The 56,027-nt window shown below is 71.8% G+C and carries 53 protein-coding genes and 2 riboswitches (2 of these 55 running past the window's edge); of the genes, 23 read left to right on the top strand and 30 right to left on the bottom strand.

What is annotated here, in order from left to right; all coding sequences use genetic code 11:
• Positions 1-466 carry the 5' portion of a DUF817 domain-containing protein gene (locus AC3WLZ_RS15135; protein ID WP_492470598.1) on the bottom strand. The gene continues 434 nt to the left of window position 1, outside the view, so only the first 466 of its 900 coding nucleotides appear in the window; the start codon lies at positions 464-466; its stop codon lies off the left edge, out of view.
• A gap of 107 nt (positions 467-573) precedes the next feature.
• On the opposite strand from AC3WLZ_RS15135, the gene AC3WLZ_RS15140 reads away from it, so the two are divergent.
• Together AC3WLZ_RS15140 and cofE are read left to right on the top strand one after the other, a co-directional pair.
• Complete coding sequence (locus tag AC3WLZ_RS15140; protein WP_492470599.1) at positions 574-1,080, top strand: GNAT family N-acetyltransferase; 507 nt, start codon at positions 574-576, stop codon at positions 1,078-1,080.
• Position 1,081: 1 nt separating this feature from the next.
• Positions 1,082-1,852: a coenzyme F420-0:L-glutamate ligase gene (cofE, locus tag AC3WLZ_RS15145; protein WP_492470600.1), complete on the top strand. Its 771-nt coding sequence runs from the start codon at positions 1,082-1,084 to the stop codon at positions 1,850-1,852.
• A 164-nt stretch (positions 1,853-2,016) separates the two neighbouring features.
• Here cofE and AC3WLZ_RS15150 read toward each other — a convergent pair whose 3' ends face one another.
• From AC3WLZ_RS15150 to AC3WLZ_RS15160, 3 genes are read right to left on the bottom strand one after another with little or no spacing between them, the layout of a single operon-like run.
• Complete coding sequence (locus AC3WLZ_RS15150) at positions 2,017-2,613, bottom strand: CbiQ family ECF transporter T component (protein ID WP_492470601.1); 597 nt, start codon at positions 2,611-2,613, stop codon at positions 2,017-2,019.
• Positions 2,607-3,290, bottom strand: coding sequence for an energy-coupling factor ABC transporter ATP-binding protein (locus tag AC3WLZ_RS15155; RefSeq protein ID WP_492470602.1), 684 nt, complete (start codon positions 3,288-3,290; stop codon positions 2,607-2,609). Before AC3WLZ_RS15155 ends, AC3WLZ_RS15150 begins: the two co-directional genes overlap by 7 nt.
• Positions 3,287-3,895, bottom strand: coding sequence for a biotin transporter BioY (locus AC3WLZ_RS15160; RefSeq protein ID WP_412925741.1), 609 nt, complete (start codon positions 3,893-3,895; stop codon positions 3,287-3,289). The genes AC3WLZ_RS15155 and AC3WLZ_RS15160 overlap by 4 nt, the downstream gene beginning before the upstream one ends.
• Positions 3,896-3,950: 55 nt before the next feature.
• Here AC3WLZ_RS15160 and AC3WLZ_RS15165 point away from each other — a divergent pair, with 55 nt between their 5' ends.
• Complete coding sequence (locus tag AC3WLZ_RS15165) at positions 3,951-4,529, top strand: TetR/AcrR family transcriptional regulator C-terminal domain-containing protein (protein WP_492470603.1); 579 nt, start codon at positions 3,951-3,953, stop codon at positions 4,527-4,529.
• Positions 4,530-4,743: 214 nt separating this feature from the next.
• On the opposite strand, the gene AC3WLZ_RS15170 is transcribed toward AC3WLZ_RS15165, so the two are convergent.
• The 3 genes from AC3WLZ_RS15170 to AC3WLZ_RS15180 form a co-directional block, all read right to left on the bottom strand.
• Positions 4,744-5,709, bottom strand: coding sequence for a cytochrome b/b6 domain-containing protein (locus tag AC3WLZ_RS15170; RefSeq protein ID WP_492470604.1), 966 nt, complete (start codon positions 5,707-5,709; stop codon positions 4,744-4,746).
• 119 nt (positions 5,710-5,828) lie between these two features.
• Positions 5,829-6,632 (bottom strand): enoyl-CoA hydratase-related protein, encoded by an 804-nt coding sequence (locus AC3WLZ_RS15175; RefSeq protein ID WP_492470605.1) that lies wholly within the window; start codon positions 6,630-6,632, stop codon positions 5,829-5,831.
• A 91-nt stretch (positions 6,633-6,723) separates the two neighbouring features.
• Positions 6,724-7,446, bottom strand: a complete 723-nt coding sequence (locus AC3WLZ_RS15180) for a VIT1/CCC1 transporter family protein (RefSeq protein ID WP_492470606.1) — start codon at positions 7,444-7,446, stop codon at positions 6,724-6,726.
• A 173-nt stretch (positions 7,447-7,619) separates the two neighbouring features.
• Here AC3WLZ_RS15180 and AC3WLZ_RS15185 point away from each other — a divergent pair, with 173 nt between their 5' ends.
• Positions 7,620-11,117 carry a choice-of-anchor I family protein gene (locus tag AC3WLZ_RS15185; protein ID WP_492470607.1) on the top strand — a complete coding sequence of 1,166 codons (3,498 nt, stop codon included), beginning with the start codon at positions 7,620-7,622 and terminating at the stop codon, positions 11,115-11,117.
• Positions 11,118-11,234: 117 nt separating this feature from the next.
• Here the strand turns inward: AC3WLZ_RS15185 and AC3WLZ_RS15190 are convergent, their stop codons facing one another.
• A complete protein-coding gene (locus AC3WLZ_RS15190) occupies positions 11,235-12,419 on the bottom strand; it encodes a thiolase family protein (RefSeq protein WP_492470608.1) in 1,185 nt (394 codons plus the stop codon).
• Between the two features lie 113 nt (positions 12,420-12,532).
• Between AC3WLZ_RS15190 and AC3WLZ_RS15195 the strand changes: the two genes are divergently transcribed.
• Positions 12,533-12,847 carry a YbjQ family protein gene (locus AC3WLZ_RS15195; RefSeq protein ID WP_492470609.1) on the top strand — a complete coding sequence of 105 codons (315 nt, stop codon included), beginning with the start codon at positions 12,533-12,535 and terminating at the stop codon, positions 12,845-12,847.
• Positions 12,848-13,096: 249 nt separating this feature from the next.
• Here AC3WLZ_RS15195 and AC3WLZ_RS15200 read toward each other — a convergent pair whose 3' ends face one another.
• Positions 13,097-13,675: a TetR/AcrR family transcriptional regulator gene (locus AC3WLZ_RS15200; RefSeq protein WP_412925748.1), complete on the bottom strand. Its 579-nt coding sequence runs from the start codon at positions 13,673-13,675 to the stop codon at positions 13,097-13,099.
• Positions 13,676-13,743: 68 nt separating this feature from the next.
• Between AC3WLZ_RS15200 and AC3WLZ_RS15205 the strand changes: the two genes are divergently transcribed.
• A complete protein-coding gene (locus AC3WLZ_RS15205; protein ID WP_492470610.1) occupies positions 13,744-14,718 on the top strand; it encodes a zinc-binding dehydrogenase in 975 nt (324 codons plus the stop codon).
• A gap of 242 nt (positions 14,719-14,960) precedes the next feature.
• On the opposite strand, the gene AC3WLZ_RS15210 is transcribed toward AC3WLZ_RS15205, so the two are convergent.
• From AC3WLZ_RS15210 to rlmN, 4 genes are all read right to left on the bottom strand, one after another.
• Positions 14,961-15,425, bottom strand: coding sequence for an NUDIX hydrolase (locus AC3WLZ_RS15210; RefSeq protein ID WP_492470611.1), 465 nt, complete (start codon positions 15,423-15,425; stop codon positions 14,961-14,963).
• Positions 15,425-17,089 (bottom strand): DUF4407 domain-containing protein, encoded by a 1,665-nt coding sequence (locus AC3WLZ_RS15215; RefSeq protein ID WP_492470612.1) that lies wholly within the window; start codon positions 17,087-17,089, stop codon positions 15,425-15,427. Before AC3WLZ_RS15215 ends, AC3WLZ_RS15210 begins: the two co-directional genes overlap by 1 nt.
• 279 nt (positions 17,090-17,368) lie before the next feature.
• Positions 17,369-18,382 (bottom strand): aldo/keto reductase family protein, encoded by a 1,014-nt coding sequence (locus AC3WLZ_RS15220; RefSeq protein ID WP_492470613.1) that lies wholly within the window; start codon positions 18,380-18,382, stop codon positions 17,369-17,371.
• Positions 18,383-18,460: 78 nt separating this feature from the next.
• Positions 18,461-19,774: a dual-specificity RNA methyltransferase RlmN gene (rlmN, locus tag AC3WLZ_RS15225; protein WP_492470614.1), complete on the bottom strand. Its 1,314-nt coding sequence runs from the start codon at positions 19,772-19,774 to the stop codon at positions 18,461-18,463.
• A gap of 141 nt (positions 19,775-19,915) precedes the next feature.
• Here rlmN and AC3WLZ_RS15230 point away from each other — a divergent pair, with 141 nt between their 5' ends.
• The 4 genes from AC3WLZ_RS15230 (at position 19,916) to AC3WLZ_RS15245 (ending at position 25,203) form a co-directional block, all read left to right on the top strand.
• Positions 19,916-20,824 (top strand): PRD domain-containing protein, encoded by a 909-nt coding sequence (locus AC3WLZ_RS15230; protein WP_492470615.1) that lies wholly within the window; start codon positions 19,916-19,918, stop codon positions 20,822-20,824.
• 189 nt (positions 20,825-21,013) lie between these two features.
• On the top strand, positions 21,014-22,864 hold the full coding sequence (locus AC3WLZ_RS15235; protein WP_492470616.1) for a beta-glucoside-specific PTS transporter subunit IIABC: 1,851 nt from the start codon (positions 21,014-21,016) through the stop codon (positions 22,862-22,864).
• A 19-nt stretch (positions 22,865-22,883) separates the two neighbouring features.
• Entirely contained in the window at positions 22,884-24,299 is a 1,416-nt protein-coding gene (locus tag AC3WLZ_RS15240) for a glycoside hydrolase family 1 protein (protein WP_492470617.1), read from the top strand.
• 58 nt (positions 24,300-24,357) lie between these two features.
• A complete protein-coding gene (locus AC3WLZ_RS15245) occupies positions 24,358-25,203 on the top strand; it encodes a Cof-type HAD-IIB family hydrolase (protein WP_412925757.1) in 846 nt (281 codons plus the stop codon).
• A gap of 136 nt (positions 25,204-25,339) precedes the next feature.
• Here AC3WLZ_RS15245 and AC3WLZ_RS15250 read toward each other — a convergent pair whose 3' ends face one another.
• From AC3WLZ_RS15250 to AC3WLZ_RS15265, 4 genes are read right to left on the bottom strand one after another with little or no spacing between them, the layout of a single operon-like run.
• Entirely contained in the window at positions 25,340-26,170 is an 831-nt protein-coding gene (locus AC3WLZ_RS15250; protein WP_492470618.1) for an SDR family oxidoreductase, read from the bottom strand.
• Positions 26,167-26,943: an enoyl-CoA hydratase/isomerase family protein gene (locus AC3WLZ_RS15255; RefSeq protein WP_492470619.1), complete on the bottom strand. Its 777-nt coding sequence runs from the start codon at positions 26,941-26,943 to the stop codon at positions 26,167-26,169. The genes AC3WLZ_RS15250 and AC3WLZ_RS15255 overlap by 4 nt, the downstream gene beginning before the upstream one ends.
• Positions 26,940-27,701: an SDR family NAD(P)-dependent oxidoreductase gene (locus tag AC3WLZ_RS15260; protein WP_492470620.1), complete on the bottom strand. Its 762-nt coding sequence runs from the start codon at positions 27,699-27,701 to the stop codon at positions 26,940-26,942. Before AC3WLZ_RS15260 ends, AC3WLZ_RS15255 begins: the two co-directional genes overlap by 4 nt.
• A gap of 46 nt (positions 27,702-27,747) precedes the next feature.
• Complete coding sequence (locus tag AC3WLZ_RS15265; protein WP_492470621.1) at positions 27,748-28,719, bottom strand: hypothetical protein; 972 nt, start codon at positions 28,717-28,719, stop codon at positions 27,748-27,750.
• 138 nt (positions 28,720-28,857) lie between these two features.
• On the opposite strand from AC3WLZ_RS15265, the gene AC3WLZ_RS15270 reads away from it, so the two are divergent.
• Entirely contained in the window at positions 28,858-29,343 is a 486-nt protein-coding gene (locus tag AC3WLZ_RS15270) for a GNAT family N-acetyltransferase (protein WP_492470622.1), read from the top strand.
• A 223-nt stretch (positions 29,344-29,566) separates the two neighbouring features.
• Here the strand turns inward: AC3WLZ_RS15270 and AC3WLZ_RS15275 are convergent, their stop codons facing one another.
• The 3 genes from AC3WLZ_RS15275 to AC3WLZ_RS15285 form a co-directional block, all read right to left on the bottom strand.
• The gene (locus tag AC3WLZ_RS15275) at positions 29,567-30,355 is read right to left on the bottom strand and encodes an energy-coupling factor transporter transmembrane component T family protein (protein WP_492470623.1); all 789 of its coding nucleotides are present in this window, start codon (positions 30,353-30,355) and stop codon (positions 29,567-29,569) included.
• On the bottom strand, positions 30,352-31,803 hold the full coding sequence (locus tag AC3WLZ_RS15280; protein WP_492470624.1) for an ABC transporter ATP-binding protein: 1,452 nt from the start codon (positions 31,801-31,803) through the stop codon (positions 30,352-30,354). Before AC3WLZ_RS15280 ends, AC3WLZ_RS15275 begins: the two co-directional genes overlap by 4 nt.
• The gene (locus AC3WLZ_RS15285) at positions 31,803-32,432 is read right to left on the bottom strand and encodes an ECF transporter S component (protein ID WP_492470625.1); all 630 of its coding nucleotides are present in this window, start codon (positions 32,430-32,432) and stop codon (positions 31,803-31,805) included. Before AC3WLZ_RS15285 ends, AC3WLZ_RS15280 begins: the two co-directional genes overlap by 1 nt.
• A riboswitch (TPP riboswitch) is annotated at positions 32,425-32,534 on the bottom strand. It overlaps the preceding gene by 8 nt.
• Positions 32,535-32,571: 37 nt before the next feature.
• Between AC3WLZ_RS15285 and AC3WLZ_RS15290 the strand changes: the two genes are divergently transcribed.
• The 6 genes from AC3WLZ_RS15290 to thiD all read left to right on the top strand — a co-directional run bounded on the left by AC3WLZ_RS15290 (position 32,572) and on the right by thiD (position 39,384).
• Positions 32,572-34,161 carry a D-alanyl-D-alanine carboxypeptidase family protein gene (locus AC3WLZ_RS15290; RefSeq protein ID WP_492470626.1) on the top strand — a complete coding sequence of 530 codons (1,590 nt, stop codon included), beginning with the start codon at positions 32,572-32,574 and terminating at the stop codon, positions 34,159-34,161.
• A gap of 147 nt (positions 34,162-34,308) precedes the next feature.
• Complete coding sequence (locus AC3WLZ_RS15295) at positions 34,309-35,658, top strand: HNH endonuclease signature motif containing protein (protein WP_492470627.1); 1,350 nt, start codon at positions 34,309-34,311, stop codon at positions 35,656-35,658.
• Between the two features lie 80 nt (positions 35,659-35,738).
• Positions 35,739-36,404: an SDR family oxidoreductase gene (locus AC3WLZ_RS15300; RefSeq protein ID WP_492470628.1), complete on the top strand. Its 666-nt coding sequence runs from the start codon at positions 35,739-35,741 to the stop codon at positions 36,402-36,404.
• 38 nt (positions 36,405-36,442) lie between these two features.
• Positions 36,443-36,533: riboswitch (TPP riboswitch) on the top strand.
• Positions 36,525-37,316, top strand: a complete 792-nt coding sequence (gene thiM / locus AC3WLZ_RS15305) for a hydroxyethylthiazole kinase (protein ID WP_492470629.1) — start codon at positions 36,525-36,527, stop codon at positions 37,314-37,316. Its footprint overlaps the riboswitch before it by 9 nt.
• A complete protein-coding gene (thiE, locus tag AC3WLZ_RS15310; protein ID WP_492470630.1) occupies positions 37,313-37,954 on the top strand; it encodes a thiamine phosphate synthase in 642 nt (213 codons plus the stop codon). Before thiM ends, thiE begins: the two co-directional genes overlap by 4 nt.
• A complete protein-coding gene (thiD, locus tag AC3WLZ_RS15315) occupies positions 37,951-39,384 on the top strand; it encodes a bifunctional hydroxymethylpyrimidine kinase/phosphomethylpyrimidine kinase (RefSeq protein ID WP_492470631.1) in 1,434 nt (477 codons plus the stop codon). Before thiE ends, thiD begins: the two co-directional genes overlap by 4 nt.
• Positions 39,385-39,680: 296 nt before the next feature.
• Here thiD and AC3WLZ_RS15320 read toward each other — a convergent pair whose 3' ends face one another.
• From AC3WLZ_RS15320 to AC3WLZ_RS15340, 5 genes are all read right to left on the bottom strand, one after another.
• Positions 39,681-39,863, bottom strand: a complete 183-nt coding sequence (locus tag AC3WLZ_RS15320; RefSeq protein ID WP_412925772.1) for a DUF5302 domain-containing protein — start codon at positions 39,861-39,863, stop codon at positions 39,681-39,683.
• Between the two features lie 38 nt (positions 39,864-39,901).
• On the bottom strand, positions 39,902-40,825 hold the full coding sequence (locus tag AC3WLZ_RS15325) for a DnaJ domain-containing protein (RefSeq protein WP_412925773.1): 924 nt from the start codon (positions 40,823-40,825) through the stop codon (positions 39,902-39,904).
• Between the two features lie 108 nt (positions 40,826-40,933).
• Positions 40,934-41,455 (bottom strand): hypothetical protein, encoded by a 522-nt coding sequence (locus AC3WLZ_RS15330; RefSeq protein ID WP_492470632.1) that lies wholly within the window; start codon positions 41,453-41,455, stop codon positions 40,934-40,936.
• The gene (locus AC3WLZ_RS15335; protein WP_492470633.1) at positions 41,452-42,318 is read right to left on the bottom strand and encodes an LssY C-terminal domain-containing protein; all 867 of its coding nucleotides are present in this window, start codon (positions 42,316-42,318) and stop codon (positions 41,452-41,454) included. Before AC3WLZ_RS15335 ends, AC3WLZ_RS15330 begins: the two co-directional genes overlap by 4 nt.
• Positions 42,319-42,322: 4 nt before the next feature.
• Positions 42,323-43,387, bottom strand: a complete 1,065-nt coding sequence (locus tag AC3WLZ_RS15340; RefSeq protein ID WP_492470634.1) for an enoyl-CoA hydratase/isomerase family protein — start codon at positions 43,385-43,387, stop codon at positions 42,323-42,325.
• An 87-nt stretch (positions 43,388-43,474) separates the two neighbouring features.
• On the opposite strand from AC3WLZ_RS15340, the gene AC3WLZ_RS15345 reads away from it, so the two are divergent.
• Together AC3WLZ_RS15345 and AC3WLZ_RS15350 are read left to right on the top strand one after the other, a co-directional pair.
• A complete protein-coding gene (locus AC3WLZ_RS15345; protein WP_492470635.1) occupies positions 43,475-44,734 on the top strand; it encodes an ATP-binding cassette domain-containing protein in 1,260 nt (419 codons plus the stop codon).
• A complete protein-coding gene (locus tag AC3WLZ_RS15350) occupies positions 44,731-45,549 on the top strand; it encodes an ABC transporter permease (protein ID WP_492470636.1) in 819 nt (272 codons plus the stop codon). The genes AC3WLZ_RS15345 and AC3WLZ_RS15350 overlap by 4 nt, the downstream gene beginning before the upstream one ends.
• 207 nt (positions 45,550-45,756) lie before the next feature.
• Here the strand turns inward: AC3WLZ_RS15350 and AC3WLZ_RS15355 are convergent, their stop codons facing one another.
• Positions 45,757-46,146, bottom strand: coding sequence for a hypothetical protein (locus tag AC3WLZ_RS15355; protein WP_412925779.1), 390 nt, complete (start codon positions 46,144-46,146; stop codon positions 45,757-45,759).
• Between the two features lie 557 nt (positions 46,147-46,703).
• Here AC3WLZ_RS15355 and cofG point away from each other — a divergent pair.
• From cofG to cofC, 4 genes are all read left to right on the top strand, one after another.
• Positions 46,704-49,406, top strand: coding sequence for a 7,8-didemethyl-8-hydroxy-5-deazariboflavin synthase CofG (gene cofG, locus AC3WLZ_RS15360; protein WP_492470637.1), 2,703 nt, complete (start codon positions 46,704-46,706; stop codon positions 49,404-49,406).
• Positions 49,403-50,866, top strand: a complete 1,464-nt coding sequence (locus AC3WLZ_RS15365; RefSeq protein WP_492470638.1) for a flavin-containing monooxygenase — start codon at positions 49,403-49,405, stop codon at positions 50,864-50,866. The genes cofG and AC3WLZ_RS15365 overlap by 4 nt, the downstream gene beginning before the upstream one ends.
• 39 nt (positions 50,867-50,905) lie before the next feature.
• Entirely contained in the window at positions 50,906-51,916 is a 1,011-nt protein-coding gene (gene fgd / locus AC3WLZ_RS15370; RefSeq protein ID WP_412925782.1) for a glucose-6-phosphate dehydrogenase (coenzyme-F420), read from the top strand.
• A gap of 194 nt (positions 51,917-52,110) precedes the next feature.
• Positions 52,111-52,749 carry a 2-phospho-L-lactate guanylyltransferase gene (gene cofC, locus AC3WLZ_RS15375; protein WP_492470639.1) on the top strand — a complete coding sequence of 213 codons (639 nt, stop codon included), beginning with the start codon at positions 52,111-52,113 and terminating at the stop codon, positions 52,747-52,749.
• 38 nt (positions 52,750-52,787) lie between these two features.
• On the opposite strand, the gene cofD is transcribed toward cofC, so the two are convergent.
• The 4 genes from cofD to hemB all read right to left on the bottom strand — a co-directional run.
• A complete protein-coding gene (cofD, locus tag AC3WLZ_RS15380) occupies positions 52,788-53,753 on the bottom strand; it encodes a 2-phospho-L-lactate transferase (protein WP_492470640.1) in 966 nt (321 codons plus the stop codon).
• Between the two features lie 38 nt (positions 53,754-53,791).
• Positions 53,792-54,274, bottom strand: a complete 483-nt coding sequence (locus AC3WLZ_RS15385) for a DUF2231 domain-containing protein (RefSeq protein WP_492470641.1) — start codon at positions 54,272-54,274, stop codon at positions 53,792-53,794.
• Between the two features lie 224 nt (positions 54,275-54,498).
• The gene (gene hemL, locus AC3WLZ_RS15390; protein ID WP_492470642.1) at positions 54,499-55,848 is read right to left on the bottom strand and encodes a glutamate-1-semialdehyde 2,1-aminomutase; all 1,350 of its coding nucleotides are present in this window, start codon (positions 55,846-55,848) and stop codon (positions 54,499-54,501) included.
• Positions 55,849-55,935: 87 nt separating this feature from the next.
• Positions 55,936-56,027, bottom strand: the 3' end of a protein-coding gene (gene hemB / locus AC3WLZ_RS15395) for a porphobilinogen synthase (protein WP_492470643.1). 892 nt of this gene lie beyond the right edge of the window; the window shows 92 of its 984 coding nt (coding positions 893-984); its start codon lies off the right edge, out of view; the stop codon is at positions 55,936-55,938.

The following is a 56,027-nucleotide window of genomic DNA, read 5'->3' on the forward strand; positions in this document are numbered from 1 at the left end:
ACCGGTAGACCCGCACCATGTAGCTGCCGACCGCGGCATACATGAAGCCGCTGTAGAGCGGGACGCCGCCAAGCCGCAGGACGCCGTCCGCCTCGTACATCCAGGACCCGACGTCGGTCTTGAACAGTTCCATCACCGTGCCGACCACGTGGAACAGCACGATGACGCGGAGCTCGCGCAACGTCTCGAGGCGGCCGACGACCATCGCCACCTGGATCGCGACGGCCGCGATCGTGACCGCGTCGTTGCGGGCGAGCACCGCGTCGTCGGGGTACCAGAGCTTCGCCGCGAGAACGACCGCGAGGAAAGCCGCGCCGAACACGCACGCCCACGCCTGCTTGAGCACGAACACCGCGAACTCGACGAGGCGCGCCCGTGCTCCCGTCGCGGGAGCGGAGCGCAGCAGCCGGTTCGCGAACGCGTCGATGCGAGCCTCGACCGACGTCAGGGCGGGGCGCGCGATCATGCCCGGGATCGTGGCACGCGAGTCTGGCAGGATGCCCCGCCCTAGCGCATCGCGGGGTCGTCGACGTTCGATTTCCCGGTCGCGGAACGTCCGCGTAGAGTCGCGCCATGACTGCGGAACCCCGAACCGACATCGTCGTCCGTCCGGTGCGCGATGTGGATGCCGAGGCCCTCGGCCGCGTGCACGCGACGTGCTGGCACGAAACGTACGACCACCTCATCAGCACCGCCGCGCTCGAAGCGGTCTCCCCCAAGCGCATGGCCGAGCTGTGGACCCACTGGGCCTCTCAGGGCGAGGACTACCGGATGCGCGCGGCGCTCGTCGACGGCGAGATCGTCGGCTTCGTCGGCTCCGGCCCGGCCCGCGAGGACGACGCCCCCCGCGCGCGCGAGCTGTACTTCATCTACCTGCTCGACGCCTACCACGGGACGGGCATCGGCCAGCAGCTCTTCGACGCCGCCGTCGACGAAGGCGAAGCACTCTACCTGTGGGTCGCCGAGGACAACCCCCGCGCCCACCGCTTCTACGCACGCAACGGCTTCGCGCTGGACGGCGCGTCGCACGTCGAGCCGTTCCTCGGTGAGGAGCTCACCGAGGTGCGTTTCGTCCGCTGACGTGCTGCAGATCTGGGCTCTGGAGGGCATCGGCGAGATCTCGCCGGGCACCGACCTCGTCACCGTAATCCGGGCGGCGATCGACGCCGACTCTCGCGACGGCTCCGATCTGCGTGACGGCGACATCGTCGTCATCACCAGCAAGATCGTGTCGAAGGCCGAGGGCCGCATCCTCCGCGCCGACGACCGCGAGGACGCGATCACCCGCGAGACCGTCCGGCTCGTGGCATCCCGCACTTCCCCGGCGGGACACGTGACGCGCATCGTCGAGAACCGTCTCGGGATCGTCTCGGCCGCCGCGGGCGTCGACGCCAGCAACACCCCCGAGGGAACCGTGCTGCTGCTGCCCGAAGACCCCGACGCGTCGGCGCGTCGCATCGCCGAGGGGCTCCGCGCGGCCGGCCCCCGTGTCGGCGTGCTCATCACCGACACCCTCGGCCGAGCCTGGCGCGAAGGTCAGACCGACCACGCGATCGGCGCCGCGGGCGTGCACGTGTTCGAGGACCTGCGCGGGACGGTGGATGCCGAGGGCCGCCCGCTCATGGTGACGCTGCCGTGCGTGGCCGACGAGATCGCCGGTGCCACCGACCTCGTGAAGGGGAAGGCCGCCCGCCTCCCCGTCGCCGTCGTGCGCGGGCGCGCCGACCTCGTCGGCGACCTCGACCTGCCCGGAGCGCGCTCGATCGTGCGCCCGGCCGAGCGCGACATGTTCGCCCTCGGCTCCGACGAGGCCTACGCCGCCGGCTTCGCGGCGGGCCGAGCCGCCGACTGACCCGCCACTGATCCGCCGCCGACCCGCCACTGACCCGCGCCGGTCGGGGCGGCGTCGCTGCTGCACACCCCTCGTCCCACTTTTGGCGGTGCGTGTCCCACTTATGGTCACTCCCACCGCCTCCAAGCAGCCATAAGTGGGACGAGGTTCAGCGGGGCGGGGGGTCAGCGGACGCCGCGCGCGGTGAGGGCCTCGCCGAGCTGGTCGGCGTGTCGAAGCGACAGCACGACGAACGGCACCACGCCCGCGCGCAGCGACGGGCGGACGCCCCGCGCGCGCTGCGCCTCCCGCACCTCGGCGGCGAGCCGCGCGAGGACGGGGATCGTCGTGATCGTCACCGCGAGGAGCAGCGCTGCGCGCTCGGCATCCATCCCGATCCGGCGGAGCGGCCCGAGGCCGCGCTCGAGGGCGTCGAGCATGTCGTCCACGCGCGTCGTGAGGGGCAGCAGCGCCGCGACGAGAAGAGCAGCCGCGACGCGCGCGGTGTTGGCCAGGGCGGGCTCGGGACCGAGGAAGAGCAGCTGGCCGATCGCGGTGACCGCGATGATCCAGCGAAGACCCCAGACCTGTCGACCGAGCTCACGCAGGCCGACTCCCGAGACCAGGTAGGCCGCGAGCACCGCGCCGGCGCACACCGCCGCCGCCCACGCGACCGTCGGCAGGGCGGCGAGCGCGACCGCCGCGACGGCGAGCAACAGCATCTTCGGCCCCGCGGGCAGGCGGTGCAGGATGCCGTCACCCGGACGGTAGAGGCTCAGCACGCCAGGGCCCGCTCGTAGGTGTCGACGACCTCGGATGCCACACCCGCCGCGGTCACGCGCCCGTCGGTGAAGAGCACGGCGGCGTCGCACCGCCGCGCCAGGCCGAGATCGTGGGTGACGAGGACGAGCGCGTGGCCGGTGTCGGCGAGAAGGTGGTCGGCGACACGGCGAGCGTTGCGCGCGTCGAGGAAGGCCGTCGGCTCATCGGCCACCACGAGGTCGGGCTCTCGCACGAACGCACCGCACAGCGCGAGCAATTGCTTCTGTCCGCCGGAGAGGTCGTGCGCGGGCCGCTCGGCGAGGTCGGTGAGCCCGAACCGGTCGAGGGCGCGGGCGACGCGCTCCGCGCGCTCCGCCCTGGGCAGACGCTCGGGGCGAAGCGAGAAGGCGACGTCCTCCGACACCACCGGCATGACGATCTGCGCGTCCGGATTGCTCAGCACGAGGGCCACACGGCGGCGGTGCTCGGCGGCGTCCCGATCCGGATCGAGTCCGAGCACCCGCACGTCGCCGGTGTCGCGGCGGACGAGACCGGCGAGCACGCGGGCGAACGTCGACTTCCCCGAGCCGTTGTCGCCGATCACCGCGATCGTGCGGGCCTCGAGATCGAGGGTCACGCCGCGCAGGACCTCGCGCCCGTCGAGGCGCACGCCCACATCACGACAGTGCAGGATCACGCGTGGACGGGCTCCTCGACCGGCGCCGCTCGCCACTGCCGACGGAATCCGCGCGGGTACGCACGCACGAGGAGCGTCACGACGATCGTCGCGATCGCGGCCTTCAGCAGATCGCCGGGCAGGAAGATGAGGCTCGCCAGGACGGTGTCTCCGAGCGGCAGGCGCGTCACGAGGCTCTGCACGGGGATGCCGAGCGCGTAGATCGCCACGACACCGCCGGCGACCATCGCGATCGCGGTGCGCCACCAGACCGGGCGTCGATTGCCCGCGTGGACGATGAGTCCGACCACGATCGCTCCCAAGATCCAGCCGAGTGCGTAACCCGCGGTCGGCCCGACGAACACCGCGAACCCGCCGCGGCCGCCCGCCAGCAGCGGAAGCCCGACGGCAACGAGCACGAGGAGGACCGTGACCGACAGCGCGCCGAGCCACGGCCCGAGGATCGCGCCGGCGAGCATCACGCCCAGGGTCTGCGCGGTGATGGGCACACCGCCGAACACGGGGAAGCTGCCCGGCAGACCCAGGACCGCGATGAAGGCGGCGAGCACGGCCACGCGGGCCAGGTCGGTGGCATCCGGAGCGCGGAAGCGGGAGGGGGAGGTCATGTCGATCCTTACCTGAACGGTGTTCACCTGAACGGCGTTCACTATACTCATATCCGTGACGCCCCCCGCACGCCCTCGCGGCCACTCCGCCGACGACGTCGCTCGGGCGGCGTTGCGGATCCTCGACGACGACGGGCTCGCCGACCTCACGATGCGCCGTCTCGCGACGCGGCTCGACGTCCAGCCGAGCGCGCTGTACTGGCACTTCCCCAACAAGCAGTCGCTCCTCGCCGAACTGTCCGACCGGATCGTCGGGCAAGCGGCATCCCTCGTGCGCGGATCCGGCGTCGTCGCCGAAGCCCGCGCCCTGCGGGACGCGTTGCTCGCCTACCGCGACGGAGCCGAGGTCGTCTCGAGCACGCTCGCGCTCGGCCTCGGCTCGACCACCGCCCTGGATCGCCTCGCCGCCGCCGTGACCGCTGAGGGCTTCTCCCCCGAGGTCGCGACCCGTGCCGCGACGACCCTGCTGCACTTCGTCCTCGGCCACGTCTGGCACGAGCAGCAACGCCTGCAGTACGACAGCGTCGGTGTCGTCGCCCCCGGCGCGGCGCACGTCCCCGATGCCGACTTCGCGTTCGGTGTCGAGCTCATCCACCGCGGCCTGCACGCCGCGGCCGCTGCACGGCCGGCGTAGCGCGCCCGGGTAGGCGCCGCGGGCGCGCGCGCCGGCGTGGGCGCCACAGGGCGGCGCCCAACGCACACGATCCGGTCGAGAGCGCCCGATCGGGACGTCCGCATCGTGTGCGCTCGACCGGATCGTGTGCTCTCGCGGCCGGCGCCCACCCGCGCGGCCGGAGCCCACGCGCAGCGCCGGCGCCCACGCGCGCGGCCGACGCCCAGGCGACGCGTCAGCGCTGCTTGACGTCGCCGAACAGGCGCGCGACCGGGATCAGCAACGACGGACGGGCCGCGATCCACGCGGCCGCCATCATCAGCAGGGATGCCGCGAACAACAGCAGACCGGTGGGGTCGGCGGCGAAGGCGTCCGGGTCGACCGAGCCGCGCGCGGCGTACATGTGGTCGAGGTTGCGCAGCGCGCCGGTGGCGAGCACGAGGAACACGTGCACGGCGATGAAGACGACGAAGAACAGCATCACGGGGAAGTGGATGCGACGCGCCCACTCCGCGGGGAACAGACGGTTCAGACGCTCGGCGCCCTTCGGCCACACGCCCGAGAGCCGCACGCCCGTGACGATCGCGAGCGGCGCCGCGACGAAGGTGATCGCGAAGTACGACAGCTGCTGCAGGCTGTTGTAGTTCACCCAGCCGTTCTCGGTCGGCCAGTCGAGCGCGGCGTACTGCAGCGCGGCCGACACCGCGTTCGGGAAGACCTCCCACGACGTCGGGACGATCCGCATCCACTGCCCCGTCGCGAAGAGCAGCACGACGTACACGACGCCGTTGGCCATCCACAGGACGTCGATCGCCTGGTGGAACCACAGCGCGAGGCTGATGCGGCGCCGCTTGTTGCCGCGCGGCGACCAGAAGGCATCCGGGCGCTTCTGTCGGCGGAACTGGAGCCCCGAACGGATGACGAGCAGGAGGAACAGGCTGTTCAGGAAGTGCTGCCAGCCGAGCCACGCCGGGATGCCGACGGGTGCGACGTCCGGGAGCGCGTACGTCCCGGGGTAGGCGGCGAGGAAGTCGCGGAACGGCCCGAGCGACACGAGCACGCGAGCGATCAGCACGACGAACGCCGCGAGCCCGAGCGCCGCCGCGCTCAGGAGCACGACGGATCCGATCCATTGCGCGACCGTGAGATCGCCGAGGACGCGCGACGACCCGCGCTGCGGGTTGCGGGGTGTGGAGGCCATCTACTTCTCAGGGCCGGAGCGAGGACTGACCTCCCGACGATACCGAACCCGCCCGTCTCCCGACCGCGCGCGGCGCGGGATTGGTCGCCGAACGCGACGGTGGTAAGCGCCCGTCTCCCTCACCGGTGGGAGAAGTTCGGTCCGCGCTTCTCGCGGAACGCCGCCATGCCTTCCTTCTGGTCGGCGGTGTCGAAGAGGGAGGCGAACGCCTGCCCCTCGAAACGCAGGCCCTCGGCCAGGGTCGACTCCAGCGCCACGTCGAGCGCCGCCTTCGCCGCGTACAGCGCCGGAAGCGACTTCTCGGCGATCGTGCGTGCGACCGCCTCTGCTTCGTCGAGCAGGTCAGCGGTGGGAACGATCCGCGAGACCAGACCCGCCCGTTCAGCCTCGGCGGCGTCGATCATGCGCCCTGTGAGCACCATGTCGGCGGCCTTGTAGGAGCCGATCGCCCGCACGAGGCGCTGCGTGCCGCCCAGGCCCGGGATGACGCCGAGCTGGATCTCGGGCTGCCCGAACTTCGCCCGGTCGGACGCCAGGATGATGTCGCACATCATGGCGAGCTCGCACCCGCCGCCGAGGGCGTAGCCCGACACCGCAGCGATGACGGGAGTGCGCACCGCGGCGAAGCGCCGCCACGGCCCGAAGTGGTCGGTCAGGGTCATGTCGAGCCCCGACATCGACTCCATCTCTTTGATGTCGGCTCCCGCGGCGAACGCCTTCTCGGAGCCCGTGACGACGATCGCCCCGATGTCGGGAGCGTCGTCGAACGCCGTGGCCGCCGCGACCACCTCGACCATGGTCTGCGAGTTCAATGCGTTGAGCGCCTCGGGGCGGTCGAGGGTGATCCACCCCACCCGCCCGCGCTGCTCGACCCGGATCGTCTCGTACGCGGCGTTGCGGTCGCCGGCATGCTCGTCGGTCATGTCACTCCCGTCGTGATCGGTGGCCTTCCCTGGCATCGTCGCACGCTCCCCCGACATCGCCGGAGGGCTTCCGCTCACCGTCGACGCGTGATCAACCCGTCGCCACCCCGAAGAGCGCGCCGACCCCGTACGTCGCGCCGAGCGCGAGCGCGCCACCGATGACGGTGCGCAGGATCGCACGGCCGCGGCGCGCGCCGCCGATCCACGCGGCGAGATAGCCGGTGACCGCGAGCGCGATGAGCACGGCGACGAACGTCAGCGGCACGCGCGCCTCGACCGGGACGAGCAGGATCGTCAGCATCGGCAGGATCGCCCCGATCGTGAACGCCACCGCCGAGGCGAGGGCGGCCGCCCACGGGCTGACCACGTCGTCGACGTCGATGTTGAGCTCGACCGACAGGTGGGCTTTGAGGCCATCGGATGCCGTGAGCTCGGTCGCCACGCGCGTCGCGGTCTCGCGGCTCAGGCCCTGCGCCTCGTACAGCCCGACGAGCTCGGCGAGCTCGGCCTCGGGGTCGTCCGCGAGCTCGCGGCTCTCCTTCTGGATGAGGGCGTGCTCGCTGTCGCGCTGGCTCGACACCGATACGTACTCGCCGAGCGCCATCGAGATCGCGCCACCGACGAGGGCGGCCAGCCCCGCGATGAGGACAGGACCGACCTCGCTCGTCGCGCCGGCGACACCGACGACGACGGCCGCCGTCGACACGATGCCGTCGTTCGCCCCGAGGACTCCCGCACGCAGCCAGTTCAGGCGCTGCGCGAGTCCCTGGCGGTGCGGTTCATCGGGATGCGCTCCGGCGGGCGAATCGGTCACGCGATCAGGCTAGTCCCGCGGGGAACCGCGTCGATCCGATCGGTCGCATCGCGGCATCCACCCCCGTCCCTTCCCGCCCCGTTCACCGGGATGTCACCCCCACTGGGCACAGTGAAGGCGTTCGGCGCCCCCGCACCGCTCGTTCCACCCCATCCCCGCACCCGAGGACATCCATGCCTTCGACGTTCCTCCGCCGCGCCGTCGCACTGACTGCGACCGCCTCGGCGGTGTGCGCGCTCGCCCTCTCGAGCGCGACGGCGGCTTCGGCCGCCCTCGTCCCCACACCCATCTCGAACAGCGCGTCCGGCGCGGCGATCGGCCTGACCCCGGTCGGCTCCTACGACACCGGCGTCTACAAGGAGTCCGCCGCCGAGATCGTGCAGGCGTACCGCGATCGCCTCTTCGTCGTGAACGCCCAGGCGGGCACCGTGACGGTGCTCGACAACAGCGATCCGTCGAAGCCGACGAAGCTGTTCGATATCGCCTCGGACGGCGTCGCCAACTCCGTCGCGGTCCGCGACGATGGCCTGGGCGTCGTCGCCTTCGAGGCCGAGGACAAGACCGCCGCCGGTCACCTCATGTTCTTCGACGCCAACAAGGACGACGCCGCGGGCGCGAAGCTCGGCGAGGTCACCGTCGGAGCCCTCCCCGACATGGTGACGTTCTCCAAGGACGGCACTTACGTCGTCGTCGCCAACGAGGGCGAGCCGGCCGACAAATTCTCCGTCGACCCCGAGGGTTCGGTCAGCGTCGTCGCCGTGGCATCCACCCTCACCGCTCCGGCGCAGACCGCCGTCAAGACCGCGGGGTTCCGCGCGTTCGAGCCGGGCGGGTCCAAGACGCTCGACCCGAAGGTCCGCGTCTTCGGCCCCGACGTCGCCGCGCCCGACCAGGGCACGACGCCGCTGTCGGCGAACCGCGTCTCGCGCAACCTCGAGCCCGAGTACATCACCGTCGATGGCACGGTCGCGTACGTCACGCTGCAGGAGGCGAACGCGGTCGCGACGGTCGACCTGACCAAGGCCGAGGTCACCGGCATCCTGCCCCTCGGGTACAAGGACTGGGGCGCCGCCGGGAACGCGCTCGACACGAGCGACAAGGACGGCAAGATCGACATCCGGTCGGTGCCGGGCCTGAAGGGCCTGTACATGCCCGACGGGATCGCCTCGTACTCGGCGAGCGTCGACGGCAAGGCCGCGACCTACCTCGTCACCGCCAACGAGGGCGACGGCCGCGAGTGGGGCGACTTCATCGACGAGGCCCGCATCAAGGACTTCGGCAAGAACGACCTCGCCGCGATCTGCGAGACCTCCCCGCTGGCCGGCCGCGCGGCCGATGCCGATCTCGGACGCCTCAAGGTCGTCACCGACCTCGGCAAGACCGCCGACGGCTGCTACAGCGAGCTCTACGCCTACGGCGGGCGCTCGTTCTCGATCTGGGACACCAAGGGTGCCCTCGTCTTCGACTCCGGCGACGACTTCGAGCAGAAGCTCAAGGAGGTCGCTCCCGAGCTGTTCAACGTCTCGAACGACAACAACACCGTCGACGACCGCAGCGACGACAAGGGACCGGAGCCCGAGAACGTCGCGATCGGCGTCGTGGACGGCCGCACCTACGCGTTCATCGGTCTCGAGCGCGCGGGCGGCGTCATGGTCTACGACATCACCGACCCGAAGAACGCGACGTACGTGACGTACGTGAACAACCGCGACGCCTCCGCAGACGTGAAGACGGCCGCGGCCGGCGACCTCGGCCCGGAGGGCATCGCCTTCGTCTCCGCGCTGCGCTCACCCAGCGGCATCCCGCTGCTCATCACCGGCAACGAGGTCTCGGGTTCGACCACCGTCTTCGAGGTGCGCCCGACGCAGCCGAAGACCCCCGACCTGCAGATCCTGACGATCAACGACTTCCACGGTCGCCTGCTGCAGGAGACCGGCGGCGTCGCGGGCGCGGGAGTGCTCGCCGGCGCGGTCGAGAAGTACCGCCAGCAGAACCCGAACACGCTGTTCGTCTCGGCCGGTGACAACATCGGCGCGAGCGCGTTCGAGTCGTTCATCGACCAGGACACCCCGACCATCAAGGCCCTGAAGGCTGCGACGCTCGACGTCAGCGTCGTGGGCAACCACGAGTTCGACCGCGGCTTCGCCGACCTGACCGACCGGGTCATCCCGGCCTACGGCGGGAACAACGGTGACTCCAGCGACTTCGCGCTCGGCGCGAACGTGTACGAGAAGGGCACCAAGACCCCCGCCCTGAAGCCGTACACGATCAAGGACGTCAACGGCACGAAGGTCGCCTTCGTCGGCACCGTCACCCGCCAGACCGCCGGCATGGTCGACCCCTCGAAGATCACCGAGATCGAGTTCGGCGACCAGGTCGAGGCGGCCAACCGCGAGGCGAAGAACGCCCGCGCGGCCGGCGCCGACGTCGTGATCCTCCTCGCTCACGAAGGATCCGAGGGCACGGATTGCAGCAAGATCGCCACCGAGTCCGGCGACTTCGGCGACCTCGTCCGGGGCGCCTCGAGCGACGTGGATGCCATCGTCTCGGCGCACACGCACCAGAAGTACGCGTGCACCATCGGCGGTCGCTCCGTCATCCAGACGGGCCAGTACGGCACCAACCTCGGCCTGCTCGACATCGACCTCGACGACGCCGGCACGCTCGTCTCGATCACGCCGGGCGTGCGGGCGCTGAACGACTCCACCGTCTCGCAGTGGATCGCCTACCCGCAGACCCACGTCGCGAAGATCGTGGCGGATGCCAAGGCCACCGCCGACGTGAAGGGCCAGGTCGAGGTCGGTACCATCACGGGCGACATCACGCGTGCGGTCAACTCCTCGGGCGGCGAGGACCGCGGCGCCTACTCGACGCTCGGCAACACCGTCGCCGACGTGTACCTGTGGGCGACGAGCGAGAACCCCTCGTTTAACGGCCAGGACGCGCAGATCTCGTTCATGAACCCCGGCGGACTCCGCGCCGACCTGCTGTACGGCACCGACAACGGCTCGGTCTCGTACCGCGAGGCCGCGAACGTGCAGCCCTTCGGCAACACGCTCGTGACCCTCTCGCTCACCGGCGCCCAGCTGAAGTCGGTGCTCGAGCAGCAGTGGCAGCCGGCCGGCGCGTCGCGCCCGGTGCTCGCGCTCGGCGTCTCGAAGGGCTTCACCTTCGAGTACGACCCGGCCGCCGCGGCCGGATCGCGCATCCTGTCGATGAAGCTCAACGGCACGCCGATCGACCCGGCCGCGTCGTACCGCGTCGTGACCAACTCGTTCCTCGCGGCGGGCGGCGACAACTTCACCGCCTTCGCTCAGGGCACGGGCAAGGCCGACTCGGGCCAGATCGACCTGCAGGCCACGGCGGACTTCTTCGCCGCCAAGGGCACGGTCGCGCCGTCGCCCCTGGGTCGGGCCTACCTGAAGGGCACGCAGCCGGTCGACGAGGGCACCACGCCCACGCCCACGCCGACTCCGACTCCCACCCCGACGTCGACCCCCACCCCGACGTCGTCCCCGACGCCGACGGCGACGCCGAGCGCCGCTCCCGGGCAGAAGGGCGCGCTGGCCACGACGGGTACCGAGGTTCCGTGGGGCCTGGCCCTCGGGGGCGCGTTCCTCGTGGTTGCGGGTGGCCTGGCCTTCGCCCTGCGCAAGCGCCGCACGATCTGACGCTCACCGCCGGAACGGCCCTCACCCTTCGGGGTGGGGGCCGTTCCGTCTCGCGTGAGGGGTCAGTTTCTGTCGCCTCGGGCACGACGAGGCGACAGAAAGTGACCCCTCACGCGGCTAGAAGCGCCGGAGCAGCGCGGCGAGGGCCTGACCGCCGCCGATGCACATCGTCACGACGGCGTACTCCAGGTCGCGGCGGTGCAGGTCGAGCGCGGCACGCACGGTGAGGATCGCGCCGGTCGCCCCGACCGGGTGCCCGAGCGCGATCGCGCCGCCGTACGGATTGACCTTCTCGGGGTCGAGGCCCGCGTCGCGGATCACCGCGACCGCCTGCGCCGCGAACGCCTCGTTCAGCTCGATCACGTCGACGTCGGCCGGCGTGAGACCGGTCTGATCCCACAGCCGCTGGAGCGCCAGCACCGGGGCGTAGCCCATGATCTCGGGGTCGACCCCCGCGGTGGTCACGGCTTCGAGCGTCGCGAGGCCCGTGAGCCCGCGCTCGCGCACGTCCTCCTCCCGCATGAGCACGGTCGCGGCGGCCCCGTCGTTGATCCCCGACGAGTTCCCGGCGGTCACCGTCCCCTCCCGCTCGAAGGCAGGCCGCAGCCCCGCGAGCACGTCGAGCGTCGTTCCGGGCCGCGGATGCTCGTCCACCGCCACCTCGACCGGCCGCTTCCCGCCGGTCGTCACGGGCACGATCTCCTCCGCGAACGCCGCGCGGCTGGCATCCAAGGCCGCCCTGCGCTGGCTCTCGACGGCGAAGGCGTCCTGCTCCTCCCGCGACACCGAGTACCGCGATGCCACGGTCTCGGCGGTCGTGCCCATGTGGCGGCCGCTGAACGGGTCGGTGAGGATCGCCAGCGTGCCGTCGAGGAGCGTCCGGTCGCCCAGGCGCGCGTTTCCGCGGGCACCGTACTCGAGGAACGGGGTGCGCGACATGCTCTCGTCGCCGCCCGCGACGACGACGTCGACGCCGCCCCAACGCAGCTCCTGCGCGCCCGACCAGATCGCCTGAAGTCCCGATCCGCACAGACGGTTCACGGTGAACGCGGGCACCCGGGTCGGCAGCCCCGCGGCGAGCGCGACGCGGCGGGCGTTGTACGCGTCTGGTCCGTTCTGCGCGATGCAGCCCATGACGACCTCGTCCACGGCATCCTTCGACACCCCCGCCCGTTCGAGTGCGGCGGTGACCGCGACGGCCCCGAGTTCGTGGGCGTCGACGCTCGACAGCGCTCCGCCGAAGGAGCCGATCGGAGTGCGCGCCCCCGAGACGAGGACGATGCGGGCGTCGTTCGAAGTCATGCGAACCTCCGGGCGGGGAAGGGGGATGACAGCATTGTGCCCGTCCTCCTCCGCCCCTGCGCGGCGGGAACGTCCCCTAGCGGGGGCGCGGACGTCGGTGTCACACTGGCCGCATGCTCGTCACCACCATGAACGATGTCCCCGGCCGCCAGATCGTCGAGGTGTACGGCGAGGTCACCGGCCTCACCGTGCGCGCGCGCAACATCGGCGTCCAGTTCGGAGCCGGTCTCAAGTCGATCTTCGGCGGTGAGCTGGAGGGGCTGACGAAGCAGCTGCAGGAGAGCCGCGACGAGGCGAAGCAACGCCTCGTCGAGCAGGCGCAGGCGCTCGGTGCCGACGCGGTCATCGCGATGCGCTTCGACACGAGCGAGGTCGCACAGAACTTCCAGGAGGTCGTCGCCTACGGCACGGCCGTCAAGCTCGGCTGATCCGCCGCGGTCGTCCGGTCCGGCCGGCGCCTCGCACCGGGCCGGCTAGATCGCCGAGACTTCATCGCGCCGACAACTGCCGCGCACCCCGCGGGGGTTTCGTCAGCGGAATGACGTTTCGCGGAAGCAGACCCGCCGCCGCCCAGCGCGGACGGCGAGCGAGACCCGCCGCCGCGGCGCGGACGGCGAGCGGACAGCAGCCCCGAGCCGAAGGCGAGCGGAGAGCAGCCCCGAGCCGACGGCCAGGGGTCAGCCCCACGACTCCAACGTCGCGGGGACGGATGCCAGCGTCGCCACCGCCGCGTCACGGTCGGCGCGGGCGAGAGTCAGCGCCGCCACGACGAGCGACGCACACACCGCGGACAGCGAGTCCACGGCATCCGATCCGAGATCGGGGCGCCGATCGGCGACGGCCGCGCGAATGGCCGCGCGCATCTCGGCGGCGTATCCCGAGACGAGGGCACGCACGTCGGCGTCGTCGGACGCGAGCGGCGACGAGCCGGCGTTGAGCAGCAGGCACCCGAGGCGCGCACGGGGGCTGTCTGCGGCGATCGCCGCGCGCATGTCCTCGACGTAGGCCTCCAGCGCGCCGGGATCGCCGCCGCCGAGGGGCCGCAGCCGCGTCCGCACGACGTCGTCGAGATACCCCGCGAGCACGGCGTCGAAGAGACCCCGCTTGCTGCCGAAGGCGTTGTACAGGCTCGACCGGGTGAGGCCGGTCGCCTCCTCCAGCTCCGTGATCCCCGCTTCGGCATAGCCGCGCTGCCAGAACACGTCGCGTGCGGCGTCGACGACGGCGCGGCGGTCGAACATCGGCATCCTGCCCATGGGTTTCCTTCTTCCGGGTCCGGGTCTATATTAGACCGGTCGTTACAAAATAACCACGGAGGAGTTCCATGCGCGCGATCGTGCACCCCCAGTTCGGCGAACCGGCCGACGTCCTGAGCGTCGAAGAGGTCGAGACCCCCGAGCCCGGCCCCGGTCAGGTGCGGCTGCGCGTCCTGCTCTCGCCGATCCACAACCACGACCTGTGGACGATCCGCGGCACCTACGGGTACAAGCCCGAACTCCCCGCCCGCGCGGGCACCGAGGCCGTCGGCGTGATCGACGCGCTCGGCGAGGGCGTCGATGGTCTGCAGATCGGCCAGCGGGTCGCCACCGGCGGCACCTTCGGCGTGTGGGCCGAGTACGTCGTCGCCCCGGCTGCCGGCCTCATCCCCGTGCCCGACGCCCTGCCCGACGAGATGGCCGCCCAGCTCGTCGCGATGCCCTTCAGCGCCATCAGCCTGCTGCACTCGCTCGACCTGAAGGACGGCGACTGGCTCGTGCAGAACACCGCCAACGGCGCCGTCGGACGCATGGTCGCGCAGATCGCGAAGGCGCGTGGCATCCATGTCCTCGGCCTGGTCCGCCGCCAGAGCGCCGTCGACGAGCTCGCCCAGCAGGGCATCGAGAACGTCGTGTCCACCGACGCGGACGACTGGCGCGAGAAGGCCCTCGCGATCGTGGACGGCGGACGTGTCGTCGCCGGCGTCGACTCGGTCGGCGGCTCGTCGGCGAACGACGTGCTGTCGCTGCTATCCGACAACGGCACGCTCGTGATCTTCGGCTCGATGGGTGCCGGCAAGCTCGAGCTGTCCGCCGGCGACATCATCTTCCGCCAGGCGACCGTGAAGGGCTTCTGGGGCAGCGTCGTCAGCAAGACGATGGATGCCGAAACCCGCGGCGCCCTCTTCGGCGACCTGTCGCGCTACCTCGCCGACGGCACCGTGACGCTTCCCGTGGCCGCGACGTTCGCGCTCGAAGACGTCCGCGACGCCGCGGCCGCGAGCTTCTCGCCGCGCGTGGGCAAGGTGCTGCTGCGCCCGTAATGCTCCTCGCTCGAGTGTCCAGGACACGCCGTTGCTGCCCACCCGCACACGGCGTGTCTTGGACACTCGGCGTTGCGGGCGTGGCGTGCGCCGAGTTCCGATGGCTGACCGACCGGGCCGAAGTCCTGAGAAGTCGCGCCGCCGAACGCTCCCGCCCGCGTCGGCGCGCGGCTGTCGCCGTGGTCGCGCAAGGTTTCTCAGGAGTTCGGCCCGCCCGCGCCGGGTTCCGGCGCCACACAGCCTCAGGCCAGCAGGCGCTCCAGGGCGTCGAGCAGCGGGCGCTGGCCCTTCACGAGCCGTTCGCGCGCGGCATCCAGGCCCGTCCACTCGGCGCGGTCGACCTCGGGGAACGACGCGGTGCGTCCCGAGCGCGGCGGCCATTCCATCTCGAACTCGCCGAAGACGAATCCGGATGCCTCGAACCCGGTGCCGTCGGCGGCGAACACGACGAGCTTCTTGCTCGAGGTCGCCGCGAAGGTGCCGAGCTCGGCCCACTCCCCCGCGGGCGGCTCGACGCCCAGCTCCTCCAGGAACTCGCGATGCGCGGCATCCCGCGGCTCTTCGGCACTCGGCTCGAACTCGCCCTTGGGGATCGACCAGGCGCCGGCGTCCTTGCGCGCCCAGAACGGGCCGCCCATGTGCGCGACCAAGACCTCGAGCGCGGGATGCCGCCGGTACAGCAGCAGCCCCGCGCTCCACGCGACCATCAGACGCCTGCCGGAACGCGCGCGGCTTCGTCGGCGATCACGTCGGCCCGCTTGCGGAACGTGCGGGCCGTGACCCGGTCGAGCGCGATCTGCCCGCGCATGCGCTCGGCCTTCTCGTACAGCGAGGGACCACCGAATCCGGTGAGCACCTTCACGAGCACGGGCAGCAGCTCGATCATGAAGAACAGCGCCGCGATGAGCCAGTGCGCCCAGCGCAGCGTCGGCTCACGATCGGACAGTCGCTCGAGCGCGGTGATCTGGCTCAGCAGCCCCACCGCCCCCGCGTTGCCGTTCGCCACGGATGCCGCCCGGTCGTTGTACGCCGTCAGCGCCGCCTCGTACTGGGCGCGCGCCGCCGGCAGCTGATCCTGTGCCTGCTGCTTGTTCTGGTCGGCGGAGGCGGCGGCGGCCTCGGCGCCGGCGGAGTTCGCCGTGGCCAGCGACGACTGCGCCTGCTGGAGCTGGGTGGAGAGCGCGTCGTACGCAGACTGCGCCTGCGCGAGCTGCGCCTGCGCGGCCTCGGAGCTGGCGCCGTCGCCGGCGACACCGGTGCAGCCGGGGACCTGCCCCGCACCCTGCCCGGTCAGCTCGCACTGATACACCGCCCGCGCCTGGTCGATGACGGTCTGCTGTGCGGCGAGCTGCTGCGTCAGCTGGTCGACGGTCTGCTGCGCGGCGGCGGCCTCCGCGGACGTCGACGAGGTCCCGGCCACGATGCCCGTCGCGGCCTGGTTCTCGAGCGCTGCGACCTGGGCGCTGGCGGCATCCAGGGCCTGCTTCTCGGGGCCGCTCGTCACGGCATCCTGGTCGCTCAGCGCCTGCGTCACGTTGGTGGAGTTGACCTCGCGGTTGATGTCGTTCTGGAACACCTGCAGCACGAGCGGTTCGGCCACGACGATGCCGATGAGCGCCGCCATGATCACGCGCGGGAACGCCAGACCCAGCAGCCGGAAGATGTTCTTCGTCGACCGCATGGTCGAGGTGAGGAAGCGGTCGAGGTTGAAGATGATGAGGCCCCACACCAGCGCGAGCGGAATCGCGAGGAAGATGCTCACCCGCACACCCGTGAGCAGCGCGAACATCATCGACAGCGCCGAGACGAGGGCGGTCCCCGCCAGCACGAGGAACATCTGCACGAAGCGCGGCACCTCTTCGGGCACCTCGTCGAGCACGTCGTTGTCGGCACCACCGAGGACGGCCATGCGCCTCACGAGCGAGAGGCTCGGGCGGCGGGGGTCGGCGCGGCGCAGGCGCGGCGGACGGGGGCCGGATGCCACGGGCGCCGGGAACGGCGCGGCTTCGGGCCGCTCCGGCGCTGAGGCTTGGGGCGCTGGCGCCGGCTCGGGCTCCGGCTCGATGGCTTCCGGCTCGACGGCAGCGGGCTCGGCGACGGGAGCCTCCTCGGCATCCTCGGTCGACGGCTCGGCCGCGGCGGGCTCCGGTTCCGGCCACTCGAAGGGAGCGGTGTCGTCGTCACCGGCGGGCGGCGCACCCCACGGCTCGATGGGGTCGTCGGGGGTCACGTCGTCGGCGGCGGAGTCGGGCTCGTCGCGCTGCTGAGCGAGGATGTCGTCGAGGTACTGGGGCTCGCGTTCCTCGTCCGTCGTGAACTCGATACGGCCATCGGAGCCGAAGCGGCCCGGCCGGTGAGCGGAAAAGGACATTCGCACAGGGTACGACGCCCATCCTGCTTCCGCCTGAGCGGGTCCTGAGGCTCCGCCGAGGGGCCGCAGTGCGCGAGATCACTCCCTCTGCGCGAGATCACCCGCGATTGCGCCGAATATCGGGTGACCTCGGGAAGGACGGGTGAGCTCGGCGCACGCGCGCCGCCGCCGCGCCGCCGCCGCCGGGCCGCCGCCGCCGGGCCGCCGCCGCCGCCGCGCCGGCCCGCGGACACGCGAAGGCGGGCCGGGCGCGACGCCCGACCCGCCTGTGCGCGTGTCTCAGACCAGACGCTGCTTCGGCGACACCTCGTACGTGTTCTCGGGGTCGGAGAACACCGCGTCGCCGAGGGCCGTGTCGATCGCCGCGAGGGTGTCGGCATCGAGCGTCACGCCCGAAGCCTTCACGGTGTCGGCGAGCTGCTCGGGACGCGAGGCGCCCACGAGCGCCGCGGCGATGTTCGGGTTCTGCAGCACCCAGGCGATCGCGAGCTGCGGCATGCTGAGTCCCGCCGCGTCGGCGATCGGCTTCAGTCGCTGGACGGCCTCGAGCACGTCGTCGCGGAGGAACCGCTTGATGAAGTTCGCGCCGCTCTTCTCGTCGGTCGCGCGCGAGCCGTCGGGAACCGGCTGGCCCGGCAGGTACTTGCCGCTGAGCACGCCCTGTGCCATCGGCGACCAGACGATCTGCGAGATACCGAGCTCTTCGCTCGTCGGCACGACCTTGCCCTCGATGACGCGCCACAGCATCGAGTACTGCGGCTGGTTCGAGATGAGCTGGATGCCGAGCTGCTTCGCCAGCGCGTGACCCTCGCGCAGCTGCTCGGCGGTCCACTCGGACACGCCGATGTAAAGCGCCTTGCCCTGACGCACGATGTCGGCGAAGGCCTGGAACGTCTCTTCGAGCGGCGTCTCGTAGTCGAAGCGGTGCGCCTGGTACAGGTCGACGTAGTCGGTGCCGAGGCGCTTCAGAGACCCGTTGATCGAGTCCATGATGTGCTTCCGGCTGAGGCCGGTGTCGTTGGGGCCCATGGGACCGGTGGGGAAATAGACCTTCGTGAAGATCTCGACCGACTCGCGACGCTGACCCTCGAGGGCCTTGCCGAGCACGACCTCCGCCGCCGTGTTGGCATACGTGTCCGCCGTGTCGAACGTCGTGATGCCGGCGTCGAGGGCCGCGTGCACCGTCTTGATCGCGGCGTCGTCACCGACCTGCGAGCCGTGGGTCACCCAGTTGCCGAGGGTGATCTCCGAGATCTTGAATCCACTGTTGCCGAGGTAGCGATAACCAACCATGGGTCAACGCTATCGGCGGCATCCGACATCGAGGGCCGCTCGGGGCGTCCGGGTACCGAACGCGACCGGGACGGCGCGTCAGCCGACGGGCGTCTGCGCCGCCGCGACCTCGTCCTCTTCCGTCGCGACGAGCTGACCGCATGCCCCGTCGATCTCTTTGCCGCGGGTGTCGCGGAGGGTCGTCGGGATGCCGGCGTCGTTGAGGCGACGGACGAATTCGTTCTGCACCGGCACCTCGGACGCCGTCCAGATGGAGCCGGGCGTCGGGTTCAGCGGGATGGGGTTCACGTGCACCCAGCCGCGCCCGCGGGCGTTTAGCTTCTCGGCCAGCAGGTCGGCGCGCCAGGCGTGGTCGTTCATGTCTTTGATCAGGGCGTATTCGATCGAGACGCGGCGTCCGGTCTTGTCGAAGTAGGCGCGGGCGGCATCCAGGGCCTCGTCGACCTTCCAGCGAGAGTTCACCGGGATGAGCTCGTCGCGCAGGTGATCGTCGGGGGCGTGGAGCGACAGCGCGAAGGTCACCGGGATGTCCTCGTCGGCGAGCTTCTTGATCGCGGGGACGAGGCCCACGGTCGAGACCGTGATGCCGCGCGCGCTCATGCCGAGACCGTGCTCCTTGTCGACCATGACGCGCACCGCCTGCATGACGCGGGCGTAGTTCGCGAGCGGCTCCCCCATGCCCATGAAGACGATGTTCGAGACACGGTCGAGCGAGTGGTCGTCACGTTTCTTGCCGCCCAGGCCGCCCTCGGCGATGAGCCGGTTGGCACGGACGATCTGCTCGATGATCTCGGCCGCCGACATGTTGCGCGTGAGCCCCGCCTGGCCGGTGGCGCAGAACGGGCAGTTCATTCCGCACCCGGCCTGCGACGACACGCACAGCGTGATGCGGCCGGGGTAGCGCATGAGCACCGACTCGACGAGCGCGCCGTCGTGGAGCTTCCACAGGAACTTGATCGTGTCGCCGCGGTCGGTCTCCAGGCGCCGCACCTCGGTCAGCAGCGGCGGGAGCAGCCCCGCCACGAGCTCGTCCCGACCGGATGCCGGCAGGTCGGTCATCGCGGCCGCATCGGACGTGTAGTGAGTGAAGTAGTGCTTCTCGAGCTGCTTCGCGCGGAAGCCGGGGAGCCCGAGCTCCTTCACCTTGGCCACGCGCTCCTCGGCCGTGAGGTCGGCCAGGTGGACGGGCGGCTTGCCGCGCTTGGGGCTGGCGAACTGCAGCAGCGGACGACCTGTCTCGTCCTTCGCCTGCTGCCAGCCTTCGGTCTTCGGGCGCACCTGACGGATGCCGGTGTCTTTCGGGCGCGTCTCACGGACCGCGGTGTCGGCCGGGGCCCCCGCGGGACGCACCTGCCGAGGGGTGGTCTCGCGCACGGGGGTCTGATCGGTCATGTTCTCCAGGGTACCGGCGGCCGCCTGCACCCCGGCTGGGCGCTGTCATCCGCGTGAGAGGTCAAGATCTGTCGCCGGGAGCCCCCGGCGGCGACGAATCCTGACCCCTCACGCGGCGTGAACGCCTCTAGGATGCATCCCATGCCCGGTGCCGGTGACGTCTCCCTCCCGCCCGGCGGCGTGCAGAAACTCCTGAACAACAACGTCGTCGTGTCGATCGACGCCGACGGCCGTGAACGCGTCCTCATGGGGCGCGGGATCGGGTTCCAGCTCAAGCACGACGGCCGCATCGATCCCGCGAGCGTCGAGAAGACGTTCGTCCTCGATCAGGCGAGCGACACCGCGCACGCGCGGAAGCTCCTCACCGACGCGCCGTACGCCCTCGTGCAGGCGGTACTGCGCGCGGTCGACGAGGCCGAACGCGAGCTGGGCCGCGACCTCGGCCGCCGATTCCCCCTCGCCGTCATCGACCACGTGCATTACGTCGTGGAACGCCTCGACCAGGGCATCCGGATCCCCGGCACCTCGATGCCCGAGCTGCGGATCCTCCACCCCGACGAGTCGCGCGTCGCCGAGCACATGGCCGCCTCCATCGCGGCGTCCCTCGATCGGGAGCTGCCGCCCGAGGAGGGCGTCTTCCTCACGATGCACCTCCTCAACGCCACCCGCGACGAGCCGAACGGCACCGCGGCCCTGCTGTTCCGTCGCGTCCAGCACGTCGTCCGCACCGTCGAGACGGGTCTCGGCACGGCCCTGGACACCGGCAGTGCCGACTACGCGCGGTTCATCCTGCACGTGCGGTTCCTGCTCCAGCGCCTCGTCGATCGGACGATGCTCGCCAGCGGCGACTCCTCGTTCTTCGAGTTCGCCAAGCACCGCTACCCGCGATCGTTCAGAATCGCCGAGTCGGTGAAGGGGTACGTGCTCGCGGCGACCGGTTCGGCCCTCACCGACGAGGAGGTGCTCTACCTGATCGTCCACGTCGAGCGCCTCGCGACGAGCATGGGCCGTGGAGCCGCGGCTGGCGAGCCCGGAGACCCGGTGCTATAGTCACCACCGCAGGTGCATTCCTGCCGACGATTTCCGGATTGTTACCGCGCGAGCGGGCAAGACCTGAATCCACATCGCTGACGAGCGATGAACGGATTCGGGTCTTTTTTATTGCCCGAAACAGCCCCGGTGCGTCGCCACAGAACATGAGACAGGCCGCATGGATGCGGTGAAAGGCAGGCGGTTCCGATGGCGGATCACGCGAAGACAGCGGCGGGCGTTCTCGCCGGCGTCGGTGGAGAGAACAACGTGCAGTCGCTCGTGCACTGCGCGACGAGACTGCGTTTCGTCCTGAAGGACGAGAGCAAGGCGGATGCCGCGGCGATCCGCGCCGTCCCCGGCGTCATCACCACCGCGCAGGCGGGCGGGCAGTACCAGGTGGTGATCGGCAACGACGTCCCCGACGTGTACGCCGCGATCCAGGCGCAGACCAAGGTCGGCGGCGACGCGGGCGCGGAGGACGGCCCCAAGGGAAACCTCTTCAACCGCTTCATCAAGATGATCTCGGCGATCTTCACGCCGATCCTGTGGGCCCTCGCCGGCACCGGTCTGCTCAAGGCGTTCCTCGCCGCGGCGGTCACCTTCGGTTGGATGGATGCCACGACCTCCACCTACACGATCCTCAACGCCCTCTCGGACGCGCTGATCAACTTCCTGCCGCTGGCGCTCGCGATCACCGCGGCGCGCTACTTCAAGGCCTCCGAGTTCACGTCCTTCGCGATCGCCGGCGCCCTCGTGTACCCGTCGATCACGGCCCTCACCGGCGCCCCGGACGTGACGTTCTTCGGCATCCCGGTGACGATGGTGAGCTACGTCTCCAGCGTCATCCCGGTGATCATCATCGTGTGGCTGCAGAGCCACGCCGAGCGCTTCCTGCTGAGGGTGCTCCCCGGCGCGATCCGCCGCTTCGTGACCCCGATGATCGTGGTCCTCGTCGCCGTACCGCTCGTCTTCGTCGTGATCGGACCGATCTCGGCGCTCATCGGCGGCGGTCTCGCCTCGGGCATCGGCTGGGTCTTCCAGACCGTGCCGTGGCTCGGCGGCGCGATCATGGGCGGCCTGTGGCAGGTCTTCGTGATCTTCGGCCTGCACTGGGGACTCGTGCCGCTGTTCCAGCTCGAGTACCAGACGACCGGCATGATCCTCCTCATCGGCCCCGTCTTCGCCGCCGTGCTCGCGCAGGCCGCGGCCGTCGCGGGCGTCTTCGCGCGCACCCGCAACAAGAACCTGCGATCCCTCGCTGCTCCCGCCACGCTCTCCGGCTTCCTCGCCGGCATCACCGAGCCCGCGATCTACGGCATCAACCTGCCCCTCAAGCGCCCGTTCGCGTTCGGCATCGTCGGCGGTGCCCTCGGTGGCGCGATCATCGCGATGGGCGGGGTTTTCTCGACGGCCTTCGTCGTCCCGTCCGGCCTCGCCCTCCCGGCGCTGCTCGGCAACGGCAACATGGTCATGCTCGGCATCGGCCTGGCCGTCGCGATCCTCGTGCCGTTCCTGCTGACGCTGCTCATCGGCTTCGCTGACCCCGTCGACGACACCGCTGCGACCCCGGCCGCCGCGACCGACACCGTCGTCCTCAACCCCGTCGACGGCTCGGTCGTCGCGCTGAGCGAGGTGCCGGATGCCGCCTTCGCCGACGGTTCGCTCGGCAAGGGCGTCGCCGTCCGGCCGACGTCCGGCGCGGTCTACGCCCCCTTCGACGCCAGCGTCGTCGCCGCCTTCCCCACCGGCCACGCGATCGGCCTGCGCGGCGTCGACGGCGTCGAGTTGCTCATCCACGTCGGCCTGGACACCGTCAAGCTCGGCGGTCAGCACTTCTCGTTGAAGGTCTCGTCGGGTCAGGAGGTCAAGGCCGGCGACCTGCTGCTGGAGTTCGACGGCGACGCCATCGAACGCGCCGGTTACGACCTGATCACCCCGGTCATCGTGACCAACGGCGACCTCTACCCCGACGTCGCCGACGTGGCATCCGGCCCGCTCTCGCACGGCGAGACGCTTTTCCGCGCCGTGTCCGTCGACTCGATGTCCACCGCCCGCTGACCCCCCTGGAGACAGAAGAATGACGAACACCCCCTTCCCTGACGGCTTCCTCTGGGGCGGCGCGACCGCGGCGAACCAGATCGAGGGCGCGTACGACGAGGACGGCAAGGGCCTCTCGGTGCAGGACGTGATGCCCCGCGGCATCTCGGGTCCCCGCAGTGACCGCCCGACCCCCGAGAACCTCAAGCTCGTCGGCATCGACCACTACCACCGCTACGCCGAGGACATCGCGCTGTTCGCCGAGATGGGCTTCTCGGTCTACCGGTTCTCGATCGCGTGGAGCCGGATCTTCCCGAACGGCGACGAGACCGAGCCCAACGAGGCTGGTCTGGCGTTCTACGATCGCGTGCTCGACGAGCTCGAGAAGCACGGCATCGAGCCGCTCGTGACGATCTCGCACTACGAGACGCCGCTGCACCTGGCCGAGGCCTACGGCGGATGGACGAACCGCGCGCTCATCGGCTTCTACGAGCGTTACGCCCGCACGCTCTTCGAGCGCTACGGCAGCCGCGTGAAGTACTGGCTGACGTTCAACGAGATCAACTCGCTCCTGCACGCGCCGTTCATGAGCGGCGGCATCCCGATCCCCGAGGGCGGCGTCCCCCAGAGCGAGCTGTACCAGGCGATGCACCACGAGCTCGTGGCGTCCGCCCGCGCCACGCGCATCGCCCGCGAGGTCGCCCCCGAGGCGAAGGTGGGCTGCATGGTGCTGTCCATGCCCATCTACCCGCTCACCCCGTCGCCGGTCGACGCGGTTGCGGTGATGGATGCCGACCACGGCAACCTCGTCTACGGCGACGTGCACACGCGCGGAGAGTACCCGGGCTACTTCCTGCGCACCCTGCGCGAGAAGGGCATCGCGCTGGACATCACCGACGAGGACCGCGACGACCTCAAGAACACCGTCGACTTCGTCTCGTTCAGCTACTACATGTCGATCGCCGAGACGGGCGACCCGGAGAAGCGGGCCACCGCCGAGGGCAACATCATGGGCGGCGTCCCCAACCCGACCCTGCCCGCCAGCGAGTGGGGCTGGCAGATCGACCCCGTCGGCCTGCGGCTCGTGCTCAACCAGTTCTGGGACCGTTGGCAGAAGCCGCTGTTCATCGTCGAGAACGGGTTGGGCGCCCGCGACCAGCTCGTCGAGGTCGACGGCGAGAAGACGGTCGTCGACGACTATCGCATCCAGTACCTCAACGACCACCTCGTGCAGGTCGGCGAAGCGCTGCAGGACGGTGTCGACGTGCTCGGCTACACCTCGTGGGGCTGCATCGACATCGTCAGCGCGAGCACGGCACAGCTCAGCAAGCGATACGGTTTCATCTACGTCGACCGTAACGACGACGGCTCCGGCACCCTCGATCGGTACCGGAAGAAGTCGTTCCACTGGTACGGCGACGTCATCCGGACCAACGGCGCGTCCCTGACCCGCTGATCCCATCGATCGGATCGGCCCCGGGCCCTCACGGCCCGGGGCCGATCCGCGGAGAACCATGACCCGCATCGCCTTCCTCGACGTCGACGGCACGATCCTCGAGCACGGATCGGTGATCGCCCCCTCGACGGTCGACGCCATACGCCGCGCCCGCGCGAACGGCCACCTCGTGTGGCTGTGCACCGGCCGCGCCGACGGCGACATCCACCCCGACGTGAAAGCGATCGGCTTCGACGGCGCGATCAGCAACGGCGGGGCCTACGCCACACGCGACGGCGAGTTCGTCGTGCAGCACCCGATGCGCCGGGACGACGTGGCCGCCATCGAGGACTACTTCGTCGCGCATGGCATCCACTACTTCCTGCAGACGCACGAGGCGGTGTTCGCCTCTCCGGGTATCGAGCCGACGATGCGCGAGTACCTGCGCGAGCGTCTGGCCCGCCGAGCGGCCGAGATCGCCGCCCTCGGGCTGGACATCGAGCCGACCACCTCGGTTCCCCGCGCCCGACCCCTCGCCGACATCGACCGCGACCGCGTCGCGAAGGCCGTGTTCATCAGCCCCGCCCCCGACACGGTCGCGCACGCCGGGGTCGAACTGGGCGAGCGCTTCCATGTCATCCCGGGGTCGATTCCGCTGCCCGGCGGGTCGAACGGCGAGATCGGGCTCAGTGGCGTGACGAAGGGCTCGGCGATTCTCGAGGTGCTCGCGCTGCTCGGCCTCGACCCGGCGGATGCCATCGGCATCGGTGACTCGTGGAACGACGTCGAGATGTTCCAGGTCGTCGGCACCCCGGTCGCCATGGGCAACGCGGTACCCGAACTGCAGGCTCTGGCCGGTCGCGTGACGACCGCCGTGCTCGACGACGGCGTCCACAACGCGTTCGCCGAGCTCGGCCTGATCTGAGGCCGGTGCCGCCCCACCGATAAACGCATTCTGCACTGAGAAACGTTCGCAGCGAGCGTATCCGGGTGCAGAGAGCGTTTCTCGGATGCCGCCCGAGCGCGGGCGCATCCCGGGCCGCTGCCCGGTGCGAACGGCCTCAGTCCAGGAAGATGTCGGGGTACATGGCCTCGTCGGGGGTGCCGGGGACGGCGGCGTAGCCGGAGAAATCCGTCACGCCCGCGGCCTCCAGCACGTCCTCGACGATCAGCGTCCGGCCGGTGAGCTCGCGCGACGGCTGGGTGAGCACCTCGTACGCGGCATCCGCGTAGATCTCGGGCGTGCGCGAGACCCGCATGAGCCGGTCGCCGCCGATGACGTTCTGCACCGCCGCGGTCGCGATGGTCGTCCGCGGCCACAGGGTGTTCGCGGCGATCCCGTCGCTCGCGAACTCCGACGCGATCCCCAGCGTCGCCATCGTCATGCCGAACTTCGCCAGGCTGTACCCGGTGTGCGCACCGAGCCATTTCGACGTGACGTTCAGCGGCGGCGAGAGCGACAGGATGTGCGGGTTGGACGCCTCACGAAGCTGCGGGATCGCGGCGCGCGAGAGCACGAAGGTCCCGCGCACGTTGACGTCCTGCATCAGGTCGTACTTCTTCGTCGCGAGGTCGAGCGACCCCGAAAGGTCGATGACGCTGGCGTTGTTCACCACGATGTCGACGCCGCCGAACTCGCCGACCGTGCGCAGCACGGCCTCGGTGATCGACTCCTCGTCGCGCACGTCGCCGACGATCGGCAGCGCGCGACCGCCCGCGGCGCGGATCGCCTCGGCCGCCGTGTGCACGGTGCCCTCGAGTTTCGGGTGCGGCGTGTCGGTCTTGGCCAGCAACGCGACGTTCGCGCCGTCGCGCGCGGCGCGCAGCGCGATCGCGAGGCCGATGCCCCGGCTCCCGCCCGACATGAGGATGGTCTTTCCGGCGAGGGTCATGAGCGTCCTTTCGCGGAGGCGGCGGCGAAGGCCGCGACCCGCGCCCGCGCCTCGGGGGTGTCGAAGGCGGCGCCGATCGTCGCAGCCTCGTCGGAGAGGTTCTCCGCGAAGGAGCGACCCGCGCCGACGCGCACGAGACGCGTCGCCTGGCCGAACGCGGCGGTCGCCCCGTCGAGCCAGAACCGCGCGATCCCCTCCACCCGCGAGGCCAGATCCCCGGATGCCACGACCTCGGCGACCAAACCCCACTCGAGGGCTTCGGCGGCATCCAGCATCCGATCCTGCAGCAGCAGCTGCAGCGCACGGCGCTGGCCGATCGCCGCCGGCAGCAGCGTCGACACACCGAGATCGGGCGTGAGGCCGATGTTGGCGTAGCGGCTGACGAAACGGGCGTTCTCGCTCGCGACGACGTAGTCCGCGGTGAGCATGAGGCCGAGTCCGCCGCCCGCGACCGCCCCCTGCACCGCCGCGACCATCGGCAGCGGCGCCTCGACGAACGTGCGGATGCCGTCGTGGATCGCTTCGGCCGTCTCGGTCACGACCGAGCCCGACGCGCCGGTCGTCGCCATCGCCACGACGTCGCCGCCGGCGCAGAACGCGGGGCCCGTGGCATCCAGGATCACCGCTCCGACGGAGGCATCCGAGGTGACCTCGTGCGCGACGTCGCGCCAACGGCGGGCCATCGGGAAGTCCATTGCGTTGAGCGAGGCTGGGCGGTCGAACGTGACGCGGGCGAGGCCGGCGTCGACGGAGAGGAGGATGCCGTCGGTCATTTCGGTGCCATCCGGATCGCGCCGTCGAGTCGGATGGTCTCGCCGTTGAGGTAGCCGTTGTCGACGATCGCGAGCACGAGGCGCGCGTACTCGTCGGGGGCGCCGAGCCGCGACGGGTACGGCACCTGCTGGCCGAGGGAGTCCTGCGCGGCCTGCGGCAGGCCCTTGAGCATGGGGGTCTCCATGATCCCCGGCGCAATCGTGACGACCCGGATGCCGTGACGCGCGAGCTCGCGCGCAATCGGCAGGGTCATCGCGTGCACACCGCCCTTGCTCGCCGAGTACGCGGGCTGGCCGATCTGCCCGTCGAAGGCCGCGACGCTCGCGGTGTTCACGATCACGCCGCGGTCGCCGCTCTCGGTCGGGTCCTGCGCCGCCATGAGCGCCGACGTCTGCGCGATGACGTTGTAGGTGCCCACGAGGTTGATCCGGACGAGGCGTTCGAAATCCGCCAGCGGCGTGGGCTTCAGGTCGCGGTCGAGCACCTTGGCCGGCGGGGCGATGCCCGCGCAGTTCACGACGACCCGCAGCGGCCCGGACTCGACGGCGCGGGCCGCGGCGGCGGCGACCTGCTCGGCGTCGGTGACGTCGGCCGGGGCGAACGTCCCCCCGAACTCGTCCACCACGCTCGCCCCCGCGGAGGAGGGCAGATCGATGATCGTCACGCGCGCGCCCGCGGCGGCGAGGCGATGCGCCGTGGCGAGGCCGAGGCCCGAGGCCCCTCCGGTGACGAGGGCGGATGCACCCGCGATGTCCATGCGTTCTCCTTCGAAGGCAGAAACTCAGTGTCACTCTACCCGGGACTCAGGTTCGGCGTGGACGATCGCGGGACCACCCGTGACCGCGGACGGCGTGCGTGCGGATGGCGCCCGTGGACGCTCCGTCCGCGAGGAGGGCGATCTCGTCGGCGCTCCACCCGTACGTCGTGCGCAGACGCTCAGCGAGGGCGGCAACCGGGTGGGGAACGGCCACCTCGACGCCCCGCGGAACGTCTCCGGCCTGAGGATCGAGAACCCGCGCGGCCTCGCGCAAGTCGCTTACGAGACCTCGCACGCGGTCCACTCCGTACGCCGCGGAGGCCAGACTCCAGTCGCCGACCACGACGACCGCACCGGCGGGATGGGGCGCGCGCGACACGCTGACCCGCTCGCGGGCGCGGGCGAGCCGCACGACCGCGACGCCGATCACGGCCACGACGAGCATGCCCACGATGGTGGCGGGGACGAAGGAGAAAGCGAGGTCGTAGCGCGGCGAGCCCCATCCCGTCAGAATCGCGATCACTCCCCGCAGCACCGAGAAGACGGAGTAGGCCGCGGTCGCGAGCGCGATCGTCCGCATCGCGGACCACGGCTCGGCGTCCGAGCGGGCGGCGGCCCACGTGCAGCCCGTGCAGACGACCGCGAGGACCGCGACCTTGACCGGCATCGACACCGTCTCGGGGGCGAGGGTCGTGACCGTGGCAACGGCGATCGAGACCGCGAAGGCGCCCACCGACCACCCCAGGCCCGACCGTCCGTCGAGCACGCGCAGTGCGACGAACAGCAGCAGGGGCGCGAGCACCATGCACATGTCGGCGACGGCGAGCGACGCCCGGCTCCCGCTCCCCCCGTACGCGAGGTAGAGCGCGCTGGCTCCGACGGCGGCCACGGCGGACGCCGCAGCGAAACGCAGGAACAGCGTGAACGGGCCAGGCGAGCCCACGCGCGGCAGGGCGACGAAGAGCACGGAGCCGACCACGGCGATACTCATCGCGAGCAACGCCAACGACAGAGCCATGGCACCCTCACCCCCGTTCCGCCACCCGAAGTGGGGGACGGCGAGGACTCAGCGTAGCCGCCGCCGGGGGTCTGTCCACGAGGGATCCTGACAACAACTGCGGCGATCGTCCAGGATCCGGCGTTCTAGGCTCGTCGGATGGACTTCACGGTGGAACACGTGGCCGTTGACGATCCCCGGGCCGTCGCCCTGCGCGCCCTGTTGGACCTCGACCTCGACGAGCGGTACCGCGAAGCCGATGCCGACGACCCGCCCGGAGTGGCGGAGGAACGGACCGAGGCGCTCGCCGTGCACGCCGAGCAGGTCGTCGCCACTTTCCTGGCCGTGGATGCCGACGGTTCCGCGCTCGGACACGTGCTGCTGCGGCGCCTCGGCGAAGAGTGGGAGCTGAAGCGCCTCATCGTCACCGAGGCCGCGCGCCGGCGCGGTGTCGGTCGCGCGTTGACGGACGCGGTGGTGAGGCGGGCACGCGAGGGTGGCGCCTCCCGCGTGATCCTGCAGAGCGGGCGCATGCAACCGGAATCGCTCGCGCTGTACGCTGCCGCGGGGTTCACCCCGATCCCCGTCTACGAGCCCTACGTCGCCACGATGCCGAAGTCGCTGTGCTTCGAGCGGCCGCTCTGACGCGAAGCCCCTCCACCGTGGGGCGCGTCAGCCCTCGCCGCGGGGCGCGTCAGCCCACGCCGCGGGACGCGTCAGCCCACGCGGTGGCGCGTCAGCCCTCGCCGTGGGGCGCGTCAGCCCCCACCGCGAGACGCGCCAGCCCCCGTCGTGTGACGCGTCAGCCCCCACCGCGCGACGCGTCAGCCCTCGCGCTCTGACGCGTCAGCGCCCGCCGTGACACGCGTCAGCCCCCGACGAAGCGGAAGGCCCCGGACGCCACGGCCACGGCGAGCGCGACACCGATGAGCGCCACGGCCCCCGCGAGAGCCACGCCGTCGCGCGGGTGCAGGCGCGACGGCCGCGACCACGTGCGTTCGACCTCGGCGCCGAAGCCCCGGGCCTCCATCGCGGTCGCGAGGGTCGTGCCGCGGCGGACGGCGAACACGAGCAGCACGAACGCCATCCCGAGGAACCGGCGCACCGCGCCACGATCGCCGAGGCCGCGCGCGCGGCGGGCGAGGGTCATCGTGCGCCAATCGTCCACGAACAGCCCGACCGTGCGGGCCCCCGCCAGAACGCCGAGCACGAAACGGCTCGGGAGCTTGGCGACCTGCGCGAGCGCATCGGCGAGTTCGGTCGGATCGGTGCGTCCGAACAGCAGGATCGTGGGGAGCCCGAGGGCGAGCACGCGCAGCATCACCGCGAGGGACAGCGCGATCGAGTCGTCGCTGACGGTGGCGAAGAGGAACTGGCCGTACACGGTGCCGCCCGGCTGCGCGTAGAGCAGCATGCTCACGCCCGCGACGGGGGCGAACACGACGACGGGAATGAGACGTCGCAGCACCGTTGCGACCGCGAGTCCGGTGAGGGGCACGCACAGCAGCTCGAGCACGATGGCGACGGACGCGCTCACCGGGTCGAGCGTGGCGAACAACGGCACTGAGAGCACGAGGGCGATGAGGATCTTCGTGACCGGGTTGACCCCGTCCAGCCACGACAGCGTGCGCTCGCTCCGCGCCAGCGTCGCCGTCACGCCGCGCTCCCGAGGGTGATGCGGTGCTGTCCCAGATGCCGCACGACGTCGGCGTCGTGGGTGACGGCGACGACCGTCCGGCCCCGCGCGATCTCGCGCTGGAGCAGGGCGACGACCTCGCTCCAGCCGCGGCGGTCCTGACCGAACGTGGGCTCGTCGAGCACGATCACCGCGGGCGAGGATGCCAGGACGGTCGCGACCGACAGCCGCCGCTTCTGCCCGCCGGAGAGCGTGAAGGGGTGGGCTTCCGCGAGGGATGCCAGGTCCAACCGTTCGAGCAGCTCGTCGACGATCGCGTCGACCTCGGTCGTCGGCATCCGCAGCGCGCGGGGCCCGACGGCGAGTTCGTCGCGGAGGGTGGTGGCGAGGAACTGGTGCTCCGGCTCCTGGAACACCGTGCCGATCCGCGTGAGGAGTTCGGTCGAGCGCCAGCGGGAGGGACGCCGGATGCCGCGGGCGGCCAGCGACGCGGATGCCTCGATCTCTCCCGCGAGCTCGGGCAGCAACCCGGCGAGGGTCAGCGCGAGGGTGGACTTCCCGGCGCCGTTGGGGCCTGTCACGACCGTGCCGCTCCCCTCGGGAATGCGGACGTCGAGTCCCGCAAGGACCGGCGTCCGGCGCTCGCGACCGATCGTCAGCCCGGATGCCGAGAGCACGGCATCCATCGACGGGGGGGCCGGAGCCAGCGCGGGCAGGTCGACCGGACGCCCCGGCACCCACACGCCCGCCGCGGCGAGCGCCGCACCGTGCTCGGCGAACACTCGCGCGGGCGGACCGTCGGCGAGAAGGCCCCCTCCCGGCGCCAGCACGATCACGCGGGTGACGAGGTCGGCCCACACCGCGGTGCGGTGCTCGATGAGCACGAGGGTGGTCTCACCGCCCGCCACCACCCGTTCGACGGCGGAGCGCACCTCGCGCACGCCGTCGGGGTCGAGGTTGGCGGTGGGCTCGTCGAGCAGCAGCAGCCCCGGCTGCATCGCCAGCACGCCGGCGAGCGCGAGCCGCTGCTTCTGCCCTCCCGACAGAGCCTTCGTCGGCCGATCGCGGGGCACGTCCAATCCCACGGATGCCAGCGCTCCGGCCACCCGCAGGGGAATGGCGTCGGCGGGCACCCCGAGGTTCTCGCACCCGAACGCGACGTCATCGCCGACCTTCGACAGCACGACGCCGGCCTCCGGGTCTTGCAGGACGAGGCCGATGCGCCCGCGCTGGGACTCGGGCGCCTGGCCGTCGACGAGGATGCGACCGTTCGCTTCGCCCTCGTCGCTGCCGCCGAGCAGCCCGGCGAGCCCGGCGAGCAACGTCGACTTGCCCGCACCGGAGGCGCCCAGCAGGAGCACCCGCTCACCCGGGTCGATCGTCAGGTCGATGTCGCGGGTGGCCGGCAGCCGGCGACCGGCGTAGCGCCATCCCCAGCCATCGACCTCGACCCGGGCCGGATGCGGCATCAGACCTCGCGGCGGCGTTCGCGTCCCGCGGCGAAGCGGCTGAGCGCGCCGCTCGCGGCGAGCGCCCGGACCAGCAGCCACCCCACGACGCCGCCCAGCACCGTACCCGAGACGATGAGCGTGCCGAGGTAGAGGAGGTTGAACTCGGCGGTCTTGACGATGTTGCCGGTGAAGAACTCCAGCACCCACGCCCCGACACCGGCGCCCGCGCCGGCGAGCATCGCGACCGGCAACGAGAAGCGCAGGTACAGGAACGCCAGGAAGATCAGCTCCGCGCCGAGGCCCTGCGCGAGGCCCGAGTAGATCGTGCTGATACCCCAGACGTTGCCGATGAGGGCGGACACGACAGCGGCGATGAGCTCGACGAGGAGCGCCGCGCCAGGCTTGCGGATCACGAGCCCGCCGACGACGCCGCCGAGGAGCCAGATTCCGACGGCGATGCCGCCGAGACCGGGCGTGAGCCCGTCCATCGCGGCGAACCAGAGACCGCCGACGGTGTTCCAGGCCCAGAAGATGAGGCCGATCGCGACGCCGAGGACGGCGGCGACGACGATGTCGACGACCCGCCACCGGAACCGGTCGGACGTGGCGACGGCGGGGGCCGTCCGGGTGGACGCGGACGCGTGCATGTGTTCTCCTCCCTGCGCCGGCATGATCCGGATCAGGTTCGACGGTCGAAGCGTGGGTCGCTTCCTCTCAGCCCGGCTCACCGGACTCCCGTGGTTGTGGTTCCCGAGTATAGGCCGGTCGCCGGGGTAGCGTGGGCGAGTGCACGACCAGAACCCGGCCACACGGCGCGAGCTGCGTGACCGGGTCGACGCGTCGGGCGACCGGAGCGGGGATGAGCTCGAGCCCACGGCGTCCATCGACGCCCCCTCGGATGCCGAGCGCCCCTCGGACATCGACGCCCCCTCGGACGCCGACGACCCCTCGGACGCCGACACCCCCACGGACACCGACGCCCCGGCCCCCGACGTCGGCGCACCGGCGCCCGCGCTGGCCCCGGCTCCCGAGCGCATCCTCATCGGCGGACCCATCGCGCTGACCTGGGTCGACCCCGAGGGCGCCGCGGCTCCCCGCCCCGCTCCCGAGTTCGCGCTCACCGCGACTCAGCCGCGCCCGCTCGACCTCCTCGCCGGTCGGCGCCGTCGCGCGCTCCGTCCCGGCACGGTGGTGCCGCCGCTGCTCTTGCTGCTGCTGGTCGCGATCTACTCTGCGGTCACGCTGCTGTGGCCGTTGAACGCGGTGCCGCCGCGGGTGACCCCGCTCATCGTGAACGTCGCCGCCGCGCCCGCCGCCGCGCCCGCCTGGCCCGGTCAGGGAGAAGCCGCGATCGCCGTCCAGGGCATCCCCGGCGTGCTCTCCTCCGCGGAGAACCCCGAGTCGATCGCCAGCATCACCAAGATCGTGACCGCCCTCCTGGTGCTGGATCGACTGCCGCTCGCGCCCGGTGAGCAGGGACCCTCGTACGCGTTCACGCAGGCCGACAGCGACGACTACTGGCAATACCGTTTCCGCGGCGAATCCTCACTCGACGTCCCCGTCGACGGGACCCTCACCGAACTGCAGATGCTTCAGGGCATGCTCATCGCTTCCGCCAACAACTACGCCCAGCGCCTGGCATCCGAGATCTGGCCGTCGAACGCCGACTTCGCCGCGGCGGCGGACCAGTACCTGACCGACCGGGGCATCTCGGGCATCACCATCGTCAATCCGACGGGGATCGAGGCGGGGAACACCGCGACCCCCGCGGCGCTCATCGCGCTCGCGCAGAAGGCGCTGCAGAACCCGGTGATCGCCGACATCGTCCAGACCCGGGAGCTGTCCCTCCCGGGGGCCGGGTCGTTCCGCAACGGCAACCCGCTGCTGGCCGACCCCGGCGTCGTCGGCATCAAGACCGGGACCCTGGATGCCTGGAACCTGCTGTCGGCGAAGGATCTGACGGTCGGCGACGTCACGGTGCGCACGTACGCGGCGGTGCTCGGACAGCCCGGCCCGGACGCCCGTGATCAGGCCAGCCGCGACCTGTACGCGCGCCTGGCCGAGGAGATCCAGGTGCGCACCTCCGTGCCCGCGGGGACCGTGGTCGGCCGGGTCTCGACGCTGTGGGGCGAGGACGTCGCGCTCGTCACCGCGGAGGACGCGCAGAACGTGCTGTGGAACGGTGCGAGCGCCACCCCGGACGTGTCCTTCACGCTGGGCGAGTCGCGCGACGCGGGCGACACCGCGGGCGAACTGATCACCACCGGGCCGCTCGACGCCGCCACGGTCGATGTGCGCCTGCAGGACGACGTCGACCCGCCGAGCCCGTGGTGGCGGCTGACGCATCCCCTCGACCTCCTGGGTCTCAACGACTGACGGGCGTCCGCTCGTCGCGGTGCCGCCTGCCGGCATCCGACTGCGGGCTCCGGCGCTGCTCCTCCACAACCCGCGTGCGATGGCATCCATCCCCGGGATGCCGCGCGGGCGGGGTTCGATGTCGGCGGCCCTCGCTAGCATGCACACATGTCTTCCGATCCCCCTCCCGACACTCCCTCCGCGGCCACGGCGGGCCATCCGGCCGGGTTGTCCGCGGTCCTCGACGACGCGCTCCGCGCCGGGTCCGAGCTCGCCGCTGCCGAGGTGGCGCGAACCCGCGCCCTGGCGGCGGCCGGGCACCTCGCCCTTGACGTGATGGCCGACCGGCGGGCGACCGCCCGAGCCTCCGAGATGGCGCTGCGGGAGGTCGCCTCCGAGCTCGCGGCGGCCGAGAGTCTGTCCGATCGCAGCGTGCAGTCGCAGATCGGCCGCGCCATGACGCTGGTCGACGACTATCCGCAGACCCTCGCCGCGTGGGAGGCGGGGGTCATCACGCGTGCCCACGTGCACGCGATCGCCGATGTCGGGGCGCCTCTCCCCGTCGACGCGCGCGCCGAGTACGACCTGCTCGCCGTCGCGACCGCCGACGGCCTCAGCCCCGGCCGGCTGCGCTCGCGTCTTGCTGTGCTCGCCGAACGTCTGCAACCGGCCACTCTGACGGAGCGTCACCAGCGCGGACGTGACACACGGTGTGTTCGGGTCATCACCGGGGTCGACGGCATGTCCGACCTCATCGCGACGCTGCCGACCGTGCTCGCGGTCGGGATCTACGACCGTCTGAGCCGGCAGGCCCACGCTCTTGTCGACGCGAGGGACGCGACGACCGAATCAGGCACGGATGACCGCACCACCGCGCAGCTTCGCGCAGACATCCTCGCCGACCTTCTGCTGACCGCCGCGCCCGATGCCGATCCGACCCGCACCGACGACGGCCCCGGCGCCCTTGGAAGCATCCGCGCGCGGGTCCAGGTCGTCGTGCCCGCGCTGACCATGCTGCGACCTGCGGAGGAGAACCTCGACCCCGCCGAACTCGTCGGACACGGCCCCGTCGATGCCGGCACCGCGCGCGCTCTCGCCGAGACGACCGTGCTCCCCTGGGATCGGGTCGTCACCCACCCCGTCACCGGCGCGGTGCTGTACACCGACACCTACCACCGCGGCAGCGCGATCGACCGGTTCCTCCGTGCCCGCGACCGCCACTGCCGGTGGCCCGGCTGCACGGTTCCGGCGGTCCGTGCCGAGGTGGATCACACGCACGACTACGCGCTGGGCGGCCCGACCGACGTCGCGAACCTCGCGCACCTCTGCCAACGGCACCACACGCAGAAACAGTTCACCCGCTGGAGAGTGACCCAGCTCCCCGGCGGAGTCCTCCGCTGGACCAGCCCCACCGGGCGCACGTACACCGATGAGCCCCTGCCCTACTCTCCCGCTGTCCGCTTCGTTCCGGACGACCCCTCCCCACCCGAACCGGACGTGCCAGCGGCCCCCTTCTGACGCTGCGCCTGTGTGTCGCAGTGCCCGACGCGTTGCAGAGCGCGCAGCATCCGGTTTCGCTTGCACCGTAGCCTCGCTTCATGCCCTTGGCTCTCGTCACCGGCGCCGCGCGCGCCAACAGCATCGCCGCCGCGATCATCCCCCGCCTCGAAGCCGACGGGTGGGACGTCGTGACCAGCGAACTCGAGACCGGTGACTACCCCTGCGACCTCGCCGACCCGACCGCTCCGACGCACCTCGTCGAACGCGTCTCCCGCGAGCGCGGCCCGCTCCACGCGCTCGTCCTCAGCCACGCGCACGGTGTCGAATCCGGCATCCTGGACACCACCGCCGAGAGCTTCGACCACCACGTCGCCGTCAACGCCCGCGCAAGTCTTCTCCTGATCGCGGCGTTCGCGCGGCAGGTCGATGAGACCGGTGGCGCGATCGTCGCGTTCACGAGCGACCACACCACCGGGAATCTTCCGTACGGCGCTTCGAAGGGTGCGCTCGACAGAATCGTCGTCTCCGCTGCTCGGGAGCTGGGACCACGAGGCATCTCCGCGAACGTCGTGAACCCGGGACCGATCGACACCGGCTGGATGGATACCGCAACGCGCGACGCCGTGATCGCGCACCAGCCGCTCGGCCGGCTCGGCGTCCCCCGCGATATCGCCGCCATCACGGCGTTCCTTCTGTCGGACGAGGGTCGCTGGGTCAGCGGTCAGCTTCTGCACACCGACGGCGGATTCTCCGCGCGCTACTGACCGGCCGACGCGACGACCTCCGTCGTGCTAGCGTCGCCCGCAGTGACACGGGGTGCCCCAGGGGCTGAGAACACACCCGTCGAACCTGATCTAGTTCGTACTAGCGAAGGGATGTCGCGAATGGTCGTTCGCACGTCGTCGTCTCCGTCCACCGCCGTCGAGGCTCTCGCCGCTCTGCGCGGCTCCCCACCGCTCGTGCAATGCATCACGAACGCCGTGGTCACCAACTTCACGGCCAACGCGCTCCTCGCCCTCGGCGCGTCGCCCGCGATGTGCGACATCCCGGGCGAGGCCGGATTCTTCGCCCGCGTCGCCGGTGGGGTCCTGGTCAACCTCGGCACCCCGACCGCGGAACAGCGCGACGCCGCCCGAGAGGCCGTGGCCGCCGGGACGCCGTGGGTGCTCGACCCGGTCGCCGTCGGGGCGCTGCCGGTCCGTACGGCCCTCGCCCACGAACTGCTCGAGGCGCGGCCGGCCATTGTGCGCGGCAACGCGTCGGAGATCCTCGCCCTGGCCGGGGCGGGAGCGGGCGGGCGTGGCGTGGACTCCACGGACACCCCCGATGCCGCACTCGACGCCGCGCGGACCCTCGCGCAGCGCACCGGCGGGACGGTCGCCGTTTCGGGCGCGGTGGATCTCATCGTGGATGCCGACCGCATCGCGCGCGTCCCGGGCGGGAGCGTGCTGCTCACCCGCGTGACCGGCGGCGGCTGCGCCCTCGGCGCGGCGATGGCGGCGTTGCTGGCGACATCGGCGCCGTTCGACGCCGCGGTCGCGGCGAGCGCCATCTGGGCCGTGGCCTCGGAGCGGGCGGAGGCGGCCTCGAGCGGACCGGGGTCGTTCGCGGTCACGTTCCTCGACGCCCTCGCCGCGATCGAGCCGGGTGACCTCGACGGGCGGGTCCAGGCGTGAACGCGACCGATCTGTCGCTGCACCTCGTCACCGATGACCGGATGCCGTTCGCGCACGTCGTCGACGTCGTCGACGCGGCCGCGAGCTCCGGTGTCAGCGTCGTGCAGTTCCGCGACAAGACGGCGACCGGGCGCGACCTGTTCGACCGCGTCACGGCGCTCTCCGACGTCATCGCCGGACGCGTGATGTTCGTGGTCGACGACCGCGTCGACGTCGTGCTCGCCGCCCGCGCAGCGGGCGCACGCGTCGACGGCGTGCATCTCGGCCAGACGGATCTGCCGGTCTTCGCCGCGCGCCGGCTCCTCGGTGCCGATGCCCTCATCGGCTGGACCGCGAACACCCCGGCGCACTTCGCCGCCGCCGCCGCGCTGCCCCCCGACACTGTGGACTACCTCGGCGTCGGCGTCATCCGCGCCACCGCGACCAAGCCCGATCACCCGGAGCCGCTCGGGGTGGACGGCTTCGCCGAACTGGTGGCATCCGCCCCTCTGCCGTGTGTCGCGATCGGAGGGATCCAGACGCACGATGTGGCCCCGCTGCGTCGAGCCGGAGCGGCGGGGGTCGCCGTCGTGTCGGCCGTGAGCGCGGCGGAGGATCCTGCGGCGGCGACGCGCGCGCTCCGCGAGGCGTGGTCATGATCCCGCGCGTCCTCAGCATCGCGGGGACCGACCCGACCGGGGGCGCAGGCGTTCAGGCCGACCTCAAGTCGATCTCGGCGTTCGGCGGGTACGGGATGGCCGCCGTGACCGCGCTCGTCGCGCAGAACACCCTCGGGGTGCGCGAGGTGCACGTCCCGCCGACGGCATTCTTGGCGGCGCAGCTCCGCGCCGTCAGCGACGACGTCGACATCGATGCCGTGAAGATCGGGATGCTCGGGTCGGCCGAGGTCGTCGCGGTGGTGTCCGCGTGGCTCACCGAAGTGCGGCCGCCGGTGGTCGTGCTCGACCCGGTGATGATCGCCACGAGCGGCGACCGCCTGCTCGACGCCGACGCCGAGGCGGCCGTGCGCGAGCTGTGCCGTCTCGCCCATCTCGTGACCCCCAACCTGCCCGAACTCGCCGTGCTCGTCGGTGAGCCGGTCGCGGCCGACTGGGACGCCGCGATCGCGCAGGCGCGGACCCTCGCCTCCCGCGCCGACACGTCCGTGCTACTCAAGGGCGGGCACCTGTCGGGCCCCGACAGCCCGGATGCCATCGTCGACACCGACGGCATCCACCCGGTGTCGGGCCCGCGCGTCCACACCCGTCACACGCACGGGACAGGGTGCTCGCTGTCATCCGCGATGGCGACACTCGCCGCGCGCGGTCTCGCGTGGCCCGCCGCGCTCGAGCGGGCGAAGCCCTGGCTCACCGGCGCTCTGGAGCATGCCGCCGACCTCCGTGTGGGACGCGGCAACGGTCCCATCGATCACTTCCACGCGCTGCGGCCGCACCTCGACCTCGGACCGGCGTGGAGCGTCGAGCGGTGGGATGCCACGGCCTCGGTGCGCGCCGACGTCGACGCCAGCGCCTTCGTGCGGGGGCTGGCATCCGGCGACCTGGATCGCGCGGCTTTCACCTGGTACCTGGGGCAGGATCTGCTGTACCTGCGCGAGTACGCCCGCGTGCTCGCCCGGGCAGCGGCGCTCGCCCCGACGACGGAAGAACAGCGGTTCTGGGCGGCCGCGTCGGCCTCGTGCCTCGCCGAGGAAGCGCGCCTGCACGAGAGCCACGTGGATGCCACCGCCCTCGCGCCCGCGCCGGACACCACCGCGTACACCGACCATCTGCACGCCGTCTCGGCGGGCGGCTCGTACGCGGTGCTGGTCGCGGCGGTGCTGCCCTGCTTCGTGCTGTACACCGACATCGGCGCGCGCTGGCGCGGCACGTTCGACCCCGACCACGCCTACGCCGACTGGCTCACGGCCTACGGCGACGAGGTGTTCGCAGCGTCGTCCGCCGAGGCCTCGCGGATCGCGGACACCGCCGCGCGAGCGGCATCCCCCGCCGTCCGGGCCGCGATGTCGGCGGCCTACGACCGGTCGATGCGGCAGGAGCTGGCCTTCTTCGAGGCTCCGCTGCGCGGGTGAGTCCGCGCCGGACCGGCCGGCCCGCGGCAGGCGTTCGCGGGGGTGAGGCGGGCCGACGCCGCGGCGCGGCGGGCGTTCGCGGCGGTGCGGAGGGCCGACGCCGGGGCGCGGCGGTCGTTCGCGGGGGTGAAGCGGGCCGACGCCGCGGCGCGGCGGGGGTTCGCGGCGGTGCGGCGGGCCGAACACCTGAGTTTTCGGCATCCCGCGCGTGCTCGACGCATCGAGAAACCCGCGAACGCCCAGAACTCAGGAGTTCGGACCGCCCACACGTCGGCGAGTGACACCGGACGGTCGGATCAGCCGCTCTTGCGGCGGAACTCCCGCTTCGTGACGGCTCCATGCGTGCCCTGCACGGCCGAGTGACCGTCCAGGTGAGCCTGACCCGACCGCTGCTGCCCGTTCTTCTTCGCCAGGGCTTCCTTGAACTTTCGCTTCATCTCGTCGGATGCCGTGGCATCCGGGGTCTCGTCGGTACTCATGTGCCCACCCTAGGCATGTCCGGCTGACCCGTGCGCCGTCAGACGTGACGGACGCGCTGCTGCAGCCGGGTGCGGATGTCGAACAGCTCGGTGCCGCCGACCTCGCGGGCACCGGGGATGCCGCGACGCAAGAGCGTCGTGAGGGCGCTCCGCTGCACCAGTACGACCGGCGTTCCGCGGACCTTGCCGAGGTCGGTGACGGCGTCGAGGATCGCGTCGTCGGGCAGCACGACCATCGCACCGCTGAACCGGACGCCCGCGGCGCGCGCGATCACGCGGGCGCGCGAGACGAGCTGCGTAACAGGCGAGCCGATCACGTGAGGCCCGGTGATCTCGCCGCGGCGCACGCCCACCGGACCGCCGAAGTCCTCGCTGAGCATCGCGTACAGGCCGCTGGGGCCGAGCACGAGGTGGTCGAGCTTCTGCTCCGGGTCGAGGCCGTCGCGGTCGGCGAAGACGTCGTGCCACACGGTGTACCCCATGCCGAGTTCGGCCACGAGGCGCGCGGTCTCCTCCTCGGCGAGCGCGTCGGCGAGGATGTGCCGGATCTCGGGCGGCGCCGACCGCACGAGCGCGGGGTCGTAGGGGTCGGCGACGTCGACGCCGCGGCCCACCCACTCACGAATGAGCGACAGGTACCGCTCGCGCCGCCATCCGCCGGGCTGCCCGTAGGCGCGGGCGCGGGGTCGGGTGTCCGGACGCGGAGGGGTGGATGCCGCCGTCCCGCCGCCCCACTCGGCCGACGCGTGTCCACGGCCGCGGTCATAGGCGGCGCGGGCCTCGGGCGTGCCGACGAGCTCCCACGCGCGCTGCACCTGCACGAACAGGGCGGCATCGCCACCGGTGTCGGGGTGGGTCTCACGCAGCCGCACGCGGTAGGCACGGCGCAGCCCGTCGTCGTCGATGTCGACATCGACGCGGAGCACCTCGTACGCCGAGAGCGACATGGGACTGTCGAACACGTCCGTCATCCGTTCCGCCGCCCGGGTGCGGCACCCTCCAGGCTATCGGCCGCCGTCTGTGCAACCCCCGGGATGCGCCCGAGGTTTCGCTGACGGCGGCACCCCGCGTCAGCGCCGCTCGTTCCGGCGGGCGTATGCGGCGGCATCCCGGCTCGAGAGGGCGAGCAGCACCAGGATGTCGAGGCTCAGTGTGACGAGTGTGGTCCCCACCGTGATCTCCTGCCCGAGCTCCCACCAGCCGACGAACGCCGTCACGATCGAGACCGTCGACACGAGCATCACGATCACGCGGGCGAGGTTGCTGCCGCGCAGCAACAGGATGCCGAACACCACCTGGACGAGCGCGATGCCGCCCAGGATGCCGAAGAACACACCGGCGCCGACTCCGACGTCCGCGAGGGTCAACGTCGGTTCGGCGCCGGAACCGTCCGCCGCGCCGGCGACCACCTGCAGCCAGGGCGGCAGGTCGAACGCGACCGCGAGGCCCCACACGATCCCCGCCAGAGCACGGAGGAGGACGAGCACTCCCCCGGCGACGGTCGCGGCCGGGCGGCGCATCGCCGGGTCGTGCGCGACCGGGGCGGCGAGCGGCTCGAACGCCGCCCTCTTCTGCGGATGCCTCTCGCTCACGGCCGGCCTCCCGCTTCGGCGGCGTGCGTCCCGGCATCCGTCCACCGTTCGAGGGCAACCGGGTCGACGCCGCGGACGTCGAGGATCGGCAGATCGCCGTCCGTGGTGATGCTGTCGCCGCCGCCGTTGCGCGAGTGGTAGCCGGTCGAGAAGTCGCGGATGACGTCGACCACGACGCCGGGCAGCGTCTGCACGGTCGCGACGATGTGGTCGCGCTCGATGTCGGTGTCGGCGTCGATGCGATGCGTCACCTGGAGGGTGAACAGCGAGAGCCCGACGGCGCGGTCGAACGTGCCGGCGGCGAGCCAGTCGACCCGCCGCCCACCCGGGAGCAGCCAGCCGTCGGGGCAGCGCCAGAGGCGGACGTGGTGCCGTTGCGCGGGGGATCCGGCGACCTCCTGCTGGTACGCGAGGTCCTGCATCCGCCCGAACAGGAACAGCGGGCTGACGGGCGCCGTCGGGTAGCTCTGACGGCGCAACGTCGAGGCCACGATGCGCCACGACGAGCCGAGACTCACCGGGTCGGCCGGGATCCATCCGGCGGCCGCCATGGTCGCCTCGACCTGGGCGCGGTCGCCCTGGAACGCCAGGTTCACCGGGTCGCCCAGCAGGCCGTCGGACGTGCGCGTGCGTCCCATGAAGTAGTCGGGAACGTAGACCGCGGTCAGGATGCGATGCAGCCGCGGCAGCACGAGGTAGGCGAGGAGCCCCCAGAACACGATCGCCATGACGATCCCGCCCCAGCCGATCGTGAAGGTCTGGGTGAAGCTGAGGTACGCGAGCCAGACGGCGGCGAGACCGCCGAAGATGAAGAAGAACCCGTCGAGCAGCCGCCCGATCGACCAGCGCCGCCGCCTCTCCATGGCGTTACCAGAGAGCCGGTTCGGGCTGATGGGCGAACGCCTCGGCGACGCGGTGCGGCGGAAGGTCGAAGCGGTGGGCCGGCGACCACGACGGCGAGCGGTCCTTGTCGACGAGCTGCGCGCGGATGCCCTCGGCGAGGTCGGGCTGGGTCGTCGCGAACCACACGACGAGCCCGTACTCCTGCGTGAGCGCGGCCCGGAGCGACGGCAGCGCCCGCGCCCGTCGGACGGCTTCCAGCGTCACGCTCACGGCGGTCGGAGCCGACGCCTCGAGCAGGTCGGCGGTGGCGTGCGCCTCCGGCTCCCAGCGCTGACGGAGCCGGTGCAGGATGCCATCGAGGTCGTCGGCCGAGAAGGCGTCGTCGATCCACGGACGCCAGGTCTCGAGGTTCGATCTCTCGGGGCTCTCGTCGAACAGCAGCACCAGCTCGGTGGGGCTCGACGGGTCGGCGCGGTACTCCAGGGCCTCGTGCAGGGCCGGGAGGTGGGCGACCGGGACGAGGTGGTCGGCGAAGCCGGCGTACATCGCGTCGGCGGCATCCATCGTCGCGCCGGTGAGACCCAGGTACTCGCCCAGGCGGCCGGGCGCGCGCCCGAGCAGCCACGATCCGCCGACGTCGGGGGTGAAGCCGATCCGGGTCTCGGGCATGGCCAGCTGCGAGCGTTCGGTGACGATGCGGATGCGCGCGTGGCCGGCCAGGCCGATCCCGCCGCCCATCGTCACGCCGTCGGCGATCGCGACGATCGGCTTCGGGTAGGTCGCGATCCGGTGGTTGAGGGCGTACTCCTCGCGGAAGAAGGTGTTTACCTCGTCGATGCGTCCGTCGACCACGAAGTCGTACAAGGCCCGCACGTCGCCGCCCGCGCAGAAGCCGCGGTCGCCCGCGCCGTCGAGGAGCACGAGGTCGACATCGGAGTCGCGCTCCCACCGGTCCAGCGCGGCGGACAGGAGGCGGATCATCCCGAGGTCGACCGCATTGATCGCGCGAGGGCGGTTGAGGGTGAGGTGGCCGACCCCGCGCCAGGCTCGCGCGATGACCGCGTCGTCGTCGGATCGCTGTGCGTTCACGCTGCCACGTTACACAGCCCGCGAGATGGGTTTTCGGCCTCGGATCGGGGAAGATGGGGAGAACGCCCGCCGAACGAGAGGTACTCGATGCCCCAAGGACAGGTGCTGGAATTCTCCGGGCTGACCAAGCGCTTCGGCGCGGTGTCGGCCGTCGACGGCCTGACCGCCCGCGTGGAGCCGGGCCTGGTGACGGGATTCCTCGGCCCCAACGGTGCGGGCAAGACCACGTCGCTGCGCATGCTGCTGGGACTCGTGCGCCCCACCGCCGGATCCGCGACGATCGGCGGCCGCCGCTACGCCGAGATCGAGCGACCGCTGCAGACCGTGGGCGCCGCGCTCGAGGCATCCAGTTTCCATCCGGGACGCTCGGCGGCGAACCACCTGAAGGCGTACGCGCGCGCCGCGAGCCTGCCGCTTTCCCGCGTCGACGAGGTGCTCGGGCTGGTGGGACTCGCCGATGTCGCCGGGCGCCGCGTGGGCGGCTACTCCCTCGGCATGCGGCAACGGCTGGGCCTTGCGACGGCGCTGCTCGGAGACCCGGGCGTCCTGGTGCTCGACGAGCCCTCCAACGGCCTCGACCCGGAAGGCATCCGATGGATGCGATCGCTCCTGCGCCACCTCGCGGCAGAGGGGCGCACGGTGCTGATCTCCTCGCATCTCCTGGCCGAGGTTCAGCAGACCGTCGACGCGCTGCTGATCATCTCGCGCGGGCGCCTGGTGTTCCAGGGCGGCACGGAGGATCTCGCCGACCCGGACGAGTACTCCACCGTCGTGGATTCACCCGATCGCGAGGCCCTGTCCCGTCTGCTCGATGAGCGGGGCATCGAATTCCAGCTCCTGCGGAACGGCTTCACGATCCGGCACGTCGAGCCGCTCGAGATCGGCACGCTCGCCGCCGGCGCCGGCATCGTGCTGTCGCACCTGCAGAGCAAGGGCGCGAGCCTCGAAGACATCTTCCTCGAGCTGGTCAGCGGCGTCCGCACGCACGCGAGCGCGGCGGCCCCGGTGGGCGGGCCGGCGGGGGATGCCACGACCTCGGTGGGCGGGCCCGCCGGGGATGCCACGACCCCGGTGGGCGGACCCGCCGGGGATGCCATGGCCCCGACGCCCGAGCCGGAGGCCGCACCCGTGCCCGCGCACGCGGAATCGCCCACCGCACCCGCGGCACCGGAGCCCGCTCCGTCGACCGACCTCGTCGCGATCGTCCCCGCCCCGCGGAGCGCCGCGACACCGGCGGCGCCCGAAGACGATCCGGGCCCTCGACGCTCGTACGCGGTGGCCGCGACCGGAGTGATCGACATCGTGCCGGTCGAGTCCCGCACCGACGACACGGAGGAGCAACGATGAGCCTGGTGGCATCCACTCGCTCCGAGTACACGAAGCAGTTCAGCACCGCGGGATGGTGGGTCCTGGGCATCGTGCTCATCGTCTACGTCGGCTTCACGGCGGGGGTGCTGGCGCTGGCCTTCGGGGGCGTGGCATCCGGCAAGCTTCCGGGCGCATCGGGGCCCGTCCCCTCGACGGACGGCCTCGCCGGACTCGTCTACAGCTCGGCGAGCGCGGTGGGATACGTCTTCCCGCTGCTCGCGGGGACGCTCATGGTCACGACCGAGTTCCGGCACAAGACCCTCACCCCGACGTTCCTCGCAACGCCCCGCCGCGGCGTCGTGCTCATCGGGAAGTTCGCGATCGGCATCCTGGTGGGCCTGCTCTACGGAGTGCTCGGGTCGATCGCCGCGATCGGCGCCGGAGCCGGCGTGTTCGCCCTGTTCGGTCTCGACACCGAACTCGGCTCCTCCGACACGTGGGTGCTGGTCGGACGGATGCTCCTGGCTTTCGCCCTGTGGGCCGTGGTCGGAATCGGCGTCGGGACGGTCGTGCGCAATCAGGTCGCGGCGATCGTGATCGTGCTGGCCGTGACGCTCTTCATCGAACCGATCGTGCGGACGATCGCCGGTATCGTCGACGGGCTGGGCGAGGTCGCGCGCTGGTTCCCGAGCGCCGCGAGCGATGCCCTGGTCGGCAAGACGATCTTCGGCGCCGTGGGCGCCGGCGGCGCCGAGCCGCTCGAGTGGTGGCTCGGCGGCCTCGTGCTGCTCGGCTACGCGGTGGTGCTCGTCGCGATCGGTCTCGTCACGACCTGGCGCCGCGACGTCGACTGACACCGCCTGCGGCGGGCGCCGCGTCCGGTGCGGCGCGGGGTGCCGTGCCGCGCCGTTCCGTGCGCTGCGCTGCGCTGCGCTGGCGTGCGCGCCCGGCGAGCGCACACGATCGGGTCGACCGCACACGTTCCGGTCGACCGCATCGTGTGGTCTGGGCCGGATCGTGTGATCTCGACCGCAGGAAGAGCGCGGGCGCCCCGTGACGCGTCAGGACACCAGGTCGGCGACGTCCTCGGGTTCGGATGCCACGTCCAAGCGCAGCGCCTTGAGCAGCGCCACGCCGTGCTTGGTGGTGAGCACGAGACGTTCGAACTCGTCGTGGCCGCTCAGGTCGATCACGACGCTGGACTTGCGGCGCCGGATGATGACGAAGTCATTGCCCCCGGCCGACTTCCACGTGCCCATCGCGACCGCGACGGGGAGGTTGGTGCCGGGGTTGGGGACGCCGCGCAGCCACGTCCATGCGTCGTCGGTCAACTGCACACGGTCGATGGTCGTGCGCGGCACCACGATGTTGCGCTTGCGGAACGAGAGGGCACGCTCGGTCGGCGAGAGCACGACCTCGAGCTGCGTCGAATCGAGCAGCAGGGTCACCATGGCATCCATCCTGCCAGCGCCACCGAGCGGGCACCGTCCCCTTCGCTTACGAGAGCGCAACGATCCGCGGCTGCACGGTCGCGGCAATGTGCGCGCAAGCGCTTTGGGTCGCGCAACATGACGCGACCCAACCCGGCGAACCGCGCGCAGCAGTTCGGTCGCGGCGACCTGCGCGCGGCGGCTCGGTCGCGGCGAAGTGCACGCGCGCGCGTTGAGTCGCGCAACATGGCACGACCCAACCCACGGCCCCACGCCCCACGGCACCCCGGTCGCGGCAAAACGCACGCAACGCGGCTCCATCGCGCAACATGGCGCGACCCAACGCCCCACGCCCGCGCAACGCCCCGATGCCCCCCCGCCCCGCGGCACCCCGGTCGCGGCAAAACGCACGCAACGCGGCTCCGTAGCGCAACATGGCGCGACCCAACGCCCCACCCCCGCGCAACTCCCCGACGGCCCCACGCCCCGCTCAGCCCCGAGCCCCGCGCAGCCCCACGCCCCGATGCCCCCGAGCCCAGCGCGGCCCGGGTGTCGGAGGGGAGGGATAGCCTGGAGCGATGAGTACGGGCAGCGCTGCGCCGCAGGCCGCACCGGCCCGGGGCGACTCGATCGACGACCTCCTCGAGCGCGTGCGCGATGGGCACCGGCCCGACGTCGACGAGACCGAGCTTCTGCTTCATGCCCCACTCGATGTGCTGTCCCGCGCCGCCTCGAAGACGCGCGACGAGGGACTGGAGCGCGCCGGACGTCCGCGCGTCATCACGTATTCGCGCAAGGTGTTCGTGCCACTCACCACGCTGTGCCGTGACCGCTGCCACTACTGCATCTTCGTCGACACCCCCGGTCAGCTGAATCTGCTGCGAAAGCCCGCCTACATGAGCCCCGAGCAGGTGCTCACCGTCGTGCGGCAGGGGCAGGCGCTCGGCTGCAAAGAGGCGCTGCTGACCCTCGGCGACCGCCCCGAAGAGCGCTGGCCCGAGGCCCGAGCCTGGCTCGATGAGCACGGCTTCGCCTCGACGATCGACTACGTCGCGCACATCGCGCAGCTCATCACCGCCGAGACCGGCATGCTCGTGCACGCCAACCCCGGAGTGATGCACCCCGACGAACTGTCGACCCTGCGTCCCGTCTCGCCGTCGATGGGCATGATGCTCGAGACCACCTCGCGCCGCCTCTACGAAGAGCCGGGTCAGGTGCATTTCGGCTCGCCCGACAAAGACCCCGACCTGCGTCTGCGCGTCATCGACGACGCCGGGGCCGCCGGCATCCCGTTCACGACCGGCATTCTGGTCGGCATCGGAGAGACCGTCCGCGATCGCGCGGAGTCGCTCATCGCGCTGCGCGACCTCGACGACCGGCACGGACACGTGCAAGAGGTCATCGTGCAGAACTTCCGCGCGAAGCCCCGCACGGCCATGCAGTCAGCCCCGGATGCCGACATGCACGAATACCTCGTCACGGTCGCCGTCGCACGACTCGTATTCGGACCCGACATGCGCATCCAGGTGCCGCCGAACCTGTCCGACCCGCGTGAGCTCGGGCTGCTGATCGAGGCGGGGATCGATGACTGGGGCGGCGTATCGCCGCTCACCGCGGACCACGTCAACCCCGAGCGCCCCTGGCCCCACATCGACGACCTCGCCGCGCACACCGCCGCACGCGGCTTCACGCTCCGCGAACGGCTGACCGCGCACCCCGAGTATGTCAGCGACGCCGCGACGTGGATCGACCCGGCGCTGCACGCCCCGCTGCGGGCATTGGCGGATGCCACGGGCCTCGCGGCCGACGTGATCCCCGCCGCGGCGGGTTCAGGCACTGCCGCGCGCGTGACCGCGGGAGGATCAGAGACGGAGGGAGGACCCGCAGCCCCCGTTTCGCCCTCCGCTCGTCCTATCCCCTCCGCTCGTCCCGCCGAGGCCACGGACCCTGCGGCCGACGCGACCCCCGCGGCCGTGGCGACGCCCGAGGCCCCAGCCACCCCGGACGGCGCCGCGCGCGTGACCGCGGGAGGATCAGGGACGGCGGGAGGACCCGCAGCCCCCGTTTCGCCCTCCGCTCCTCCCCTCCCCTCCGCTCGTCCCGCGGGCGACGCGGCCGCGACGTCGGCCCCGGCGGCAGCGCGCAGCGCCGACCCCGGAGTGCTCCGCCTCGCCGAGGCCGCAGCCGACCCCCTCGCGCTCGACGACGCGGACTGGACGCGGCTCCTCCACGCCACCGGCGCCGAGCTCGACGCCCTGACCGCCGCGGCCGACGATGCGCGCCGGTACACCGTCGGCGAGCCGGTCACCCTCGTGCGCAACCGCAACCTCACGTCGACGGGCTTCCGCCGCGCCGGGCGAACCGGCCCGGGCGAGTTCGATCTCGCGGATGCCGAGGCGATCGCCGCGGATGCCGCCGACCTCGGCGCCACCGAGATCTGCATCCAGGGCGCCCTCCCGCCCGAGGAAGACCCCTCGGGCTACCTCGACCTCGTGTGGGCCGTGAAGCGCGGGGCTCCTGGCATCCACGTCCATGCGTTCCGTCCGCTCGACGTGCGCGATCTCGCCGACCGCGGCGGGCTCGGGCTCGACGGTGCGCTCGCGGCGATGCGTGAGGCCGGCGTCGACACCGTGCCGGGCACCGGAGTGAAGGTGCTGAGCGAGCGCGTACGCAGGCTCGTCGCCCCGGGCGATCTCGAGATCGACCGCTGGGTCGAGGGCATCACTGCCGCGCATCGCGCCGGATTCCGCTCCACCTCGGTGCTGTTCTACGGCCACGTCGAGACCGCGGAGGAACGCATCGCACACCTGCGGATGCTGCGCGGCATCCAGGCCGAGACGAAGGGCTTCGCCGAGTTCGTGCCGATCCCGCTACCCGGCGGCGACGTTCCGCTCGTCGCGGGGCGCTCGCCCCTCGACGAGCACCGCGCCATGGTGGCCGTGTCGCGGTTGCTGTTGTCGGGGGCGATCCCGCACGTGCAGATCCCGTGGACCCGCGTCGGCCGCGACGGCCCCGCCGTCCTGCTCCAGTCGGGTGGCGACGACCTCGGCGGCACGCTCTTCGACGGACGCGTCCTGCCCGACACCGGCATCGAGCAGGGTCTCGAGCTGCCCGTCGCGGTGGCCGAGCGCCTGGCGCGGAGCCTGATGCGCCCGTTCCGCCTGCGCACCACCGACTACGGGGTCGAGCGCACGCCCGTCGAACCGGCCGCGCCGTACGTCGTGACCAGCGGGGGCACGCGGCTCCCGATCGTCCGCCCCGTCGACGGAACTCGCGCGTGAGCGTCGTCGACGTCGTCGTGGTCGGCGCGGGTTTCGCCGGGCTCGGCATGGCAGGCGCCCTTCGGCGCGCGGGACGCGACGACGTCGTGGTCATCGAGCGCGCGGGCGACGTGGGCGGCACGTGGCGCGACAACACGTATCCGGGCGTCGCGTGCGACGTTCCCGCGCACCTCTACAGCTACGCCGCGCACCCGCACGCGGGCTGGTCACGGACGTTCGCCGAGGGCCCCGAGATCCAGGCGTACCTGCGCGACGTCGCCGCGGGCGTGAGCGATCGCATCCGGCTGCACACTCCGCTCGCGGGGGCGGAGTGGGATGCCGAGACCTCGGTGTGGCGCATCGACACCGGCGCTGAGATCCTCCGGGCGCGCTCGCTCGTCCTCGCGTGCGGACGGCTCACCGAACCGCACGTCCCCGCGATCGACGGCCTCGAGACGTTCCGCGGTCCTCTGTTCCACTCCGCGCGCTGGGACCACGACGTCGACCTCACCGGCAAGCGGGTCGCCGTCGTCGGCACCGGCGCGAGTGCCGTGCAACTCGTACCCGAACTCGCCCAGACCGCCGCCCACGTCACGCTGTTCCAGCGCACCCCGGCATGGATCGTGCCGCGCGGCGGCGGCGAGATCCCCGCCGAAGAGCGCGAGCACCTGGCCGAGAACCCCGGAGCCCTCGCGCGCCTGCGCGCCGAGCTGTACGCCGAGGGCGAGGCGCGCTTCGCGTCCCGCTCGGGCGATGCCGCGGCCTCCGCCGCCGCCCGTGACGCCGCCCTCGCGCACCTCCATGCCCAGGTCGCCGATCCCGCGCTGCGCGCCGCGCTCACCCCCGACTACGCCTTCGGGTGCAAGCGCGTGCTGCTCTCGGACGCGTTCTACCCGGCCGTGGCATCCGATCGTGTCACCCTCGAGCCGACCGCCCTCGACCGTGTCGACGGGTCGACCCTCACCGCCGCGAGCGGACGCCGTCACGAGGCCGACGTCCTCGTGCTGGCGACGGGCTTCGCCTCGACGCAGCAGCCGTACGCCGACCTCGTGCGCGGCGAGGACGAGACGCTCGCCGAACACTGGAGCACGGGGATGACGTCCTTCGGCTCCACGGTCGTCGCGGGCTTCCCCAACCTCTTCGTGCTGAACGGCCCCAACGCGAGCCTCGGCCACAACTCGGCGGTCCTCATGATCGAGGAGCAGGCCGCGTACGTCGTCCGCGCCCTCGCCGAGCGCGACCGCCGCCCCGATCGCGTGCTGCGCGTCCGCCCCGAGGCGGAGGCGGCCTACACCGACGAGATCGCCGCCGCCGCGGCATCCACGCCCTGGATGACCGGCGGATGCCGCAACTGGTACGTCGACGAGCGGTCGGGGCGGCTGACGCTGCTGTGGCCGGGCACCGTGCAGGCGTTCCACGAGAGACTGACCGGTACCGACGGGTCGGAGTTCGAACCCGCGCACACCCCCGTGCGCGGCTGACGCATCGCCCGCGTGCGCGGGTCACGGAGAAGGAGAGTCATGAGCATTCCGCTGCGATTCGGATACAAGGCCTCGAGCGAGCAGTTCGGACCGAACGAGCTCCTCGACTTCGGCGTGCTCGCCGAGGAGATGGGCTTCGACTCGGTGTTCCTCTCCGACCACCTGCAGCCGTGGCGTCACGAGGGCGGACACGCGCCCAACGCCCTCCCCTGGCTCGGCGCGCTCGGCGCCCGCACGTCCCGCGTGCTGCTCGGGACCTCGGTGCTCACGCCGACGTTCCGCTACCACCCGGGCGTCATCGCGCAGGTGTTCGCGACGCTCGGTGTGATGTTCCCGGGCCGCGTCGCCCTCGGCGTCGGCACGGGTGAAGCGCTCAACGAGGTGACCCTCGGCCTCGAGTGGCCCGAGCCGCCCGAGCGCTTCCAGCGCCTGAAAGAGGCGATCACCCTCATCGACAAGCTGTGGACCGAAGACCGGGTCACTTTCGAGGGCACCTACTACTCGGTGAAGGATGCCACGATCTACGACCGCCCCGAGCAGAAGGTGCCGATCTACATCGGCGCCTCGGGCCCCGCGGCGACGCGACTCGCCGGCCGCATCGCCGAGGGGTACATCACCACGAGCGGCAAGGACCCAGAGCTGTACACGGAGAAGCTGCTGCCGGCGCTCGACGACGGTCTGGAGAAGGCCGGTCGCACGCGCGACGACATCGACACGCTCATGGAGGTCAAGGTCTCGTACCACCCCGACCGTGAGACCGCGCTCGAGAAGACCCGGTTCTGGGCGCCCCTGGCGCTGTCGGCGGAAGAGAAGATGAGCGTCCACGACCCGCTCGAGATGGCGCGTCTCGCCGACGAACTGCCGATCGAGCGGGCGGCATCCCGCTTCATCGTCTCGACCGACATCGACGAGCACGTCGACAGCATCGCCCGCTACGTCGACCTGGGCTTCCGCCACCTCGTGTTCCACGACCCGGGTCACGACCAGGAGGAGTTCCTGCGCACGTACGGCGCCGAGGTTCTGCCGCGGCTGCGGGCGCGGTTCGCCTGACGGGGCGCGGGGCGGCCGCGAGATGACCCGCGATTCGCGAGCGGACCCGCCGCTCGCCGGCATCCACGGTCATCTCGACGATCGCGGGTGATCTCGGTGGGCGCCGTCGTCGACCCCTGCCTCCGCAGCACGAATCGCGGGCGCACCGCTACCCCCGTCCGGAAATGTCCGGAGTCCAGCACACAATGGAGCCGATGAGCATTCCTGAGATCCGCGAGGGCTGGACGGTCGTCGTGCCGGTGAAGCCCGCCGCCCTGGGCAAGACGCGGCTGACCGCCGTGACGGCCGACCGCGAGGCCCTCGCGCGCGCCATCGCGCTCGACACGATCGCGGCCGCCGCAGCGACCCCGCGCGTTTCGCACGTGCTGGTCGTGACCGACGACGCCGAGGTATCGGCCCTCGTGTCGACCTGGCCCGCGGTCGACGTGATCACCGAGGGCGACGTGCGCGGCCTCGACGCTGCGATCGCGATGGGCGCCGCCACCGCCGGTCAGGGCGCGCCCCGTGCGGCGCTGCTCGGTGACGTCCCCGCTCTCACGCCGCAGGATCTCGACGCCGCTCTCGAACTCGCCGCCACGGTCGAACGGGGCCTGGTCCCGGATGCCGAGGGCACCGGCTCCACTCTGGTCACCGCTCGGCCCGGCGCCGTGTGGGTGTCCGCCTTCGGTGCCGACTCCGCGGCCCGACACCGGCTGCTGGGGTGCACCGACCTCGCGGTTCCGCGCGGGTCGTCGCTCCGCCGTGACGTCGACACCGCCGCGCAGCTCGCCGAGGCCGTGGCGCTCGGCGTGGGGCCGCGGACGGCGGCTGTTCTGGCAGCGGCTGCGGCCTGAGGCGGCGCACCCCGGGAGGCGGATGTCGGGGTGTTGCCCTACGCCTCCAGTGCCGCCTCCGCGATCGCGGCCGACGCGTCCTCGTCGCGCATCCACAGCGGCGCGACGACGGCGCGAATCCCCGCGGCCTCGACCTCCCCCGCCACGCCGGCGTCCTCCTCGGCCAACAGCCAGGCGTCCAGCACGCCGTCGGCGGACCGCGCGCCGTAGTGCCGCGCGACGGCAGCGGCCGACGTCTCGACCCCGATCGCGGTCAGGCACACGTCGGCCATCCCCCGCACGACGCGGCCTCCGATGATCGGGGAGACACCGACGACCCGCGCTGTCGTGGACCGCAGCGCCTCCCGGATGCCGGGAACGGCGAGGATCGGCCCGATCGAGACCACCGGATTCGACGGGGCGAGCAGCACCACGTCGGCCTGCGCGATCGCCTCGACCACGCCGGGGGCGGGCACGGCATCCAGGATTCCGGGGTTCTCGAATCGGGTCGGCGTGAGCGAGGCGCGGTAGCGGGTCCACCACTCCTGGAAGTGCAGGCGCCGCCCGTCCTCGACGTGCACGTGCGTGTCGACCTCACTGTCGGTCATCGGGAGCAGCTGGATGCCGAGCGGCCACCGCTCCGCCATCCGACCGAGCACCGCGGTCGGGCTGAGACCCTCGCGCAACCAACCGGTGCGCGCGAGGTGGGTTCCGAGGTCGAGGTCGCCCAGCGTGAACCACGGCCAGCCGGCGCCCCACGCCTGCAGCTCTTCGTTGACGCGCTCCGAGTCGCCTGCGCGGCCCCAGCCGCGGACGGTGTCGTTGACCCCGGCGAGCGCGTACGTGATCGAGTCGACGTCGGGTTGCAGGCGGACGCCGGAGAGCCAGAGGTCATCGCCGGTGTTGACGACGACGGTCGCTTCGGGGGCCTCGCGTCGACGGAGGGCGGCTCGCACCCCGAGGGTGAATTTGGATCCTCCGACGCCGCCGGCGAGGACGACGACGCGAGGCCGAGAATTCTGCATCCCTCCAGTCTTCCACCGTCGCGAGGCGGCGCGACGCGTCAGGCGCCCGAAGCCCCGAGGGCGGACCACACGGCACGGGCGCCGCTGTCGCCGACGAGCACGAGGTCGACGGTCGTGCCGATCGACACCACGATCGCGACCACGGCGATGGCCGTCGTGAGGATCCGACCGGCGGTGGTCGGCGTCTCCGCGCGCCGTGCGCGCCACCAGAACCACGCCCACTGTCCGACCGCGACGACGATCAGGAAGAACGCCCAGATGACCGGACCGTCGCCCAGCGCCGTGTGCGCTTCGACCAGCGCCGACGACGGCACCTGACGTTCGAGCGCCTCACCCGCCTCCTTGGCGAGCAGCGCGAACCCGCCACCGACGATCGCGACGAGGGGGGTCAGGATGCCGAGCCGCCGACGCGCCGCGGGCCAGACGCTGCCGACGACGAGCATGAGCGCGGCGAGCGGCAGCAGCACGACGACGCCGTGCACAAGAAGAGGATGAAGCGGGAGCCCCGCGAACTGCCACATGTGCTGATCACAGCACACGCGCGGCATCCCGGTCCAGGCAGGTGATGCTGCCCTTCCGCCCTGGCAAGATGCGGCGAGTCGTGCGCCCGCGCACAACTCCTGCAAACCGGGGGCCGCCGCCCGAAACCCCCGCGGAATCACGCGGCCAGACGGCAGCCCAGCCGCGGTTCCTCAGGAGTTCTGCACGACACCGGCCCGCAGCGCCCCGCGGGCCGCCCGCCGCCCTACTGCGCGAGCAGCGTCGGATCCGCGGCGCCGGCCGCGGCCCGCGCCGCCGCCGGCAGGGCCTCAAGAACCCGCTCGAGCGCGACGTCGTCGTGAGCGGCGGTGAGGAACCACGCCTCGAACACGCTCGGGGGCAGGGAGATCCCGGCATCCAGCATCGCGTGGAAGAACGGGGCGTACCGCCACGACTGCTGCGTCAGCGCCGTGGCGTAGTCGAGCGGCACCTCGGGGAGGAACGCGACGCCGAACAGCGACCCGGCGCGCGGCACGGTGTGCACGACGCCCTCCGCGGTCAGCGCCGCGTCGAGAGCGTCGGCGACGCGGGATGCCGACGCGTCGACCGCGGCGTACACCTCGGGTGTCGCCAGGCGCAGGGTCGCGAGGCCCGCCGCGACCGACAGCGGGTTCCCCGACAGTGTGCCGGCTTGGTACACGGGGCCGAGCGGCGCGAGCTGGTCCATCACGTCGGCGCGGCCGCCGAGGGCGGCGAGCGGCATCCCTCCGCCGACGACCTTGCCGAACGTGAGGATGTCGGGCAGATACGTCTCGCCCTGCGATGCCTGCAGGCCCCAGAACCCGGCGGGGTGCACGCGGAAGCCGGTGAGCACCTCGTCCATGATGAGCAGCGCGCCGTGGCTGTGCGCGATGTCGGCGAGAGCGGCGTTGAAGCCGGGCAGCGGCGGGACGACACCCATGTTCGCGGATGCCGCCTCGACGATGATCGCGGCGATGTTCTCGCCGTGCACCGCGAACGCCTCGCGGACGGCGTCGAGGTCGTTATAGGGCAGCACGAGCGTCTGCGCGGCGATCGGCGCGGGGACGCCCGCAGAACCGGGGAGCGCCAGCGTCGCGACGCCCGACCCGGCGGCGGCGAGCAGCCCGTCGGAGTGGCCGTGATAGTGGCCCGCGAACTTGATCAGCAGGTCGCGGCCGGTCGCGCCGCGCGCGAGACGGATCGCCGTCATCGTCGCCTCGGTGCCCGTCGACACCAGGCGCACCTTCTCGACCGGGGCCAGATCCCCGACGCGCACGCGGTGGGCGATCAGGTCGGCGAGTTCGACCTCGGCCCCCGTCGGCGCACCGAAGGACAGACCCTTGGATGCCGCCGACTGCACGGCCCCGACGACCTCGGGGTGCGCGTGACCGAGGAGGGCCGGACCCCACGAGGCGACGAGGTCGACGTACTCGCGACCCGTGGCATCCGTGATCCGGGCACCCGCGGCGGACTGGACGAACCGCGGCGTCCCGCCGACCGATCCGTAGGCCCGCACGGGCGAGTTCACGCCGCCCGGGATGACGTCTTTCGCGCGCGCGAACCACTGGTCGTTGAGGTCTGTCATGTGTCCCATTCTCCCGGGCACCCCCGCGTGAGGGGTCAAGAATTGTCGCCGTCGAGGGAATCAGGCGACAGTTCTTGACCCCTCACGCGAAGAAGATCAGAGGTCGGCGCGCAGCCAGTGCGCGGCCTCGAGGGCCCAGTACGTCAGGATCGCGTCGGCACCGGCGCGACGGATGCCGAGCAGGCTCT

This window comes from Microbacterium sp. FW305-3-2-15-F-LB2 (genome assembly GCF_058787255.1).

Excerpts from the sequence above, each read along its gene's own strand:
- AC3WLZ_RS15140 (WP_492470599.1), top strand. The coding sequence starts at position 574 with ATGACTGCGGAACCCCGAACCGACATCGTCGTCCGTCCGGTGCGCGAT.
- AC3WLZ_RS15160 (WP_412925741.1), bottom strand. The coding sequence starts at position 3,895 with ATGACCTCCCCCTCCCGCTTCCGCGCTCCGGATGCCACCGACCTGGCC.
- AC3WLZ_RS15170 (WP_492470604.1), bottom strand. The coding sequence starts at position 5,709 with ATGGCCTCCACACCCCGCAACCCGCAGCGCGGGTCGTCGCGCGTCCTC.
- AC3WLZ_RS15175 (WP_492470605.1), bottom strand. The coding sequence starts at position 6,632 with ATGACCGACGAGCATGCCGGCGACCGCAACGCCGCGTACGAGACGATC.
- AC3WLZ_RS15185 (WP_492470607.1), top strand. The coding sequence starts at position 7,620 with ATGCCTTCGACGTTCCTCCGCCGCGCCGTCGCACTGACTGCGACCGCC.
- AC3WLZ_RS15190 (WP_492470608.1), bottom strand. The coding sequence starts at position 12,419 with ATGACTTCGAACGACGCCCGCATCGTCCTCGTCTCGGGGGCGCGCACT.
- AC3WLZ_RS15195 (WP_492470609.1), top strand. The coding sequence starts at position 12,533 with ATGCTCGTCACCACCATGAACGATGTCCCCGGCCGCCAGATCGTCGAG.
- AC3WLZ_RS15200 (WP_412925748.1), bottom strand. The coding sequence starts at position 13,675 with ATGGGCAGGATGCCGATGTTCGACCGCCGCGCCGTCGTCGACGCCGCA.
- AC3WLZ_RS15205 (WP_492470610.1), top strand. The coding sequence starts at position 13,744 with ATGCGCGCGATCGTGCACCCCCAGTTCGGCGAACCGGCCGACGTCCTG.
- AC3WLZ_RS15210 (WP_492470611.1), bottom strand. The coding sequence starts at position 15,425 with ATGGTCGCGTGGAGCGCGGGGCTGCTGCTGTACCGGCGGCATCCCGCG.
- AC3WLZ_RS15215 (WP_492470612.1), bottom strand. The coding sequence starts at position 17,089 with ATGTCCTTTTCCGCTCACCGGCCGGGCCGCTTCGGCTCCGATGGCCGT.
- AC3WLZ_RS15220 (WP_492470613.1), bottom strand. The coding sequence starts at position 18,382 with ATGGTTGGTTATCGCTACCTCGGCAACAGTGGATTCAAGATCTCGGAG.
- rlmN (WP_492470614.1), bottom strand. The coding sequence starts at position 19,774 with ATGACCGATCAGACCCCCGTGCGCGAGACCACCCCTCGGCAGGTGCGT.
- AC3WLZ_RS15230 (WP_492470615.1), top strand. The coding sequence starts at position 19,916 with ATGCCCGGTGCCGGTGACGTCTCCCTCCCGCCCGGCGGCGTGCAGAAA.
- AC3WLZ_RS15235 (WP_492470616.1), top strand. The coding sequence starts at position 21,014 with ATGGCGGATCACGCGAAGACAGCGGCGGGCGTTCTCGCCGGCGTCGGT.
- AC3WLZ_RS15240 (WP_492470617.1), top strand. The coding sequence starts at position 22,884 with ATGACGAACACCCCCTTCCCTGACGGCTTCCTCTGGGGCGGCGCGACC.
- AC3WLZ_RS15245 (WP_412925757.1), top strand. The coding sequence starts at position 24,358 with ATGACCCGCATCGCCTTCCTCGACGTCGACGGCACGATCCTCGAGCAC.
- AC3WLZ_RS15250 (WP_492470618.1), bottom strand. The coding sequence starts at position 26,170 with ATGACCCTCGCCGGAAAGACCATCCTCATGTCGGGCGGGAGCCGGGGC.
- AC3WLZ_RS15255 (WP_492470619.1), bottom strand. The coding sequence starts at position 26,943 with ATGACCGACGGCATCCTCCTCTCCGTCGACGCCGGCCTCGCCCGCGTC.
- AC3WLZ_RS15260 (WP_492470620.1), bottom strand. The coding sequence starts at position 27,701 with ATGGACATCGCGGGTGCATCCGCCCTCGTCACCGGAGGGGCCTCGGGC.
- AC3WLZ_RS15265 (WP_492470621.1), bottom strand. The coding sequence starts at position 28,719 with ATGGCTCTGTCGTTGGCGTTGCTCGCGATGAGTATCGCCGTGGTCGGC.
- AC3WLZ_RS15270 (WP_492470622.1), top strand. The coding sequence starts at position 28,858 with ATGGACTTCACGGTGGAACACGTGGCCGTTGACGATCCCCGGGCCGTC.
- AC3WLZ_RS15280 (WP_492470624.1), bottom strand. The coding sequence starts at position 31,803 with ATGCCGCATCCGGCCCGGGTCGAGGTCGATGGCTGGGGATGGCGCTAC.
- AC3WLZ_RS15285 (WP_492470625.1), bottom strand. The coding sequence starts at position 32,432 with ATGCACGCGTCCGCGTCCACCCGGACGGCCCCCGCCGTCGCCACGTCC.
- AC3WLZ_RS15295 (WP_492470627.1), top strand. The coding sequence starts at position 34,309 with ATGTCTTCCGATCCCCCTCCCGACACTCCCTCCGCGGCCACGGCGGGC.
- AC3WLZ_RS15300 (WP_492470628.1), top strand. The coding sequence starts at position 35,739 with ATGCCCTTGGCTCTCGTCACCGGCGCCGCGCGCGCCAACAGCATCGCC.
- thiM (WP_492470629.1), top strand. The coding sequence starts at position 36,525 with ATGGTCGTTCGCACGTCGTCGTCTCCGTCCACCGCCGTCGAGGCTCTC.
- thiD (WP_492470631.1), top strand. The coding sequence starts at position 37,951 with ATGATCCCGCGCGTCCTCAGCATCGCGGGGACCGACCCGACCGGGGGC.
- AC3WLZ_RS15320 (WP_412925772.1), bottom strand. The coding sequence starts at position 39,863 with ATGAGTACCGACGAGACCCCGGATGCCACGGCATCCGACGAGATGAAG.
- AC3WLZ_RS15335 (WP_492470633.1), bottom strand. The coding sequence starts at position 42,318 with ATGGAGAGGCGGCGGCGCTGGTCGATCGGGCGGCTGCTCGACGGGTTC.
- AC3WLZ_RS15345 (WP_492470635.1), top strand. The coding sequence starts at position 43,475 with ATGCCCCAAGGACAGGTGCTGGAATTCTCCGGGCTGACCAAGCGCTTC.
- AC3WLZ_RS15350 (WP_492470636.1), top strand. The coding sequence starts at position 44,731 with ATGAGCCTGGTGGCATCCACTCGCTCCGAGTACACGAAGCAGTTCAGC.
- AC3WLZ_RS15355 (WP_412925779.1), bottom strand. The coding sequence starts at position 46,146 with ATGGTGACCCTGCTGCTCGATTCGACGCAGCTCGAGGTCGTGCTCTCG.
- cofG (WP_492470637.1), top strand. The coding sequence starts at position 46,704 with ATGAGTACGGGCAGCGCTGCGCCGCAGGCCGCACCGGCCCGGGGCGAC.
- fgd (WP_412925782.1), top strand. The coding sequence starts at position 50,906 with ATGAGCATTCCGCTGCGATTCGGATACAAGGCCTCGAGCGAGCAGTTC.
- cofC (WP_492470639.1), top strand. The coding sequence starts at position 52,111 with ATGAGCATTCCTGAGATCCGCGAGGGCTGGACGGTCGTCGTGCCGGTG.
- cofD (WP_492470640.1), bottom strand. The coding sequence starts at position 53,753 with ATGCAGAATTCTCGGCCTCGCGTCGTCGTCCTCGCCGGCGGCGTCGGA.
- AC3WLZ_RS15385 (WP_492470641.1), bottom strand. The coding sequence starts at position 54,274 with ATGTGGCAGTTCGCGGGGCTCCCGCTTCATCCTCTTCTTGTGCACGGC.
- hemL (WP_492470642.1), bottom strand. The coding sequence starts at position 55,848 with ATGGGACACATGACAGACCTCAACGACCAGTGGTTCGCGCGCGCGAAA.